Source organism: Kribbella qitaiheensis (assembly GCF_014217565.1).
In the GTDB taxonomy this organism is placed as follows: Bacteria; Actinomycetota; Actinomycetes; order Propionibacteriales; family Kribbellaceae; genus Kribbella; species Kribbella qitaiheensis_A.
In genome coordinates, this window is record NZ_CP043661.1 from 4,997,790 (window position 1) to 5,054,505 (window position 56,716).

Genomic DNA, 56,716 nt, shown 5'->3' on the forward strand with positions numbered 1-56,716 from the left:
TGTGGAAGGTGGCGGTCACCTCGGTCGCCTGACCAGGTGCGTTCCACAGCGAGGGAGTGGCGAGCTCCGGAGTTCCGAAGGTGTCCGAGACGGTCTTGCCGCCACCGACCGAGGTGGTTCCGGCGAGGCGGACCGTGGCGGCACGTGCCGTTGAGATCGAGGCGGTCTTCACCAGCACCACGCCGTTCTCGTAGTACCAGCCGGTCGAGGCCGCGAGGTACGCGTTCTTGCTGACCACCTTGGTGAGCTTCTTGTCGTCCACGGTGACGTCGCGAGGCGCAGTACCGGTGTGCACGGTCAGCTCGTACGGGCGGGTGGCCGGCTTCGCGGCGTACGTGCCCTTGCTCTCGCCGATCTTGACGGTGACGTCGCCTCGAGCGGCTGTGGGTGCGGTGACCTCCAACTGCTGCATGGCCGACTTGGCCTGCTTGTAGTCGCGAGTGACCCGGTCGTCCTCGTACAGGGAGAACGACGACTTGCCCTGCGGGTAGATGTCGACAGTGAGCCGATCGCCGAAGCCCTGCTCGGCAGCCGAGTTGATGCCGTTCTTCCACATCGGGACGATCGCACCGGCCTTGACGAACAGCGGCAGGGTGTCCAGCGGTGCGTGGTAGCCGTTCACCGTGGTCGGGCCCTGGTAGACCTTGCCGGTCCAGTAGTCGACCCAGTTGCCCTTGGGCAGGTAGATGCCGCTCTTCACTTCGTCAGCGCTCCAGCTCGGAGCGACCAGGAACTCCTTGCCGGCAAGGAATTCGTACTTCGCGGCGTCGCCCCAGGTGTTCGGGTCGTTCGGGTACTCCAGCACCAGCGAGCGGTTCAGCGGCGCACCGGTGCGGTGGGCCTCGGCGGCGTACGAGTAGAAGTACGGCAGCAGGCGCTCGCGCAGCTTGAGGTACTTGCGGTTGATCGAGGTGAAGGGCTCGCCGTACGTCCACGGCTGCTTGAACGCCGGGGTGGCCCAGCCGGACATCGTCATGAAGGCCGGGTTGAACACCTTCCACTGCAGGTCGCGCGTGTAGCTGGTCGGCGAACCACCGAAGATGCCGTCCACATCACCAGCGCTGTAAGCGATCCCGGAGTTGCCGGAGCCGGTGATGGCGGGGATCTGCCACTTGATCGCGTCCAGCGAACCGCTGTGGTCGCCGGTCCACTGCACCGCGCATCGCTGCGCGCCGGCCCAGCCTTCCACCATCCAGGCGTAGCCACGGGCGTTGCTGTACTGCTCGATGCCGTCGTGTGCGGTGTCGCAGGCGCTCAGCGCGTACCGGTAGCCCGGTCCGACCCAGGCGACGTCCAGCTTGCGTACTCGCACTCCAGCATCGCCTACCTCAGCAGGCTGCCTGTCGAGCGACGACTGCGTCCACAGGCCCATCTGAATGTTCCGCTTGCGCAGCTCGTCGCCGGTCTGCTTGAGCGCGGGGATGTCCCGCTTGCCCCACCAGGTGCCGTCGACCTGCTCGGAGTCCGTGTTGGCGGAGTAGCCGCAGCCGTAGTCGTCGTTGACCAGCATCCAGCCGCCAGGCATGTCGTTGTCCCGGAACTTCTGGGCCACCTTCACCGCGTCCAACGTGGTGACCTTCTCCGGGTTGACCTTCCAGTCGTTGCTGGAGTCGGGGTCGGTCCCGTAGTGACCACGGTTGTAGCAGTCGGAGTCGCCGTACTCGAGGCCGTAGATCGGTGGCATGAACGGCCGGCCGGTGAGCTCGGTGTAGCGGTCCAGCGAGGTCTTGAGGTCGCCGACGAAGTAGTACGCGTCGAACCGCTTCTCGTCGTGTTTGGTGACGACGGGGTCGGTGAAGCTGTAGCTACCTGGCGTGAAGGTGTTCCGGAGTACGCCGTAGCCCGCAGTGCTCATGTAGTACGGCGAGGCGTTCGGGTTGCCGCCGTCCTCCCAGTTGAAGTCCTTGGCGACCGTGATGGTCTGGTCGCGGTGGGAGAACCGGCCGTTCTGCATGCCGCCGCCGAAGAACTGCTCACTGGCGCCACGACCGAGCGACTGGGTCGTCGACGTGTCGTTCCAGGACAGCGGGGCCGTCTCGGCCCAGACGAGCTGACCGTTTGACCGGTACAGCGAGAAGCGCAGCGGCGACTTGTTCGCCCGTACTTCGATCGCGCCGGTCGTCAGCGAGTAGTAGCTGCCACGGTCACGCCAGTCGGTCTTCGGCTTGCCGTAGTCGGTCTTGGCGACGATGTTCGAGGCCGGGGCGCCCGGGTCGGTCGGTGGAGTGTTCGCGGGATCGGTGAAGGTCCCGTCCGGCGCGAGCCAGATCCGGAACACGTCGTCCTTCAGGAACACCACCCGGACCTTGGCGGCGCCGGCGCTCAGCGTGTACGTCGAGGCGTCGGCGGTGAAGCCGGTCACCGCGCCGAGGGAGGTGTCTCCAGCGGTGGGCTGGGCCGTCGCCGGTGAGGCGCCACCGGCGACCAGGGCACCCGCGACCAGAGCTACTGAGGTGCCGGTCAGGAGTGCTGAACGTTTAACTGATAGTGATGAACGTTTAAGGCGGGCAAAGATGCTCACGAGTGCCTCACTTCACGCAACTATGAACAGGATTGCGCTATTTTTAGCTCACCGCACAGCCGTTGTCACTAGGTCGCCACTCGCCGGAGCTGTCACGAAGTTGAGACGAGGTCTCCATCGGACGGTGGACCCGCGCCGGGGCCGTCCCGGTCACGATGATTCGCATGGCGAACAATCAAGTTTTCAGTCGCCGTCGGGCCCTGGTCGCGGGGCTGGCGGCCGGCGCGCTCCTGTCCGTTCCCGCGCTTGCCCAGGCGGCACCCCGCGAGGCCGAGCCGGGGCGGCCGCTGGCGGCGGACGAACCGCACGTCAAGCCGGCCAAGCTGAAGCTGCCGGAGCCGACCGGCCGGTACCGCGTCGGTACGACCGAGCTACACCTGGTCGACAAAGCCCGGACGGACCCGGCGGCAAGCGCGAACTGATGGTGAGCGTCTGGTACCCGGCTCGTACCGGGAGTGACGGGCCGGTAGCGAAGTACATGCCGTCCAAGACTGCGGACGCCGTCCAGGCGCCCTGGGTCTGGGCCGGGCTGCCCGAGGGCACCTTCGACTACGCGAACAGCAAGACCCACGGCCAGGTCGGCGTTCCCGTCCAGCGCGGCAAGCACGCGGTCGTACTGTTCTCTCCCGGCTACCCGTTCAGCCGGCTGCTGAACACGGTCCAGGTCGAGGAGCTCGCCGGCCACGGGTACGTCGTCGTGACGATCGACCACACCCACGAAGGCCCGGTGACCTTCCCCGGCGGCCGCTTCGTCCCCGGACTCGAGGACGAGCCCGACGGACCGACGTACCAGCGGGCGATCGCGACCAGGACGGCCGACACCCGCTTCGTACTCGACCAGCTCACGCTGCTTTCGTACGGCGTCAACCCGGACGCGGAGGGACGCGCCCTGCCGTTCGGCCTGCGGACGTCGCTCGACCTGCACAAGATCGGCATGTTCGGTTTCTCCGCCGGTGGGTTCACGACCGCCAACGCGATGCTCGAGGATCCCCGGATCGAGGCCGGCGCAGATCTCGACGGGATGCTGCAGTACGACTTCGACAACGGACCGCTGGGCAAGGTCGCGAAGCAGGGGCTGAACCGGCCGTTCCTGCTGTTCGGATCGGACACCAGCCAGCGGACGGATCCGAAGTCGGCGTACTACGACAAGTCGTGGGCCTCCTTCTGGCAGGCGCAGCAGGGCTGGAAGCTCAACCTGCAGCTCCCCGGCTCGCTGCACCAGTCCTTCTCCGATTACCAGCTCGTCTACCCGCAGCTGCTGCCGAAGATCTTCGGCGAGGGCTCGATCGTCGACGACTCGATCGAGCTCCGCGTCGGCACCGTCGCCCCGGACCGCAGCGTCGCCGCGCAACGGGCGTACCTGGTCGCGTTCTTCGATCAGTTCCTGACGCACCGCCCGCAAACCCTCCTGCGCAAGCAGTCCCCGAAGTACCCCGAGGTCGAGTTCGCCCACTCAGATATTCGCCCACTGAGATAGCGGCGGAGTTCGTCCGCTGAGTGTGCCCTGGGTCTCGTACGACGCGCGGTGGCCGTGGGTTTTTGGCCACTTTCTGGAACGCTGATGAGGGTGGCGACGCCCCGAGCGGTTACCGTGCGTTGAGAAATGCGTTGCCTTCGGCCGTACTCTGTCCTCGAACGGGTCGGCGGAGTTGCTCCGGGGAACAGTGGTCCGACCGTAGGCGTTGAGGCAACAGCTGAGTGGCAAGAGCTAGGAGCGCAGTGGCAGGGGTATCCGGTACCAAGGCAGCAACCAGTCGTCGTCTGGTGATCGTCGAGTCGCCGAAAAAGGCGCGGATGATCGCCGGCTTTTTGGGCGCCGGGTACGTGGTGGAGTCCAGTTTCGGCCACATCCGCGACCTGCCGAAGGGCGCCGACGAGATCCCGGCGAAGTACAAGGGCCTGCCCTGGGCGCGCCTCGGGGTCAACATCGAGGACCACTTCGACCCGCTGTACGTCGTACCGGCGGACAAGAAGCAGCAGATCCGCAAGCTGAAGGACCTGCTCAAGGACGCCGACGAGCTCTACCTGGCCACAGATGAGGACCGCGAGGGCGAGGCCATCGCGTGGCACCTGCTGGACGAGCTGAAGCCGAAGATCCCGGTCAAGCGGATGGTCTTCCACGAGATCACCCCGAAGGCGATCCAGGACGCGGTCGGCAGCGCGCGGAGCATCAACGACGCGCTGGTCGACGCCCAGGAGGCCCGGCGCATCCTGGACCGGCTGTACGGCTACGAGGTCAGCCCGGTGCTGTGGAAGAAGGTCATGCCGAAGCTGTCGGCGGGCCGGGTGCAGTCGGTCGCGATCCGGATGGTGGTCGACCGCGAGCGGGAGCGGATCGCGTTCCGCAGCGCTTCCTACTGGGACCTGGACGCCACCCTCGACGCAGGTGAGGGGAAGACGCCCCGGCTGTTCCCGTCGCGACTGGTCTCGGTGGACAGCAAGCGCGTGGCACAGGGACGCGACTTCGCCTCGACCGGTGAGCTGAAGAGCCAGAACACGGTTCACCTGGACCAGTCGACGGCGACCGCGCTGGCCGCCGCGCTGCAGGACTCGCAGTTCACCGTCCGGTCGATCGAGTCCAAGCCGTACACCCGCAAGCCGTACGCGCCGTTCCGGACCACCACGCTGCAGCAGGAGGCCGGGCGCAAGCTGAACATGTCCGCCTCCCAGACGATGCAGATCGCGCAGCGGCTGTACGAGAACGGCAACATCACCTATATGCGTACCGACAGCGTCACGCTGTCGGACACCGCGATCACCGCGGCCCGGTCCCAGGTCCGCGAGCTGTACGGCGCGTCGTACCTGCCGGACAAGCCGCGGGTCTACACCTCCAAGGTGAAGAACGCGCAGGAGGCGCACGAGGCGATCCGGCCCGCCGGTGAGCAGTTCCAGACCCCGGCGCAGACCGGGCTGAGCGGCGCGGAGTACCGGCTCTACGAACTGATCTGGATGCGGACGATCGCGTCCCAGATGAAAGACGCGGCCGGTAACAGCGTGTCCATCAAGATCGACGCGAAGGCCACGTCGGGGGAGAACTGCGAGTTCACCTCGTCGGGTCGCGTGATCACCTTCCACGGCTTCCTGAAGGCGTACGTCGAGGGTGCTGACGACCCGTCCGCCGAGACCGACGACCGGGAGACGCAGATCCCGGACGTGTCCCAGGGTGACGTGCTGCCGGCGAGCGAGGTGCTCGCGTCCGGACACGAGACCAAGCCGCCGGCCCGCTTCACGGAAGCGACGCTGATCGCGCAACTGGAAGACCGCGAGATCGGCCGGCCGTCGACGTACGCGTCGATCCTGGGCACGATCCAGGCCCGCGGGTATGTGTACAAGAAGGGCAACGCGCTGGTTCCGGCGTGGCTGGCCTTCGCCGTGGTCCGGCTGCTGGAGGAGCACTTCACCCGGCTGGTCGACTACGCGTTCACCGCCTCGATGGAGGACGTGCTCGACGAAGTCGCGGCCGGAAACCTGCAGCGCGAAGGGGTGCTCGGCCGGTTCTACTTCGGCGAGGAAGGCATCGAAGGCCTGCAGTCGATGGTGAGTGATCTGGGTGACATCGATGCCAGGGAGATGTCCACGTTCCAGGTCGGTCCGCAGGACAGCGGGATCGTCGTTCGCGTCGGCCGGTACGGGCCGTATGTCGAGGACAAGGACGAGCAGCGCGCCAACGTGCCGGAGGATCTGCCGCCGGACGAACTGACTGTCGAAAAGGCGCTGGAGCTGCTCAGCCAGCCGTCCGGGGTCGAGATCGAGCTGGGGGTCGCGCCCGAGAGCGGGCTGCAGGTCGTCGCCAAGGCCGGCCGTTTCGGTCCGTACGTGACCGAGGTGCTGCCCGAGGACGCGCCGAAGAGCGCCAAACCGCGGACCGGGTCGCTGCTGTCGTCGATGACGCTGGACACGGTGACGCTGGCGGACGCGCTGCGGCTGCTGTCGCTGCCGCGGGTGGTCGGTAAGGACCCGGAGTCCGGGGACGAGATCACCGCGCAGAACGGCCGCTACGGTCCGTACCTGAAGAAGGGCACGGACTCGCGGTCGCTGCAGACCGAGGACCAGATGTTCGACATCACCCTCGAGGAAGCGCTGAAGATCTACGCCGAGCCGAAGCAGCGTGGACGCCGGGCTGCCGCGCCGCCGCTGAAGGAGCTGGGCGAGGACCCGGCGTCGGGTCAGCCGGTGGTGGTGAAGGAGGGCCGCTTCGGTCCTTATGTCACCGATGGCGAGACGAATGCGACGCTGCGCAAGGACGACTCGGTCGACACCATCTCGCTGCTGCGGGCGGCCGAGCTGCTCGCGGACAAGCGGGCTCGTGGGCCGGTGAAGAAGACCGCGAAGAAGGCGCCTGCGAAGAAGACGACCGCCAAGAAGACAGCGGCCAAGAAGGCGACGACCAAGAAGACCGCCGCCAAGAAGACGACCGCGAAGAAGGCGACCGTCAAGAAGGCTGCCGCCGAGAAGTCCTGATAGGTCAGACTGAACCATGGCGACTGTTTCGAAGGACCCGGTCGACGCCACCGCGCAGCGGCTCCGCGAGCGCGGTGAGCGGGTCACCCCGGCCCGGCTGGCGGTCGTCGAGGTGCTCGCGAACACCGAGGAACACCTGAGCGCGGAGCAGATCGGCGAACGAGCCGAGCAGCTCCGGCCGGGCATCCACCGGGCGACGGTCTACCGCGCGCTGGATGCATTGGGTGAGTTCGGGTTGGTGACGCACGTTCACCTGGGTCGAGCTGGTACGACGTATCACCTGGCTGGTGACCTGGCGCCCCGGCACCTCCACCTGCGCTGCAGCGAATGCGGCAAAGTCCTCGACGTAGCCGGCGACATCCTCGACCCAGCCCGCCGCAAGGTCCTCCGCGAGCTGGGTTTCCGCCTGGCTCCCGAACAGGTCGCGCTGATCGGCACCTGCGCCGCCTGCTCGACTTAGCCCGTACCCCGATTCGTCCCTGCGGTACCGGATGGCGGCGGACCGCCAGGCCATCAGTACCTGCGATGGCGGGGAGGTCGTGGTTTCGGCTGAGCGTGATTTCGCCAGATCCAGGCGACGGAGCCCATCCACTGATGGCCTGGCGGTCCGCCTGTGTCGCGGGGAGTGGGGAGCGCAGCAGGTGACTGTCCATATCTGTTCATCGGTGTGGAGTTGTGAACAGATCGGTCGTAGGGTCGATAGCTGTGACCTATGACCACAGCTATGTCGAAGACTTCGCCGCCGGCGCGAACGTGATGCCGGCGCGGGCCTGGCTGGATGATGATTCCGGCCGGATCTCGCTGACCGGTGACTGGAGTTTCCGGTTGTCGCCGAGTGTGGCTGACGTGCCGGACGACCTGAAGGACCCGGATACCTCGTCCTGGGACACGATCAGCGTGCCGGGGCACTGGCAGCTCAGCGGGTACGGCGAGCCGGCGTACACGAATGTCGTCTACCCGTTCCCGCTCGAGCCGCCGTTCGTGCCGACCGCGAACCCGACCGGTGATTACGCCCGCGCCGCCGAGGTGCCGGCCGACTGGGACGGGTCGCGGATCGTGCTGCGGTTCGAGGGGGTCGACTCTCGGTTCGCGGTGTACGTCGACGGCGATCTGGCCGGCTGGTCCTCGGGCAGCCGGCTGCCGACCGAGTTCGACCTGACGGACCGGGTTGCCCCGGGCAACAGTGTGCGGATCGTCGTCCGGGTGCACCAGTGGTCGGCGGGCAGTTACCTCGAGGACCAGGACATGTGGTGGCTGTCCGGGATCTTCCGCGAGGTCAACCTGCTCGCCCTCAAGCCGGAAGCACCGACCGACGTGTTCGTGCACGCCTCGTACGTCGATGGCAGCGGCACGGTGAAGGTCGACTCCGACGTACCCGGGACGGTCGTCGTCGAGGAGCTCGGGCTGGAGTTCCCGACCGGCTTCGAGACCCCCGTCGCCGAGGTCGAGCCGTGGAGCGCCGAGAGCCCGCGCCTGTACGACGCAGTAGTGCGGACGGGAGGCGGCGAAGTACGCCTCAAGGTGGGTTTCCGCACCATCGCGATCGCCGACGGCGTCCTCACGGTCAACGGCAACCGCGTGCTCTTCAACGGCGTCAACCGGCACGAGTTCCACCCCGACCGCGGTCGCGCGCTGACCGAGCAGGACATGCTCGACGACGTACTGCTGATGAAGCGCGCCGGGATCAACGCGGTACGGACCAGCCACTACCCGCCGCACCCGCACTTCCTCGACCTGTGCGACCAGTACGGCCTGTACGTCGTGGACGAATGCGACCTGGAGACGCACGGGTTCGGGTACGAGCCGCAGCCGCCGGACCTGCCGAATCCGGTGATGGACCCGCGCTGGCGCGACGACCTGGTGGCCCGGATGAGCCGGATGGTCGAGCGGGACAAGAACCACCCGAGCATCGTGATCTGGTCGCTCGGCAACGAGTGCGGGATGGGCGAGAACCTGCGCGCGATGTACGAGTGGGCGCACGACCGCGATCCGTCCCGGCCCGGTGCACTACGAGCGGGACACCAACGCGGAGTTCGTGGACATCTATTCGCAGATGTACACCTCGCCCGAGGACGTCACGAAGATCGGCGAGGACACCTCGTCGTACCGGGGGCTGCCGTTCATCCTGTGCGAGTACGGGCACGCGATGGGCAACGGGCCGGGCGGGCTGTCCGACTACCACGCGCTGTTCGAGAAGTACCCGCGCTGCCAGGGCGGCTTCATCTGGGAGTGGATCGACCACGGCCTGCGGACCACCGTCGACGGCACGGAGTTCTACGCGTACGGCGGGGACTTCGGCGAGAGCATCCACGACGGCAACTTCGTCTGCGACGGGCTGCTGTTCCCGGACCGGACGCCGTCGCCCGGCATGACCGAGTACACCAAGGTGATCGAGCCGTTGGTGATCACTGCCGGCGCCGATGGTCAGATCAGCATCACCAACCGGTACGAGGTGCTCGACACGAGCCACCTGACGTTCCGCATCGTCACGGAGGTCGGCGGCGAGCGGGTCGACGCAAGCACGCTGCAGGTGGCCGCTATCGCGCCTGGCGAGACTGCGTCGGTCAAGCTGCCGGCTGAGGTGATCGGCCAGCGCGAAGCCGGCCAGCCCGAGACCTGGCTGACGGTTACTGCCGAGCTGGCTGACGGTACTGCGTGGGCCGACGCCGGTCACCGCGTTGCCTGGGGTCAGGTTCGCCTCGACCAGCCGGTGGCGCCGCGACACGTGGGTGCCGCTACTGCCGAGGGTGGTGCGGCTGGCGAGGCACGGCACGCGCGTGCCGAGGCTGCGAGCGAGGACGTCACTGTTGGTGTCGACGGGATCGCAGTAGCTTCACTGGGTATGCAGAACGCCCGATTGGACGTTTGGCGCGCTCCGATCGACAACGACGTGATCCCTGGCGTTACTGACGCTTGGAAGGAAGCAGGACTGCATCGAGTGCAGCACCGCTTGGTGAGCGCAGGCCTGAAGGACGGTGCTTGGGAAGTAGTCACCCGTACTGCGCCGCCCGCGCTGCAGTGGGGTCTGGTCGCCACCTGGCGCTGGAGCCACACGCAGGACGGCGCTGTCGCGCTGGACCTGTCCGTGCAGCCAGATGGCCAGTTCCCGGCGACCCTCCCGCGACTGGCGATCACCTTCGAGCTGCCGCGCGTCGACCAGGTCGAGTGGTTCGGTACCGGACCGGGTGAGGCGTACATCGACACCCGCAAGGCAGCCGCAGTCGGCAAGTACTCCGCGACAGTGGACGAGCTACAGACCCCGTACGTGCGTCCCCAGGAGAACGGCCACCGGATCGACACCCGCTGGGCGACCGTCGGCCCGCTCCGGATCGAAGCGGCCCCCGACCTGTTCGGCCTTACGGTGCGCCACTGGACCACGGCCGACCTGGAGAACGCGAAGCACACCCCCGATCTGATCGCAGGCGACACGACTTACGTCACCCTCGACCTCGCCCAGGCCGGCATCGGCTCGAACTCCTGCGGCCCAGCCCTCCCCGACCCCTACAAACTCCCCACCGCCCCGGCGTCCCTCTCCCTGCGCTTCACCACCCGGTAGCCGGTTCCCCGGCGGCGACCCACCGCCGCCGGGGACCTATCAGGCAGAGTTGTCGGGGGGCACGGATAGGCTTCGGAGTGTGCCGGAGGTGTATGACCCGCTGACTGACCCTGCACCGGCGCACGACCTGCGCGCGGTGTTGCGGATCCGGGCGTTCCGGCGGCTCTGGATCGCGTTCGGGCTGTCGAGTCTGGGCGACTGGATCGGGTTGCTGGCGCTGACCGCGATGGCCAAGGCGTTCGCGGGTGACGACTACCAGGCGGCGAACTTCGCGATCGGCGGGGTGCTGTTCCTGCGGGTGCTGCCGGCGCTGGTGATGGGGCCGGTGGCCGGCTGGGTCGCGGACCGGCTGGACCGGCGCGCGACGATGATCGTCGGCGACCTGATCCGGGCGGCCTTCTTCGTCAGCATCCCGCTGGTGGGCACGCTGACCTGGGTGTTCGTCGCGACCGTGCTGATCGAGATCGTCAGCCTGATCTGGGGGCCGGCCAAGGACGCCAGCGTGCCGAACCTGGTGCCCAGGCATCGCCTGGAGGCGGCCAACCAGCTCAGCCTGATCACGACGTACGGGTCCGCCCTTCCGGCGGCCGCGATCTTCACCGCGATCACCCTCGTGACCCGTGGTCTCGGCGGCAATTTCTCGATCAACCTGGCCGTGTACGTGAACGCCGCCAGCTTCCTGGTCTCCGGTCTCGCGATCGTGTCGGTCGCCGAGATAGGCCGCTCCGGCAGCCACGACCATGAGAAACACCCGACGCTGTGGCGCACGATGGTCGAGGGCTGGTCGTACGTGACCGGTACTCCGGTGGTGCGCGGCCTCGTGGTCGGGATATCCGGCGCCTTCGCGGCCGGTGCTGTCGTGATCGGGCTCGGCCGGACGTACGTCGAGGGCCTGCACGCGGGCGATCCCGGCTACGGCGTGCTGTTCGGGGCCGTCTTCGGCGGTCTGGCTCTCGGGATGGGGTTCGCCCCGCGGTTGTTCTCCGGGCTGTCGAGGCGCAGGTTGTTCGCGGCCGGTCTGGTCGGTTCGGGGATCGGGCTGGCGGGGCTGGCGCTGATCCAGCAGATCGAGATCGCCACCATGATCGCGATCGTGCTCGGCTTCTGCGCGGGCGCGTCCTGGGTCTCCGGGTACACGCTGCTCGGCCTCGAGGTGCCCGACCACGTCCGCGGCCGGACCTTCGCGTTCGTCCAGTCCGCGGTCCGGACCGTGCTCGCGGTGACGCTCGCGGTGGCCCCGTTCATCGCCGGTGCGATCGGCCGCAACACGGTGAACCTGCCGGGCGACCGCTCGATCAGCTACAACGGTGCCGCTACGACCATGTTGATCGCTGCCGTCCTGGCCGGCGTGATCGGGATGATCGCCTGGCGGCAGATGGACGACCGCCCCGGCGTGCCGTTCTGGCGGGATCTGCGCCGCAGCTTCGGCAAGACCCCTGGCGTCTACCCGACCACCGGCCTGTTCGTCGCGCTGGAAGGCGGCGAGGGCGCAGGCAAGTCGACCCAGTCCGCGCTGCTGGTGAAGTGGCTCGAGGAGCAGGGTCAGCAGGTCCTGCTCACCCGCGAGCCCGGCGCCACCGATCTCGGTAAGACGCTGCGGCAGATCGTGCTCGACCCCGCGACGGGCGACATCTCGCACCGGGCCGAGGCGCTGCTGTACGCCGCGGACAAGGCCGAGCACGTCGACGCGGTGATCTGGCCCGCCCTGAAGACCGGCGCCGTCGTCATCACCGACCGGTACGTCGATTCCGCGCTGGCCTATCAGGGCTCCGGCCGCGACCTCGATCTCGCCGACGTCGAGCGGGTGAATCGCTGGGCCACCGACGACCTGCGGCCGAACCTGACCATCCTGCTGGACCTGCCGCCGAAGAGCGGCCTCGGCCGGTTCGAGGAGCGGGACCGGATCGAGGCCCAGTCGGCCGACTTCCACGAGCGGGTCCGGGCCGCTTTCCTCGAGCTCGCGGCCGCCGAGCCGCAGCACTATCTGGTCCTCGACGCGTCCCTGGAGCGCGAGCAGCTCGCGCTGCAGATCCAGGCCCGCCTGCTGCCGATCCTGCCGAAGGCGAAGCCATGACAGTTTGGGATGACCTGGTCGGCCAGGAGCCGGCCGTCGCGGTGCTGAAACGAGCCGTCAACGGGGCCGCCGCGCGGATGCGGGGCGAGAGCGGGACGGCGACGAACGGCATGACCCACGCCTGGTTGATCACCGGGCCGCCAGGCTCCGGCCGGTCGAACGCGGGCCGCGCCTTCGCGGCCGCGCTGCAATGCCTGAACCAGGGCTGTGGCGAGTGCAGCGTCTGCCGTACGGCGATGGCCGGTTCGCACCCGGACGTGTCGCTGATCCGCACCGAACTGCTCTCGATCCGGGTCAGCGAGATCCGCGAGCTCGTCCGCCGGGCCGCGATGAGCCCGACCCAGGGCGGCTGGCAGGTGATGGTGATCGAGGACGCGGACCGGCTCACCGAGCAGGCCGCCGACGCCTTGCTGAAGAGCATCGAGGAGCCCGCGCCCCGTACCGTCTGGGTGCTGTGCGCCCCCACGGTGGAGGACGTCGTGCCCACGATCCGGTCCCGCTGCCGCCTGCTCGTGCTGCGGACGCCGCCGGTCGCCGCGATCGCCGAGATGCTCACGATCAAGGCCGGCGTCGAGCCCCAGCTGGCCGGGTTCGCGGCGCGTGCGGCGCAGGGCCACATCGGCAGGGCCAGGGCGCTGGCCCGGGACGAGGAGGTGCGGGACCGCCGGAACAAGGTGCTGGAGGTTCCATTCGAGCTGCGCGACATCGGCGCCTGCCTGAACCGCGCCCAGCAACTCGTCGACGCCGCCAAGGCCGAATCCAAGGTCAGCGCGGCGAAGGTGGACGAGCGCGAGCGGACCGAGCTCGAGCAGGCGCTCGGGATGGGCACGAAGGGCGCCAAGCCACGCGAGGCGGCCGCGGCGATCAAGGAGCTAGAGGACCAGCAGAAGGCCCGGGCCAAACGCTGGGAACGCGACGTGCTCGACCGGTCACTGGTCGACCTGATGGCGCTCTACCGCGATGTCCTGGTGCTCCAGACCGGCGCCGGCACCGAGCTGATCAACGCCGAGCTGCACCGCAACATCGAGCAACTGGCGACCAGGACCAGCCCGGAGCAGACGATTCGCCGGATCGACGCCCTCGCGCACTGCCGGGAAGCGATCGAGGGCAACGTGGCGCCGCTGCTGGCGCTGGAGGCGATGACGATCGCCTTGTTCGAGGGATGAGACGCCCGTCTGACCAACGGACGCCGCTGTAACGAAGCAGGCGGTCGCGCCGATGTCAGCGGTGGCTGGCCCTCCGGCGGCCGCGTCCCCCGAAGGAATTGCATGACCCAACCACCGACTCCGATCCAGCCTGTCCGGACGCGACTCCCGTCGGCCGAGTCCTGGCTGACCGGCGTACCGCTGCCCGCGCAACGGCAGTTCGACCGGTACGCCGTGGCGGGTTTCGTGGTCAGCCTTCCCGGTCTGACGGCCCCGATCGGCGCAGTACTGGCGCTCGTCGGCCTGGCCCGGATCCGGAAGTCGGGCTCGCGGGGCAGGGGACTGGCTCGAGCCGCGCTGGTGATCAGCGGCTGCTGGGTGATCGCGATCGCCGTCGCCGCCGCGCTCGGCCTGTACGGCGAACACAAGGCCGGCATCGGGCGGTCCGTCCAGATCGCCCAGCTGGATGTCCGGCAGTGCTTCGACGCCGACCTGGACGGTGACGCCGCCCTCAAGGTGGTCACGATCGCCGACTGCGCGTCCGGGCACACGGGTGAGGGGTACGCGAAGGTGACGGCCGCGCTGACCGGACTGTCGACCGAGGAGAAAGGCACCGGCGCCACCCAGGCGTGCGCGACCGCCTTCCAGGAGTTCGTCGGGAAGCCTTACGTGCAGTCGGAACTGGACATGTACTACGTGGTGCTGGAGGATCGTCCTGTTGCTGACGGCAACGTCCTCTGCCTGGTCGGCAAGCCCGGCGAGCAGCTGACCGGTACGATGCGCGGATCCAAGCGCTAGTGCCCGGCAGGACACCAGCTTCTCGGGGGGAGAAACCGTGAGCTACCCGCCTTACCCGCCGGACCCGAACCGGCCGCAGGACACACCGCCGCCGTCGAACTTCCCGACGTACGGGCGGCAAGACCAACCTGCGCAGCAGCAGAACCCTGCAACCCCCTTCGTGCCGCCCAGTTCACCGGTCCAGGGCCCGCCGTACCAGGGGGCGCCGTACCAGGGTCAGCAGCAGAACCCGCAGTACCAGGTGCCGCCGCAGGGCCCGCAGTACCCAGGGCCGCAGTACCCGCCGCAGTACGGGAACGGGTATGGCTATGGATATCCGGGCGTGCAGCAGGTCAAGACGAACGGTCTCGCGACCGCTGCTCTCGTCTGCGGTCTGGTCTCGATCTTCTTCTGGATCATCGCGCCGGTCGCGATCGGGCTCGGGATCGCAGCGCTGGTGCAGATCAAGCGGCGGCACGAGAGCGGTACCGCGCAGGCCGTCGTTGGTCTCTCCATCGGCAGCGTGGTCAGCCTGGTGGGTGCCGTGGTCCTGGTGTTCATGTTCGCGCTCGACTGGACCGGCAGCGAGCAGGACTACGGCTCCGACGAGCCGGTGGCCTCGTACTCCGCCACGCCGGACCACGTCTACGTCGACGACCTGATCGTCGGCGAGTGCTTCGACGACGGCTCCGAGGAAGGCGCGGTGGTTCGGCAGCCGTGCCCGGAGTCGCATGACGCCGAGCTGATCTCGAACGTCACCTTGCCGTCCGGTGTCTATCCCGGTGACGCCAAGGTTGAGGAGTCCGCGCGCGTCGCCTGCCGCCGGGAGTTCACCAAGTACATCGGGATCTCGCCCGACAAGTCGGAGCGCAAGTCGGTTTTCTGGGGGCCGGACGAAGAGCTTTGGAACGACGGCGACCGGATCGTCGTCTGTGCCGCTTACGCCACCGGCGGTGACCAGCTCCGCGGCAGCGTGAAAGGCACCAGGCGCTAGGACCCACCTCATTTGCCGACTCCCACGTAGTGTGGCCGCGTGGGAATGGTGATGGCGGTGTCGTTCGAGCGCTACGGGCGGCTGTACTACCTCGACCCCGGCTCGCATCGACCGCGGGTCGGGGACAAAGTGCTGGTCCCGACCGACGACGGGCCCGAGGTGGCCGAGTGCGTCTGGGCCCCGCAGTACGTGACCGAGGAGATCGGCGGGCTGCCGCTGTGCGAAGGCATCGCGTCGGCGGCCGACCTGGACCGCGACGAGCAGAACCGGCAGCGCCGAGCCGACGCGCGGCTGACGGCCAAACGGCTGATTCGCGAGCACGGCCTGCCGATGAAGGTCGTCGGCATCGACTTCGTCGACCGCCGGGCCGATGTCGACCAACTCGTCATCATCTACTTCTCGGCCCCGCACCGGGTCGACTTCCGTGAGCTGGTCCGCGATCTGGCCCGTGGGCTGCGGGCCCGGATCGAGCTCCGCCAGGTCGGCGCCCGCGACGAGGCCCGGCTGCAGGGCGGCATCGGCCCGTGCGGCCGCGACCTGTGTTGCGCGACCTTCCTCAAGGACTTCGAGCCGGTCAGCGTCCGGATGGCCAAGGACCAGGACCTGCCGCTCAACCCGCTGAAGATCTCCGGCGCGTGTGGCCGCTTGATGTGTTGCCTCAAGTACGAGCACCCGCTCTACCAGGAGTTCAACGCCAAGGCGCCGGCCACCGGTACGGCGGTCGAGACACCGGCGGGGGACGGGGTCGTCGTCGGGCACAACGTCCCCAGCGACACCGTCGTAGTACGGCTGGCAGCTTCCGGGCGCCGGTGTGCGTGCAGTAGGGCGGACGTGTGTTCGCCACGCCAGCAGTACGAGGCGTCGCCCACGACCACGCCGGACGCAGTGCCGGTGGAGATCACCACAGCGCCAGTGGTGCAGCAGGAACAGCCTGGTGAGCCTGCCGTCGAGCAGACTCCAGGGGAGAGTGGCGGAACGCGACGGAAGCCGCGGCGCCGGCGCCGGCTGAGTCAGGCAGGCGACGAACAAGACACGGGAGACAGCTCGCAGTGATGACGCGCAGGACGATCGCAGCTCTGGCAGCCCTGGCGGTACTGGTGAGCGGATGTGGAGTGGCCAGCAGGGCCCAGGACTCCGATGGCGCCGGTGGTGTGTCGCCAGGCGGAGGCAGTACGCCGAAGGGGCCGACCGGGCCGGTCCCTGCCGGGCTGGAGAAGTTCTACAGCCAGCAGCCCAAGTGGGAGCGCTGCGGCTCGGGGAACCAGTGCGCCACGATCAACGTGCCGCTGGACTACTCGAACCCGGCCGGCAAGACCATCGAGCTCCGCGCCCGCAAGGTGCCTGCCCGCGACCGGACCGGCAAGATCGGCACACTCTTCGTCAACCCGGGTGGCCCGGGCGCCTCCGGCCAGCAGTTCGCGGCGGGGGCCGGGTTCGCGCTCGGTCCGGCACTGCTGCGCAAATTCGATGTGATCGGCTGGGATCCGCGCGGGGTCGGCGACTCGACGCCGGTGAGCTGCCTGGACACCGAGCAGATGGACAAGTTCATCGCCACCGACGGCAGTCCGGACAACGATGCCGAGATCACCGACCTCAACAACGAGGCGAAGATCCTCGCCGACGGCTGTGAGAAGCGCTCGGGCGACCTGCTGCCGCACGTCTCCACCCAGGACGCGGCCCGTGACATCGACGTACTGCGGGGCATCGTCGGCGACTCGGAGCTCTACTACCTCGGCTATTCGTACGGCACGCTGCTCGGCGCGACCTACGCGGAACTGTTCCCGAAGAACGTCGGCCGGCTGGTGCTCGACGGCGCGATCGACCCGTCGTTGTCCTCGGAGGTCAACAACCTCGCCCAGGCGAAGGGCTTCGACACCGCGCTGGACGCCTTCGCCGCGGACTGCGCGCAACGGAGTTGCCGGCTGGGCAGCACGAAGGCGGAAGTCCTCGCGAACGTGGACAAGCTGATCAACGAGACCGACGCCAAACCGCTCCCCGGTGACGGCAAGCGTCAGGTGACCCAGGCGATCGCCGTCCTCGGGATCATCTTCCCGCTCTACGTGAAGGAGTACTGGCCCCGGCTCGAGGACGCGGTGGTCGACGGACTGGACGGCAAGGGCGCACGGCTGCTCGCGAACGCCGACGACTACACCGACCGGACCGCGAGCGGGTACAGCAACAACGCGGGCGAGGCGATCTACGCGGTCAACTGCCTCGATCGCCCGGACCTCACCTCGGTGGCGCAGGGCAAGGCGGAGGAAGCGAAGTACAAGGCGGCGTCGCCACGGTTCGGCTCGTTCCTGCTCTGGGGTTCACTGCCCTGCGCGAACTGGCCGGTGAAGCCGACGGGCAAGCCGCACGTGATCACGGCCGCCGGGTCGAAGCCGATCGTGGTGGTCGGTACGACGCGCGACCCGGCCACGCCGTACGCGTGGGCGGTCGGGCTCGCCAAGCAGTTGGAGAACGGCGTACTGATCTCCAGGGACGGCGACGGGCACACCGGCTACCACGAGGGCAACAAGTGCGTCGACACTGCGGTCGAGACCTATTTGCTGAAGGGCACGCCGCCGTCAGGCGACATCGAGTGCTGAAAAGCCTGTTGGGGCCGTGCTGAGGGCTAGTTGGGGCGTTCGTCGCCGTCGCCGTCGCCGGCGTCCTGGGGCGGGAGCTGCAGCGTGTCGGTGGCGTGGTCCAGGACGGCCTTGAGGGCGTCCTGGTCCTGCGGGCGGCCGCCGACGGTGATCTCGATCGCCGACCGCTTGCCGCCATCGGCCGGGAGCCAGCGCGACAGGCCCATCCGCGGGCCGCGCACCTTGTCCACGTAGGTGTAGATCAGGGTGCCGTCGGTGCTGCTGATCACGTTCAGGTCCTGCTCGTCGATGCTGTTCGCCCGGGCTGTCACCAGCGCGTCCGGCGTCTGCTTGCTGCCGCGGGTGTCGAACCGGATCTGCCAGACGCCGGTCGGGTCCGCGAACCGCGGCCTGGCCCCGGTCTGGGAGCTGGCCCAGCCTTCCGGCACCTCGGCGGTCACCGGGGCCTTGTCGGTGCCGAAGGTCTGCGAGACATACCGCAGCGAGCCGGCCTGCAACCCATCCGTCGGCCCGGGCGTACTGGGCGCCGTCGTGGGCGTCGACACCGAGCGTGCGGCGGTGTCGTCGCCGTTGTGGTGGATCGCCAGAACCGCGCCGAAGACGGCCATCCCGACGGTCATCCCCGCCAGAGTGGCCAGCAGCGCCTGGTGCCTGGGCGTGAGCATCCCGACCTCGCCTTCCGTTGCCTCGCCTTGATTATCGGGTACGAAGGGGGCTTCGCAGAAACCCGGCGTACGCTGGCCCGTCGTGGAGACGGACGAGGCCCTCGACCAGGCACTGAGCCGGTACGACGCGGGTGAGGCGGAGCGGGCCGACCTCAAACTTCTGGTGAAACAATTGCTGAACCTTCTGGTGGCGAAGGCTCCCGGGCACGCGGTCGAGGTGCGCGTACCGCCGTACGGCGCGGTGCAGTGCATCGAGGGGCCGCGGCATACCCGCGGTACTCCCGGTGCGGTGATCGAGATGCCGGCCGAGATGTGGATCGCCCTCGCACTTGGTCGCATCACTTGGTCCGATGCGCGCGCCACCGGCAAAGTTCGGGCCAGCGGGGAACGCACGGACCTCACAGCCCTGCTGCCACTCCTGAAACCCGAAAGGTGAGAGGGCTTCGAGAGCGGCTGAGCCGGCTCAGCGTCGATCTGGGTCCTTGGCGGGGGTCGAAAGACTTCCGGATCCTGTTGATCTCGGGGACGGTGTTCTTCCTCGGCGGCATGGTCGGCTACGTCGCGCTGCCGTACCAGCTCTACCAACTGACCGGCTCCAACTTCGCCGTCGGCGCGATGGGCCTGGTCACGATCGCGCCGCTGGTGATCTTCGGCCTGTACGGCGGTGCGCTCGCGGATCACCTGGACCGCCGCAAGACGCTGATCGCGACCGGGATCGCGCAGGCCGCGATCGTGGCGGTGGTGCTCGCCAACAGCCTGCTCGCCCATCCGCAGGTCTGGGTGATCTACGTCTGCGGTGCCCTGACCGCGATCGCGACCTCGCTCCAGCGACCGAGCCGCGAGGCTTTGCTCCCGCGAGTGGTCAAACACCAGGAGATGGCCGCGGCGGTCGCGCTGAGCTCACTCACCATGCAGGTCGGCCAGCTCGCCGGCCCCGCGCTGGGCGGACGGCGATCGTCAGCGGCGGCATCCTCTGCGTCGCCGGCGTGGTCGGTACGACGGTCTGGCCGCGCGAGTTCTGGCGGTACGACGCTCGCACGGACGAGCACGCGATCCGCGAACGCGACCTGCGGACCGCGGCCGAGACAGCCGGATAGCCGAGATGGAGCAGGTGGCTTCCGCCATCGGACTGACCGGCATCAGGGTCGAGAAGCCTGGTGAGGTGGAGGCCGCCGTCCAGCAAGCCTTCGCGATCGCCAAGAGCAAGGAGTTCCTGGAAAGCTTTGAGTAGGCTGGGTCATCATGCGCATGCGTTCGGTAGTTGGCCTCGTCGGTGTTGCCGCCTTGCTGGCTGGTTGCAGCGGGCCCGGCAACGAGGATGCGCCGAACGTGCCGCCGCTGGTGTCCGTCCCCACCACGGAGACGCCGACGCCGACTCCGACACCCACCCCGAGCGGGCCGGCGACGTCGAAGGTGGCCGACACGCTCTGCACGCGGGTGAACGAGACGCTGGTGCAGACCACCCTCGGCGTACCGGTGGTGCGGATCCAGCCGAAGCAGACTCCGGCCGACTTCGGGCTGCCGACGTACGACGTGTGCCAGCTGGGGCTGAGCACGAGCCCCAGCGGTCCCGTACTCCGGATGGGCATCTCGGTCCTGCCCGCGACCAAGACGGAGCTGGCGGCCGCGCAGAAGGCGTACGCCGCGACGAAGGCGGAGCCGGCCAAGCCGGTGGCGCTCGGCGACGGCGGGTTCGGGACGAGCCGCTTCGTGGTGTTCCTGCTCGCCGGGCGGCTCGTGAAGGTGAGCGGTCCGCCGGCGACCTTGGCGAAGTACGTCGTACTCGGGCAGGAGGCCGTCCGGCAGGCGCCGGGGTTGCCTTACCCGGCGCCGTTGATCGCCCGCGACGAGTGCGAACGTGGGACCGCCAAGGCGGCTCAGGTGATGGGCGCACCGGCGATGATCCGGCGCGACAGCGAGACGGCCGTCGGCGATCTCGTCTGCGGCTGGATCACATCGACGAACGTCCTCTACACGACCGTCCGCCGCGTCCCTGACGCCGAGGCGGTGATGGTCCCGATCCGCAAGGCCGCGACCTCACAGCCCTTCCCGCTCGGCGACGAAGGCTACGTCGACACCGCCACCGGCCGCGGCACCATCCGCGTCGGCACCGACAAAATCGTCGACCTCGTCCCGCTCGGCGTGCCCCACCCCGATCCGGACACGATGGTCTCTTTCGCCCTCTCCATCTCCGGCCTCTACACCCACTGACCCCTCAACTGGCGCTCTTGTGAGTAGCCAGAGGCGGGCGAGGGAGTTGGTGGAGGGCGGTGGCGAGGGTACTGATGGCTTCGGTCAGCTCGGTGGGAGTGCGCGCGGCATAGCCGAGCACAAGGCCAGGAGTGCGAGCGGTCTGGCTGTGCCAGGAGAGGGGTTGGGTTTTGACGCCTAGGGAGAGGGCGGCTCTGGCCAGGGCGACGTCGTCAAGCGGGCTGTCGAAGGTGATGGTGAGGTGGAGGCCGGCGGCGGCGCCGTGGACTGTTGCTGTGGGCAAGTAGGTGCCGATGGCCTCGATGATGGCGTCGCGGCGCTGGCGGTGACGGCGCCGGACGTAGCGAAGCTGGCGTTCCAGGTCGCCCGAGTCCATCAGCTGGGCGAGGACGAGTTGCGGCAGACTCGCATTGCCCAAGTCTGCAAGGCGTTTCGCCCGGATCAGCACATCCCTGTACTGCGGTGGCGCCAGCATCCACCCGATCCGGAGCGACGGCGCGAGCAGCTTCGAGACGCTCCCCGTGTAGATCACCTGGTCGGTCAGCATCGCGCGCAAAGCCGGTACCGGTGGACGGTCGTACCGGTGTTCGGCGTCGTAATCGTCCTCGATGATCAACCCACCATCGACAGCCCACTGGATCAACTGGCGCCGCCTTTCCCCACCAAGCACCACACCGGTCGGGAATTGATGCGCAGGAGTAGCCAGTACTACGCGCGCCCGCGATTCGTGGAGCAGGTCGACGCGAAGGCCCTCCGAGTCGACCGGGATGGGAATGGTCCGCATCCCCAGGTGCTCCAGATGCTGTCGTGAACCGAGCGACCCAGGATCCTCGACCGCCAGCGCGCTGATCCCCTGATCCCGCAGGACCTGAGCGAGCAGCGAGAGCGCCTGGGCGACACCCGCGACGATGATGAGATCCTCCGGATCCGCCTTGATCCCGCGATTGCGCGCGAGCCAGGTCGCGACGGACTGCCGCAACCTCGGCGTACCGGCTGGTTCCCCATAACCGAACTCGGCCGCCGAAAGGTCCGCCAGCACGGTCCGCTCGGCCTTCAGCCACGCTGCCCGCGGAAACGCCGCGAGATCCGGTACTCCGGGGGTCAGATCCAGTCGCGCCGGCGCCGCCCGCATCGCATCAAAAATATCGAGGCCCGGCTCACCCACCACGGCCTCGGTGCTCACGGGTGAGGGGAGCGCGTGGTCGATCGGCGTAGTGCTGGTCGGGGCGGCTACGACGGTGGTGCCGGCTCGGCCTTGGCCGGCTACGTGGCCGTCTTCGGTGAGGCGTTGGTAGGCCTCGGTGACCACGCCTCGCGAGACCTGGAGTTCGGCGGCGAGGACCCGGGTCGCCGGCAGCCGGCTGCCGATCGGGAGGCGGCCGTCGGAGATGGCCGCGCGGAGTTGCTCGGCCAGCCAGGTCGACAGGCCGCCCGTCGGCACCTCGCCGAGCGACAACTGGAGGAAGTCGGCTCCGGCTTTGGACCTGCCAGCCGCATCCGATATGGACCTGTTCACCAGACCATTGTGGCCGCACGGTGGAGTCATGGGAACTGATTACGTCCACGGATACACGACCGCCGAGACCCGTCGGCTCACCGACCAGGCGGGCACGCTCGCCGACCTGCTGCACGGCGATACGCCGTACGAGGCTGGAAGTCGCGTGCTGGAGGTCGGCTGCGGAGTGGGGGCGCAGACCGTGCAGCTGCTGACCCGAAGCCCGGGCATCCGGCTCACCTCCGTCGACATCTCCGAGGAGTCCCTCGCCCACGCCAAGGCCCGGGTCGCCGCCGAGGTCCCCGGCGCCGAGGTCGACTGGCTGCACGCCGACCTCCTTGGGCTCACCCCGGACCAGCTCGGCCTGTTCGACCACCTCTTCCTCTGCTTCGTCCTGGAGCACCTGCCGAAGCCGGTAGAAGCCCTGACCAGCCTGCAGCGCCTGCTGCGCCCGGGCGGCTCGATCACCGTGATCGAAGGCGATCACGAGTCGGCCTTCTTCCACCCGCGCAGTACCGAGGCGCAGGCCGTTATCGACTGCCTGATCGACCTGCAGGCCGAGGCCGGCGGCGACTCGTTGATCGGCCGCCGCCTGCAGCCGCTCCTCACCGACGCCGGATACGACGACGTCCGCGCCCGGCCGTGCACGGTGTACGCCGACGAGACGCTGCCGCACCTGGTCGACGGGTTCACCCGGAAGACGTTCATCGCGATGGTCGAGTCGGTCCGCGACCGCTCGCTTGCCGCGGGCCTTCGGACACCGGCCCAATGGGAGCAGGGGATCCGCGCGCTGGAACGGGCTGCCGAACCCGGCGGCACCTTCCACTACACGTTCTTCAAAGCGGTCGGGACGCAAAGATGGTCTGGCTGATCCTGCTGGCCGCGCTCGTCGTCGCGGGCCTCGAACGGAACCGCCGCCGGCAGCCGTATCCGCGACCGCGGACAGCGGGCGGCAGCAGAATCCAGGACCGCGACCTGGAACGCGTGGTGGCCGAAATCCGAGCGGCCGCCGAGCGTGAATCTTGACCCGCAGCAGGGTGGGACGGATTGGGCCGGGCTGGTAAACAGTGGGTATGCCCGCGACTGAGCAGTTGGAGATCGAGACCAAGTACGACGTCGACGAGCACGCGATCCTGCCGGCTCTGCACGAGCTGCCCGGTGTCACGAGCGTCGCCCAACCGGTCGAGCTCGACCTGGAGGCCGTGTACTTCGACACGGCCGGCCTCGACCTGGCTGTGAACAAGGTGACGCTGCGCAGACGCACCGGCGGCGAGGACGACGGCTGGCACGTGAAGTTGCCGGGATCCGGCGCCGGCCGGCTGGAGATCCACCACCCGCTCGGCCGCGCGGTCCAGAAGGTCCCGATCCAGGTGATCAGGACGGTCCGGGTGCACGTCCGCGACCGCGAACTCGTGCCGGTGGTGGCCCTCCGGACCCGCCGGATCGTGCACCGTCTGCTGGACGCCGACGGCGAGGTGCTCGCCGAGGTGGCCGACGACCAGGTGACCGCCGAGATCGAAGGCTCCGAGCCGGAGCGCTGGCGTGAGTGGGAGGTCGAGCTCGTCAACGGCGAGACCGAGCTCCTCGAAGCCGCCGAGCCGCTACTGCGCCTGGCCGGAGCGACGCCGGCGTCGGGCCCGAGCAAGCTCGCCCGGGCACTCGGCTCCCGCATCCCGCAGCCGATCGACCGTGAGCTGCCGAAGAAGCCGCTCACCGCCGATCTCTTCCGCGCGTACGCCGGTGCGCAGGTCGACGCGATCCGGCTGCGCGACCCCGAAGTACGCCGGGATCTGCCGGACTCCATCCACAAGCTGCGGGTGGCGACCAGGCGGCTTCGGTCGGCGCTGGCCAGCTACCGCCCGGTGGTGGATCGCGAGGCCGGAGATGTCATCCGTGCGGAGCTGAAGTGGCTCGCCGGGCAGCTCGGCGGCGCGCGCGACGCCGAAGTACTGCGAGAACACTTCGCCACCACGGTCGCGGAGCAACCCGTCGAGCTGGTGATGGGCCGCGTCGGAGCAGGCATCGACGATCACCTGCGCGCCGTCTACAAGGCAGGCCGGGCCGACGCGCTCGCCGCGTTGGAGAGCGAGCGGTACTTCCGGCTGCTCGACTCCCTCGACGAGTTGATCGCGAACCCACCGCTGACCGGCGACGAGCGGAAGGCGGCCAAGCAGCTGCCCGAGATTCTCGAGCACGACTGGAAGCGGATGCGGAAGGCGGTCCGCCGGATTGAATCCGCCGGGGATCCGGTCGAGCGCGATCACGAACTGCACGAAGTACGGAAGGCAGCCAAGCGACTCCGGTACGCCGGCGAGTCGGCCGAGCCGGTGCTCGGCTCGGATGCGACCGCGCTGGCGGGCCGCGCCGAGCAGGTCCAGGAAGTGCTCGGCGACCACCAGGACAGCGTGGTCGCCCGTGAGCTGCTTCGCCAACTGGCTGTCGAGGTTCACCTGTCCGGCGGGAACGCCTTCACCTATGGGCGTTTGCACGCCGCCGAGGAGTATCGCGGCGAGCGGTCGTACCGGGAGTTCCTCGAGCTCTGGCCGAGCGTCAAGCAGGCATGAGCAAGCCCCCGGCTGGATACCGGGGGCTCTCTCAGGGATGGGCGGAAGTGGTGCTGTCAGGCAGGCTCGCGTCAACTCCGCAGAGCCCGCCTGACAGGTCTAGTGGTGGACCGCCTTCTCGGCGCCCGCACCCGTCAGGGAGCGAACCTCCATCTCGGCGAACTTGTCGACGTTGACCGCTTCCTTGCTGGTCAGCGTGCCGATGATGCCGAGGGCGAAGGCCAGCGGGATCGAGACGATGCCGGGGTTGTCCAGCGGGAACCAGTGGAAGTCGATCCCGGTGTCGGTGATCATCGACAGGCTGGCATGCGTCTTCTTGTCGACCTTGCCGGAAACGACCGGGGAGAACGCGATCAGGATGATCGCGGAGCCCAGGCCGCCGTAGATGCTCCAGAGTGCGCCGCGGGTGTTGAAGCGCCGCCAGAACAGCGAGTAGAGGATCGTCGGCAGGTTCGCACTGGCCGCCACCGCGAACGCGAGCGCCACCAGGAAGGCGACGTTCTGGCCGTTCGCGAAGATGCCGCCGATGATCGCCAGCGCACCGATCACGACGGCGGTGATCCGGGCGACCCGGACCTCGCCGGTGCCGCTGATCTGGCCCTTCTTGATCACCTGGCCGTAGACGTCGTGCGCGAACGACGTACTCGCGGTGATCGTCAGGCCGGCCACGACCGCCAGGATGGTGGCGAAGGCGACCGCGGAGATCAACCCCAGCAGGAGTTCTCCGCCCAGCTCGTAGGCGAGCAATGGGGCGGCCGAGTTCGCCTTGCCGGGAGCTGCCTTGATCCGTTCCGGGCCGACCAGCGCGGCCGCGCCGAACCCGAGCACGAGCGTGAACAGGTAGAAGATACCGATGATCCAGATGGCCCAGCTGACACTGCGCCGGGCCTCCTTCGAGGTCGGGACGGTGTAGAAGCGCATCAACACGTGCGGCAGTCCCGCGGTCCCCAGCACGAGTGCCAGGCCGAGCGAGATGAAGTCGAGTTTGCTGACCCCAGTCAGGCCGTACTGCAGTCCCGGATCGAGCAACTTCGCCCCGGCCGGGCTCTTCTCGACCGCGCCGCCGAGAAGGCCGGACAGGTTGAAGCTGAACTTCGCGAGCACCCAAAGCGTCATCACGCCGGCGCCGATGACCAGCAGGACGGCCTTGATGATCTGCACCCAGGTGGTGCCCTTCATGCCACCGACGAGTACGTAGGTGATCATGATCAGGCCGACCACCGCGATGACGATGTTCTGCCCGGCCCGGTGCGAGACACCGAGCAGCAGTGCGACCAGTCCACCGGCGCCGGCCATCTGGGCCAGCAGGTAGAAGAAGCTGACCACCAGCGTCGAGATGGCGGCGGCCATCCGTACCGGGCGCTGCTTGAGGCGGAAGGACAGGACGTCGGCCATCGTGAAGCGGCCGGTGTTCCGGATCAGCTCCGCGACCAGCAGCAGGGCCACCAGCCAGGCGACCAGGAAGCCGATCGAGTAGAGGAAGCCGTCGTACCCGTTCACCGCGATCGCGCCGGCGATGCCGAGGAACGACGCCGCGGACAGGTAGTCGCCCGCGATCGCGATGCCGTTCTGCGGGCCGGTGAACGAGCGGCCGCCGGCGTAGAAGTCGGCGGCGGTCTTGTTGTTGCGGGAGGCCTTGATCACGATCGCCAGGGTGGCGACCACGAACAGCGCGAAGATCGCGATGTTGATCGTCGGGTTGCCGACATCGGTTGCCATCGGCAACAGCAGGGGCGCGCTCACTGGTCTTCCCCTTCGATCAGTTCCCGCATCTTCTCGGCGGCCGGGTCGAGTTGTTTGTCCGACCAGCGCACGTAGATCATCGTGATCGCGAAGGTCGAGACGAACTGGCCGAGCCCGAACAGCAGCGCGACATTGATGTTGCCGCCGATCCGGTGCGACATGAAGCCACCGGCGTAGTCGGCGAGCAGGACGTAGAGGAAGTACCAGGCCAGGAACAGGCCGGTCATCGGGAACACGAAGCGCCGGAATCGGCGACGCAGCTCGGAGAAGTCCGGCGACAGCTGGACATCCCGGTAGGTCGTCATTTCCGGATCGCCCGCGCGAGGGGTTTCGCTCATCGCGGACCTCCAGACGGATCTCAGGCCGGGCAGAAACCGGCGCGCAGGGTTGTTGCGCAAACTGTGGCCCACGCCACTCCCGCCGGACAGCACGCGTGCGCACCGAGCGCCCAGCGGCCGTCCCTCCTCGCCCGGCGGCGCTCCTTACCACGACGAGCGGTACCAAATGCGCGACGAACGGAAGTTTCCGGTACTACGGGCGACCGGTCGGACTGGCGACCGGTCAGATTGGTGGGAGGCCCCGGTCGACGTCGACGGCCTCGGGGGTGTGCAGGCGGACCATGCTGCGGGCGGTGCCGCGGGGAACCTTGGTCGGGGTCAGCTTCGACACCACGATCACGGTCACGAAGGCGAGCGGCATCGTCCAGGCGGCAGGCTGAGCGCAGAGCGCTTTGGGCCAGCCTCCGGCCGGCGGGCCGATCACGTTCACCAGTACTGCGGCGATGGCCGCGACGCCACCGACCAGGAGCCCGGCCGCGGCTCCGGTGACGGACATTCTGCGCCACCAGATCCCCAGCACCAGCAGGGGACAGAAGGTCGACGCGGCCACGGCGAAGGCGAGCCCGACAGTGTCGGCCAGGCTGACCGACTTCGTCAGGGTGAAGGCCAGGTACGGAACGACGATGGCGAGCACGGCGGCGATCCGGAAGCTGTTCACCGCCAGGTAGTCCCCGCCCGTCAGCCGGTGCAGTCGGGACCGGAGCAGGTCCTGATCGATGACGCCCGCGATCGCGACCGTCAGGCCGGATGAGGTCGACAGGAACGCCGCGAACGCACCGGCCGCGACTAGCGCACCGAGGAGATCTCCTGTGGTGCCAGCGAAAATCCGGCCGGGCAACTCGAGTACGACGGTGTCTGGCGAGGTCCCGATCAGATCCGGTGCGAACGAGCGACCGAGTACGGCGTACAGGGGTGGGAAGACGTAGAAGACAGCGAGCAGAGCCAGTACTACGACGGTTGTCCGGCGAGCGGCTCGTCCGTCGGGGTTCGTGTAGAACCGGACCAGGACGTGCGGCAGGCCCATGGTTCCGAAACAAAGGGCCAATAGCAACGAATACGTCGCGTAGAGCGGGTGGTCCCGGCCGCCGGCGTGGGACAAGGGTTCTGCCCACTCGGACCCCACGCCGTGCAGGGAATCGAGCAGCCCGACCGGATGGTCCATCGACCGCCAGGCGATCAGGATGACGAAGACCGGAACGGCCAGGGCGGTCAGCTTCAGCCAGTACTGGAACGCCTGGACGAAGGTGATCGAGCGCATTCCGCCGGCGGCGACGTTGATCACCACGATCACCGCGACGATGGCCGCTCCGACGGCCGGCGGAGCACCCGTAACGGCGTGGAACGTCAGCCCGGCGCCGCTGAGCTGAGGCAGCAGGTAGAGCGTGCCGATCCCGGCCACCAGGAACGAGCAGATCCGCCGGACCACCGCGGACTCGAACCGGGTCTCGGCGAAGTCCGGCAGGGTGTAAGCGCCGGAGCGTCGCAGCGGGGCGGCGATCAGGACCAGCAACATCAAGTAGCCGACTGTGTAGCCGACGGAGAACCAGAGCATGTCGGCGCCGTTCACCAGCACCAGCCCGGCGACGCCGAGGAAAGATGCCGCCGACAAGTATTCGCCGCTGATCGCCGAGGCATTCCAGCGTGGTGTCACGGCCCGGCTGGCGACGTAGAAGTCACTGGTGGTGCGAGAGATCCGCAGCCCGAAGAGGCCGATGCCGATGGTCGCCGTGATCACCAATCCGATCGCGGTCAAACTCATTGCCGAAGACATCTACTTTCGCCCCATCAACGACGACATTCTACTTCCGTCCGACAAACTCAGTGAACTCCGACTCGATCCGCTCGGCGTTGCGGACGTAGATGCGGGCGGACACGTAGACCACCGGGTAAACGACGACCCCGAGCAGTATCCAGGGGAGCGGGATGCCGTAGACCGACAACGTGCGGGTGGCGGGCAGCAGCGCGAACAGCAACGGCAATCCGCCGAGGACCACAGCGGCCCCGGCGACCATGGCAAGCGCGAGCCGGAGTTGGGACTGGATCAGCGAGTCCATGTACATCTCACCGAGCCGGGTCTGCTCGTCGATCTCCCGGGTTCCGGTCGGCGTACTGGGGCGGCGGCCGCCAGTGGTCCGCGGGCTCGTCACCCGGACCCGCCGCGGCCCCTCCGCCGGAGTGCTCATCCCCGGAGCGAGCTCGACCGGACCAGCAGGTCGCGGAGTTCCCGGGTGTGCCGGCGGCTGACCGGCAGCCAGTCGTCGCCGACCCGAACCGCGCACCGGCCGCCGTCGACCCGCATCTCGTCGACATGGGCCAGCGCGACCAACGTACTGCGGTGGATCCGGGTGAACCCGGCCTCGCGCCAGCGGTCCTCGAGGGTGCTGAGCGGGATCCGGACCAGGTGCGAGTTCTGGCCGGTGTGCAGTCGCGCGTAGTCGCCCTGCGCCTCGACGTACCGGACCGTGGAACGGTGCACGAACCGGGTCACGCCGGCGAGTTCGACCGGGATGACCTCGTCGTCGCTGTCGTCCGGCGGCGGCTGCGCGGTTGGCGTACCCGCGCTGACGACCCGGCGGACGGCCTCGGTCAGCCGTTCCGCCCGGACCGGCTTCATCACGTAGTCGGCGGCGTCCAGGTCGAAGGCGTCGACCGCGTGCTCGTCGTACGCGGTGACGAAGACGATCTGCGGGCGGCTGACGAAGTTGGACAGCACCCGCGCCAGGTCGATGCCGTCCAGACCGGGCATCTTGATGTCACAGAAGACCACGTCGATATCGGCCGCCTGCAGGATCTTCAGCGCCTCGGGCCCGCTGGACGCGGTCAGGATCTCCCCGATCCGCTCGTCCTGGCGCAGCAGATAGACCAGCTCGGCCAGCGCCGGCTGCTCGTCATCAGCAACCAGCGCGCGCAGTCGAGAGTCAGTCATGGCGCACAGACCAAGCGGAGGCGTGCACTCCTGAGGAGTATTTCGGCACTCGGAAACTAACCTTCGTACCTGCGTTCAGGGCTGTTTCCACCACCAGGCCGTGCGGGTCGCCGTACACCTGGCGGAGCCGGGCGTCGACGTTGCCGAGGCCGATCGAGTCGCCCTTCGGTTCGCCCGCCAGGGCCGCGCGGATCACTTCCGGGTCGCTGCCGACGCCGTCGTCCTCGACGCTGATCTCTGCCTCGGAGCCGCGATCCAGCGCGCGGATGGTGATCCGCCCGATGCCGGTGCTGCCCTCCAGACCGTGCCGTACCGCGTTCTCCACCAGCGGCTGGACCACCAGGAACGGGATCGCCACGGACAGTACTTCGGGCGCGATCAGGAGCGAGACCGTCAGCCGTTCACCGAAGCGCGCCTGCTCCAGGACCAGGTAGCGCTCGACGTTGCGCAGCTCGTCCGCCAGCGTGGTGAACTCGCCGCCCCGGCGCAGCGCGTAGCGGGAGAAGTCGGCGAACTCGAGCAGCAGCTCCCGGGCTCGCTCCGGGTCGGTCCGGACGAACGAGGCGATCGCCGCCAGCGCGTTGTAGATGAAGTGCGGGCTGATCTGGGCCCGGAGCGCTCGCAGCTCAGCCTCCATCGCCCGGGTGCGCTCCTTGTTGAGCTCGGCGAGCTCCACCTGGCCGGACACCCAGCGGGCGACCTCCTCGGTGGCACGGACGAGCGCGGCCGACGAGCGGGGGCTGTAGGCGACCAGCACCGCCACCACGCGCTCCTCAGTGAAGATCGGCGCCACTACCGCAGTACGGATGGGGCACTGTGGGTCGCGGCAGGCCACATCACCCGCACCGAGTACTGCGGTCCGCCCGGTGCGCAGGGTGTGGGCGGCGATGGACTTGGCGTCCACGCGGTGGTTGGACTCGTACGAGCCGCCGACACCGTCCCAGGCGAGTACCCCGGACGAGTCGCAGATGGCGATCGCCGCAGTACCGAGCAGGTCCCGCAGGTGCTTGCTCGCCTTACCAGCCGCCTCCGGGGTCAACCCCTCGCGCAGGCTCGGCGTGGCCAACGAGGCGGTATGCAGAGTCGCATACGTCGCCTTGTCAGCCGGAGTCCCAAAATGCTTCCGCCGCCGCGCGAACATGCCACGACGGTAACCGCTCAAACCCCCACCCCGCCCACGCCGCTCCTACGCGACGCAGGAGGCGCGGGGGTGGAGTCAGATCTCCGAGCGTGGACGGAAGGCCTCCAGGGCTTCGGCGTCCGAGTAGTTGGTGCGGAGGTACTCGTCGGACCAGGCCTCGATCTGCGGGTACGGCGACAGCTTGGCGAGGGTGTCTGCAGCCCGGGTGGTGTCGAAGTGCGTGCGGCGTAGGTGGACACCATCCTGGCTCAGGAGGGCCCAGCTCGCGCCAGGGGCGCCGTACGGCATGCCTACGCTTCCTGCGTTGACCACGAGCCGCCTGTCGACCTGGCGGGCGAACGGCATGTGGGTGTGGCCGCAGACGATCGTCCTGATCTCCTCCGGTACGCCGTCGAGCACCGTCGCCCACCGGGAGATCGGGCTGTCGACCAGCACCATCTCCTCGTCGTCGCGCGGGGTGGCGTGGCAGAACAGCGTGTCGCCCAAGGTGAACGTGGTCGGCAGGTTGTCCAGCAACTCGACCTGGTCGGGACGCAGCTGTCCGGCAGCCCACGGCGACACCGGATCCGGTGGTGTTCCTTCGAACTCGCCGCGAGCCATCGAGACCAGCTCCCGGTCCGCGTTGCCACGAACCCAGACAGCGCGTTTCCCCAACGACACCAGTAGATCCAGCGTCTCCACCGGCAGGGGGCCGCTGGCGATGTCCCCGGCCAGCACGATCACCTCCGCGGCAGCGACGTCCGGCTCGGCCAGCACCGCTTCCAACGCAGGCAGTACGCCATGAATGTCCGCCAGCACCACAACAGTCATACGAGCCAGTGTGGACCCGCGACGCTTATGCCATTGGTTTCTTTGCTACGAGCAGACGGTCTAGCTGCCGATCATGAGTTCGCCCGCTGCCAGCGGAGTGGCGAGTTCGCACGCGCCGTTGGTGATCGTGCAGCGGATGATGGACGCCTTCGTGTCCGGTCCGTCGTCGGCGAGGATCAGCAGGTGCTGGTCGTCCTCGGCGACCGTCTGCCGGAAGGACGGGCCGCTCCACTCCCGGAGCAGGCTGCCGGTACGAGCGTCCAGCGCGGCGGCGATCAGGTCGGCGTACCCGTCACTGATCCGCGGTCCACCGATGGCGGTCCGGCCGTCGGCGGTGAAGCTTTTGACCTGGTAATCGCAGGTCCGCCAGAACTGCTTGCCGGTGGCAACTTCAATGACCGCCGAGCAGGTGCCGTTGTCGTTCAGGACGGTCAGTGCGGCGGCGACCTCGCCGTTGCCCGCCAGGGCGGTCGGCGAGGTGATCGTCTTGACCTCGGTGGCGGTCGTCTTCGCCGGGTCCCAGGCGGACAGCTGCCAGGTGCTCGAGTTCTGGGTCTCGAAGGAGCTGAAGTACACCTTGCCGCCCTGGTAGGCGATCACCCGGACCTCCCAGCGGTTCGGCAGCGCGAGCTTCTTCACCGCGTCAAGGCCGCCCTCGGTGGTCGTCGCGTAAACCGTGCTGCCCTTCACGCCGCCGCCGGTATCTATCCGCTTGGTCGCGTACGCCGCCTGCGAACCGTCCGTGGTGGTCACCAGAGTGGTGACGTCGGGCGTGTGCTCGACCGCCTCGTAGCCGACCTTGAGCAGCTCGGTGCCGTAGCCCTTGGTGACCACGGCCAGGACCGCGTCGCCGAGCCGGGCCACCTGCTGGATCTGCTGGGTGCCGGGGATCTTGACCTTGTCGCCGGCGCCGCCGCGGACCTCACGGCCGACCAGGTACGCCACCTGCGGGTCGCGGCCCTTGGTCAGCTTGCTCAGCTTCAGCGCCACCTTGACCGGGCTGCCGGCGGACGGCTTCGGCGGGAGGCTGGACGGCGTACTGGACGGAGTCTCCGCGACCGGCGTGGTGGTCGGACCTGCCAGCGGAGCCGCTGACCCGCCTTCGCCCGCATGCGGTCCGCGCTGGGCGGCGATCACGCCACCTGTCACCACAGCTGCCACAGCGATCGCTGCGACCAGCACGATCAGCCGGCCGTTCTTCTGCTTCATTGCCAAGCTCCTAACAGGCGAATGTCGTACCGGGCGGCCTTGGTCAGTGGGGTGGCCAGCTCGCAGGCTCCTGTTGCGATGCTGCAGCGGATGATCGCGGTGCGGGTGTTCTCCCCAGTGTCGGCCACCATCAGCAGATGATCGTCATCCTCGGCGACCGACTGCACGAACTGGGGTCCGGACCACTGCCGCTGGACCGAGCCGTCCTTGGCGTTCAGCGCCGCGACCAGGGGATCCGACCCGCCGCCGCGGAAGTCCGGCGTACCGATCGCTGTGCCGCCGCTCGGGGTGAACCCGTTGACCGCGTACTCGCAGGTGCGCCACAGCTGCTTGCCGGACGCGGTGTCCGTCAGTGTCGAGCAGAAGTTCTGAGCCGCGCCCGCAACGAAGTCGACCACGGCTGTGCCGGCCCCGTTCACTCCTTCGGGTGACCTGACGCTCTTGAGTTGGGTGACCTTGCCGGTGCCGGCGTCCCAGCTACTGAACGTCGAGGTGAGGCCGTCGCGGTCGGTGTCCGACTTGAAGAAGACGTGCGAACCGGCGACGCCCAGGACGGTCGTGCCCCAGTCGTCCGGGCGGTTGAGAGTCCGCTGCCCGGAGCTGGTCTCCCAGTAGACGTCACTGCCCTTCTTCCTGGTGTGATCCGCGTTCACCGGCGCGGTCCCGTAGGCGACGGCTTGCTGGTCCAACGACGACACCAGGCTCTGTACGTCGGGGATGCGCTGGAGCGCGAAGGTGCTGCCGTCGTCGATCCGGGCCAGCTCCGAGCCGCCTAGGCCGACTTCGAGCAGCACCAGCAACGATCCGTCGTACCGGGTGGCGTCGAGGATGTTCTGCTTGCCCGGCACCGTGACGTCCTGGCCGCCCCCGCCCCGGACCGTCCGGCCCTGCAGGTAGGACATCTGAGGTGCTCGGCCGACCGGGAGCTTGCTCAGGTTCAGCGTCACCTTCACAGGCGTGGCCGGACCAGCTGTAGTGGACGGCGACTCGTGGAGGGGAGCCGCGGCAGCGGTCGCGGAGACCTGCGGCGTGCGCCGCAGAGCGACGACGCCACCGCCGACCACAGCCAGTACTGCGACCGCAGCCACTCCTGCGACCAGTACTCCGTTCCTACTCATCTTCCGGTTCCTCATGATTCGAGTAGGAGTTGTTCGGACGACAACGGCGTCGCCAGTTCGCAGTCGCCGGTACTGATGGCGCAGCGGATGATCGCGGACGTCTCGTGGTCGCTGCCGCCACCCGACGCGACCGCGACCAGCAGCAGCCGGGCGTTGCCTGTTCTCACGTTCGGTCGTCCAATCGGTTCGTCCCCGTCCGGGATGGGACGCAGGGCGACAGTGGTTTGTTCGTCATGAGCCGAGGCCGGTTCCTGACTGACACGCGCCCCGTTCCCATCCCCGTTCGGACGCCACGACCGGGCGTTTTGTTCATTTCCGCCGGTCACAGAACCTGACCGAGTCATGTCACTGCCGTGACAAAGCCTGGTACTGGCGACACGGTCGCAGGAGAGATCGAGCATAATGCGCACATGGACCAGCCACCGCGGATCGGCCGGTACTCCCTGGTCCGCCGGGTGGGTGCCGGGGGTTTCGCGACCGTCTGGCTGGCCCGCGACGAGCAGCTGGACGCCGAGGTCGCGGTCAAGATCCTCTCCGACAACTGGATCGACGAGGACGACGTCCGGCGCCGGTTCCTGGCCGAGGGCCGCTTCCTGCGCCGGGTCGACTCACCCCACGTGGTCGGCGTGCACGACATCGGCGAGGCCGAGGACGGCCGCCCGTACCTGGTCCTCACGTACGCCGATGGCGGATCGCTCGCGGACAAGATCAAGGCCGGGCCGCTGGAGATCGCCGACGTGGTCGACATCGTCACCCAGGTCGGCGCCGGCCTGAAGCAGTTGCACGCCCGCGGAGTGCTGCACCGCGACGTGAAGCCGGCCAACGTGCTGTTCCGCAGCGACCCGGCCGGCGACCGCGCGATGCTCGGCGACCTCGGCCTGGGCAAGTCGCTGGAGACCGTGTCGCAGCTGACCATGCCCGGTGGTACGCCGGCGTACGTCGCTCCCGAGCAGGTGATGGGCGACCGCCTGGACCACCGCGCGGACCTCTACTCGCTCGGTGCTGTCGCGTACGCCGCCTTTACGGGGCAGGCACCGCACGGCGTGATCAGCCTCGGCGCGGTGATGCGGATCGATGCCCCGCCGCCGTCGATGAACACGCTGCGCGAAGACTTCCCGCCGGCGATCGATGCCGTCGTACGCCGGGCGCTGGAGCCGGATCGCGACAAGCGCTGGCCCGACCTGGACAGCTTCCTCGACGCGCTGAACGAGGCACACACCACCGGCAAGATCCCGGCCGGACTAGTGCTTGCCGGTGAGTTCCCCGTCCCGAGTGGACCGGGGGGCATCGACCAGGCGACCCAGCTGTCCGATGCGGAGCGCCCGACGATCGCACCGCTTGCCGGTGGTCTGGCGACCGAGGATTCCACCTCTTCTACTGAGAGCTCGGCCGCTCCGGCACCGGTGACGGGCCGCTCCGGCCGCGCCCGGTGGATCGCGGCGCTGCTGGCCGTAGTACTGGCTGCCGGTGGAGGGTATGGCGGGTATCAGTTGGTGATGAGCCGGCCGGTCACGGTGAAGGACGACAGCGGACGGTTGTCTGTCGAGGTGCCGCGTGAGTGGACCCAGAAGTCGGTGAAGCCGACGGCCGGCGGCCAGCCGGCGCTGCTGGTCACCACGAGCACTTCCGACTGGCAGCACCAGGCGGCAGTGCCCGGCGTCTTCGTGGGCCTGTTGAGCAAAGGTGCGGTGCCGACCGATCCGACGCCGCCGGAGGGGTGTCAGGCCAGTAAGCCGGATACGTCGAACGTCGGTAGCCAGAAGGCAGTCACCTTCACCTACAGCTGTGGAACGGCCGTGGTCGAGCGGTACATCCAGCTCTCCGACAACGAGTCGGTCCGGATCCAGGTCCGCGACAACGACCAGGCCGAGCTCCACAAGGTGCTCGACTCGGTCGTCGCCACCAGTTCCTAGGCCAGTGAGGTCAGGGACGACACCGTGGCCTTGTGCAGCTTGCTGATCACGTTGAGGGTCGCCGGGTCACCGCTGTAGAGGTGCGAGCCGGACTCGTAGACCTGGTAGGCCGTGCCGTTGTACTCCGTGATGCCTTCGGCCATGCTCGGCGACCGGAAGCAGCTCAGGGTGGCCGCGTCGAGGTCCTTCTGGCCGCGACGTACGACGTACAGGTTGCTGCGGTTGCTCCGGCCGTACGACGTGGCGTAGATGAAGTGGGTCGCGGTGACCAGCAGTCCTTGGGTCTTGGTCGGGATCTCCCAGGCGCCGGCCACGGTGGTGAGAGTGCCGTCGTCCGCGATCTTGTACTCGTACATGGTGCCGCGGCCGGTCTCGTTGAATGAGCCGGACCAGACCGAGTCGCCGTAGCTGGTCAGGAACGATGCGCCCGCCACCGACCGCGCAGTACCGATCTGGGCCAAGTACGGCGTACCGGCGGCCTTCATCGCGTCGCGCAGCTCGGTGAGGCGGTACTTGCGGATCGTGTTGCTCGTGCCGGTGACGAAGGCCCAGCCCTTGCTGGTGGTGATGCCGCCGACGTGTGCCTCCGCTACGGAGACCACACCGACCGTCGCGCCGGTGGCAGGGTCCAGTCCGTAGATGTGTGAGTCGGCGCCGTCGCGGTAGGAGGCCACCAGCAGCAGGTTCTTGCCGGAGCCGTCCCAGTTGTACCAAGTACCGGCGCCCTGAGGGGTGTAGGTACTGAGCTCGGGGACGGTGACGCTGGTGTTGCTGAACCGGGCGTCGTACTTCTTCGACGCGGACGGGCCGTCATAGAAGGTGCTGCCGTTGGTGGTCGCGGTGTCGCAGGTGATCGCGGCACTGGCCGTGACAGGTGCTGCGACTGCCGCTGTCAGGGCAGTGGCCGTGGTGATGAAGGCGGTCAGGATGGCAAAGGGGCGGCGGGCCATGGTGGTCCTCTTCGGTCGGGCGGAAACCTTCGAGAAGCTCAGCCTAGTCCGGTAATCACTAACCCGCAGCCCCGCCGTACCGTAGGCGCATGACCGATCTGACAGCGGCTATCGACCGCGTTCTGCCCAGTGTTCGTGCCGATCTCGAGGACCTCATCCGGATCCCCTCGGTCAGCGCGGACCCGGCCCGCACGGCCGACGTCCAGCGCTCCGCCGAAGCCACCGCGGCCCTGTTCGAGGCCGAGGGCTTCGAGGTGAAGATCGTCCGGGCCGGCGAAGGCGCGCCGGCCGTGATCGCCAAGAAGGCCGCCCCCGAGGGCAAGCCGACCGTGCTGCTCTACGCCCACCACGACGTGCAGCCGACCGGCGCCGTCGAGGACTGGACCTCGGAGCCGTTCGTGCCGACGGAGCGCGACGGCCGGCTGTTCGCCCGTGGCGCGGCCGACGACAAGGCCGGCATCGCGGCGCACCTGGCCGCAGTACGGGCCTTTGGCAATGATCTTCCGGTCGGCGTGACGGTCTTCGTCGAGGGTGAGGAGGAGATCGGTTCGCCGACCCTGCTGCAGTTGCTCGACGAGTACTCCGCCGAGCTGGCCTGCGACGCGATCGTGATCGCCGACTCGGGCAACTGGGCGATCGGCCAGCCGGCGTTGACGGTATCCCTGCGCGGACTGGTCGACTGCTTCGTCGAAGTACGGACCCTTGAGCACGCGGTCCACTCCGGACTCTTCGGCGGCGCTGTTCCGGACGCGTTGACGGCGCTGTGCCGGTTGCTGGCGACCCTGCACACCGACAACGGCGACGTCGCTGTCGACGGGCTGCACGCTTCCCGGGCGACCGACCTCGACTACCCCGAAGACCGGTTCCGGGCCGAGTCGAGTGTGCTGGACCAGGTCAGGCTGACCGGCTCCGGCTCGCTGGTGGACCGGCTGTGGACCCGGCCGGCGATCGCCGTACTGGCCATCGACGCGCCGCGGGTCGCGGACGCCAGCAACACGCTGGTGCCGGTCGCGCGGGCCAAGGTGAGCCTCCGGGTCGCGCCTGGTGACGACGCGGTGAAGGCGATGCAGGCCCTGACCAACCACTTGGAGCAGAACGCTCCGTGGGGCGCGCAGGTCGTTGTCACGGAAGGCGATATCGGTCAGCCCTGCTCGATCAATGCTCGCGGTCCGGCGTACGACGCGGCCCGGTCGGCGTTCGCGGCGGCCTGGGGCGTCGAGCCGGTCGACACCGGGATGGGCGGCTCGATCCCGTTCATCGCGGAGTTCCAGCGGGCCTTCCCGCAGGCCGCCGTACTGGTCACCGGGGTGGAAGATCCGGACACAAGGGCGCACGGTATCGACGAGGGCCTGCACCTGGAGGAGTTCACCAAGGTCTGCCTCGCGGAGGCTCACCTCCTCCAGAACCTCGCCTGATTCCTTGCGTCCGAAGGACAGCGGGTCAGGACCCACGGTTCTTCGGACGCAACGGCGTGGGCACAACTTGGCGACCGGGGTTTCCGGGTACCCAGGGTTTGGCATAGGTTTCGGCGAGTGAAGATCGCAGTGGTGCGCGAGACCAGACCGGCGGAGCGCCGGGTGGCGCTGGTGCCGGAGCAGGTCACCAAACTTGTCCAGCTCGGCTACGAGGTCGCGGTCGAACCCGCGGCAGGTGAGCGCGCGTTGTACTCCGACGACGCCTACCGCGAGGCCGGCGCCGAGGTTGCCTGGGGAGCCGACCACGCCGCGACCGTCGTCGTATCGGTGCAGCCGCTCGAGCGGGAACGCTTGCAGCGGCTGCATGCCGGTACGGCGCTGATGTCGTTCCTGCCGACGAACCCGCCGGACGTGATCCGGGCCGCGACCCGGGCCAAGCTGACCGCGTTCGCGATGGAGATGATCCCGCGGATCTCCCGGGCCCAGTCGATGGACGCGCTGTCCTCGCAGGCCCTGGTCGCCGGCTACCGCGCCGCCATCATCGCCGCGGAACGGCTGCCGCGCTTCTTCCCGCTGAACATGACTGCTGCGGGCACTGTCCCGCCCGCGCAGGTCCTCGTACTGGGTGCCGGCGTCGCCGGTCTCCAGGCGATCGCGACCGCGAAACGCCTTGGCGCAGTAGTGAAGGCGTACGACGTACGGACGGCTGCTGCCGAGGAGATCGCCTCGATGGGGGCCAGCCCGATCGAGCTGGAGCTGGGCACCCTGGACGGACCTGGTGGCTACGCGCGCGAAATGACCGAGGAGCGCGCGCAGTTGCAGCGCGACCTGCTCACGCCGTACATCGCGGGCGCGGACGCGCTGATCACCACGGCCGCAGTACCGGGCCGGACCGCGCCGATGCTGGTGTCGCGGGCCATGGTCGAGCAGATGAAGCCCGGCTCCGTCGTGGTCGACCTGGCCTCGGAGTCCGGCGGCAACGTCGAGGGCTCGGTGGCCGGGACCGAACTGATGATCGGCAACGCCCTGGTCTGGGGCGGCGCGAACGTGCCCAGCCAGATGGCCGGGCCGGCCAGCCGCCTGTACGGCCAGAACATCGCGAACCTGATCACCCTGATGACCCGCAACGCCTCCTTCGATCCCGACTTCTCGGACGAGATCGTGGCCGGCTGTTGCGTCACGCACGACGGCTCCGTACTGCACGAGCCGACCCGGGAGCTCCTGGAAGGACCGTCCAGATGACCGAGTCCATCGCCCTGCTGACCATCTTCGTGCTGGCGGCGTTCGTCGGCGTCGAGGTGATCAGCAAGGTCTCCTCGACCCTGCACACCCCGCTGATGTCCGGGGCCAACGCGATCCACGGTGTCATCCTGGTCGGCGCGATCATCGTCACCGGCCAGGCCGACTCCGCGCTCGTGGTGATCGTCGGGCTGCTGGCCGTCGTACTGGCCACGGTGAACATGGTCGGCGGTTTCGTCGTCACTGACCGGATGCTGGAGATGTTCCGCGGTCCCGCGGCGCGCAAGAAGGAGTTGCACAAGTGATCGCGACCTGGGCCCAGATCGGCTATCTGGTTTCGGCGGTCTGCTTCATCGTCGCCCTGAAGGCACTGTCGTCACCGCGTACGGCGCGGACCGGCAACCTGCTCGGCGCTGCCGGCGCAGTACTGGCGGTGCTGATCACCTTCGTGGCCTACAAGCCCGACCACCTGGTGCCGATCCTGATCGCGCTGGCGATCGGCGCGGTCGGCGGCGTGATCGGGTCCCGCCGGGTGCAGATGACCCACATGCCGCAACTGGTCGCCCTCTTCAACGGCGTCGGTGGTGGCGCTGCCTCGCTGGTCGCGCTGATGGAGCTCGGCGAGGTGCACTCCGGCCAGACGGTCGCGGCCATCGCGACCGCTTTCACCATCGTGGTGGGCGCGATCAGCTTCTCCGGTTCGATCGTCACGTTCGCCAAGCTGCAGGAACTGATGACGACCCGGCCGGTGACGTTCCCGGGTCTTCCCGTGCTGTTCGTGGCCGGGATCCTCGGCGGCATCGCGCTGTCGGGCTGGCTGGTTTCCGACCCGCGGGTGTGGGTCGGCGTACTGCTGTGCCTGGTGGGCTTGGGGGTCGGAGTGATGCTGGTGCTGCCGGTGGGCGGCGCCGACGTACCGATCGTCATCTCGTTGCTGAACGCCTTCACCGGACTGACAGTCGCGGCCGGCGGATATGTCCTCGGCAACACGCTGCTGCTGGTGGCCGGAACGCTGGTCGGCGCGGCCGGTGCGTTGCTGACGAAGCTGATGGCCGACGCGATGGGGCGGTCGGTCTTCAACATCCTGTTCGGCGCCGTCCGGGGTGGTTCCACTCTTGGCGCCGGGACGGTTTCCGAGCGGCCGGTGATCTCGGGTGGCGCTCAGGACGTCGCGATCCTGCTGGCGTACGCGCAGCGCGTCATCATCGTGCCTGGGTACGGACTGGCCGTCGCTCAGGCTCAGCACACCTTGCGTGAGCTGGTGGAGGAGCTGCAGGGACGCGGCGTGAAGGTGGACTACGCGATCCACCCGGTCGCGGGCCGGATGCCGGGCCACATGAACGTGCTGCTGGCCGAAGCGCAGGTGCCGTACGACCAGTTGCGGGAGATGGACGAGATCAACGGCGACTTCAAGGTCACCGATGTGGTCCTGGTCGTCGGCGCCAACGACGTCGTGAACCCGGCGGCGCGCACCACCCCGAGCGCCCCGATCTACGGCATGCCCATCCTGAACGCCGACGAGGCCCAGCGAGTCATCTTCCTCAAGCGCTCCATGCGCCCAGGCTTCGCCGGCATCGAGAACGAACTCCTCTACGACCCCCGCACCACCCTCCTCTTCGGCGACGCCCGGGACTCCCTCACCAAACTCCTGGCGGCAGTAAAAACCGTCTGACCCCTCCTCACCCGCAGCGGCGGCTCCCCACCCGGGGCGGCCGCCGCTGACTTGTACGCCGGGAAAAGCCCCCACGCGCCTCCTACGTCGCGCCTTCAAGGTGCTCGCAGCCTTTCCCCGGAATCCGACCGGCCAGCCCGGGCGGGCCAGTCCCGCATGTCGGGGCTCGCATCTACCCGGGCCAGCGCTCCGGCGTCGGGCTCCAGCGCCAAAGCCTCCGATCGGGGCAGCATCATCAAACGCAGGTCGTACTGACCCAGCTCACTCGCCTCGCGCAAACGTGGTGCTTGGCCCCTCTTGTGGGGCTTACCCCACCGTTATGCCAGTGGGGCAACCCCCACACCAGGAGCGAACCCCCACATCGATGGGTTAGCCCGCCCAAGCACGGACGCCCCGATGCTGTTGAGCGAGCTGGCAGCCGGCGCGGCCTGGTGGCGGATGAGGGGGTGCGCCGCCGACATCAGGTGCACCAGCCACCCGGCGCGCGCCAAAGGCAACGGCCGTCGGTGGTGGGGCGGGGAACGGTCGGCGCGGGTGTGGAGTGTGAGGTCGGCGCCTGTCGAACCTCCCGTCGGGAACGTCTACGTCCCGCACGGCCTGGTGATCACCTAACATCCATTCCTATTCGTGCTGTCCGAAAGCCGAAGATTTCGACTGGCATCGAATAGATCAGCCTTGGAGCACTCTTCTGCCGGGACCACAACCTTTTGGCAGCTTCCGGCCACCAGAAGCGTGGTTGCTAGGTCCGAACCGGTCCAGTCCGGTAATTACGCGCCGTCGCTGCCGAAGGAATGGTCGCTCATTTCCACGGGCTGCCGGGACCCGCCCTGCTGAGCCGCACGGGTCCCGGCCCGAATCGCCCGACGCCCCGCCTGGCAGCGGATCGCTCGCCAGTGCCTGATGGAGTGCGGCCCTCGGATGACGGTTTTCGCGACGTAGGCAATCACGCACGCTCCGGATTTTCGCCAAGGTTTGAAGGTCGATGAAGGAATTCTCTGGCAGCCATCGCCCGAATGTGAATTCGACCTGATTTCTCTAAATGCGCACCGGAAAGTATTCCGGTGCGCATCAGAATGAAATGGGTCAGACCCAGCCGCGTTTTGCGGCGGCTACTCCGAGTTCGAAGCGGGAGGTGGCGTCTAGGCGCTCGGAGAGATTGGCGGTGATCCGGCGGGCGGTGCGGAGCGAGATGCCCAGCAGGCGGGCGACCTGCTCGTCCTTGGCGCCGCCGGCCAGCAGGCGAAGGACCTCGGCCTCGTGGGGAGTGAGCGGGGAGTTGTCCTCCCGGTCCTCGGGGGCGAAGAGTTCCGTGGCGCGGGACCAGTAGGAGTCGAAGAGCGCGGTCGCCAGGGCGAGGACGGACGGGCTGCGGTGGATCACCGCGCCGTCGCTCTCGGCCTCCGGGTTGAGCGGCATGATCGCGATCTCCTGGTCGATGATCAGCAGCCGCATCGCCAGCGTGGGGGTGGCCCGGACCTCGCCGCCCAGCTTGTACATGTACGAGGCGAACTCGAGTCCGGCCTTCGAGATGGTCATGCTCTGCAGGTAGACGCTGCGCATCTTGATCCCGCGCTCGAGCAGCGGGATGTCCGGGGACTCTTCCGGTGGGGCGACGATGTCGTCGACGTGAGCGGGGATCAGCCCCCAGAAGGACTCGCGGGCCTTCGTGCCCAGCTCCTCGATCCGGCGGGAGGCATTCGCGCGGCCACGCAGTACCTCGACGTCGCCGCTGGTCCGTGAGGTGAGGAGTTCGTTGTACTGCTCGGCCAGCACCTCCGCGGAGGCCTCGGCCTGGCTGAGCTCTCCGAGCATCTTGTTCAGGTCGCTGCGGCGGCGCTCGACCAGACCGCTGAGGCCGACGCGGGGATGGACGGCGTGCTCGACTGCCGGGTTGGACCAGGTCGGAACGAGCAGATCGAGTTTCCGGAGGACGTCCATCCGGTGATGAACCTCTTGCAATGCACAATTCAGTACAGCGGCAATCTGCTCCGCCGTACTGTCAGGCTCCCTGAGAAGGGCGTGATAGACCGCGAAGGTGGCCTCGTCCACACCTAACGGTTCCAGCACTATCTACACCCTTCCAACGCTCGTTTGGAACCGACCATATACAGGGTGCGTCGATTTAGCGCGCTCAAGAGAACGTTTCGGATTATTTCGAAAGGACCGGCTGTGATCAAGAGGTTTCTGACGGTGGCCGGGATGACGCTGCTGCTGGCCGGTTCGCTGCTGCTGTCGTCGGGGTCGGCGCGGGCCGGCGAGACGCCGCCCGTCGACGACGATCCGAACGGTAGTTGTGCGGCGGCGAGTTGCTGGCAGATGTAGTCCCGTAGACTGCCCCGTGTGGCTCGTGGCGATGGTCTGCTCACTCATGATCTTGACCCGCAGGACCTAGGACCTCAGGACGCTTGTGGCGTCTTCGGGGTCTGGGCTCCCGGGGAAGAGGTTGCCAAACTCTCCTATTTCGGGCTCTACGCTCTGCAGCACCGGGGGCAGGAGTCGGCTGGCATCGCGGTCAGCAACGGGACCCAGATCCTGGTCTACAAAGACATGGGTCTGGTCAGTCAGGCGTTCGACGAGGCGACCCTCGCGTCGCTGCGCGGTCATATCGCGGTCGGGCACTGCCGGTACTCGACGACCGGCTCGAGCGTCTGGGCGAACGCCCAGCCCACCTTCCGATCCACCGCGACCGGGTCGATCGCGCTCGGGCACAACGGCAACCTCACCAACACCGGTGAACTTGCTGCCAGCCTGAGCGGCAACGACGACCTGGATCTCGGCCTGGACCTGGACGTCGAGCATGCGAAGGCGAACGCCAAGCACGGCGCGTCCTCGGACACCGACATCCTGACCTCGATGCTGGCCGGTTACCCCGACCTGACGCTCGAGCAGGCCGCGGCGAAGGTGCTCCCCAAGGTCAAGGGCGCGTTCAGCCTGGTCTTCATGGACGAGAACACCCTGTACGGAGCGCGTGATCCGCAAGGCGTCCGCCCGCTGGTACTCGGCCGGCTCGAACGCGGCTGGGTGATCGCCAGCGAGACCGCCGCCCTGGACATCGTCGGCGCGAGCTTCATCCGGGAGGTGGAGCCGGGTGAGATCGTCGCCATCGACGAGGACGGCCTGCGCTCGACCCGGTTCGCCGAGCCGGACCCGAAGGGCTGCCTGTTCGAGTTCGTCTACCTGGCCCGCCCGGACACCCAGATCTCCGGCCAGCGGATCCACTCCACCCGGGTCGAGATCGGCCGCCGGCTGGCCCGCGAACACCCGGCTGAGGCCGACCTCGTCATCGCCACCCCGGAGTCCGGCGTACCGGGCGCGATCGGGTACGCCGAGGAGTCCGGTATCCCGTACGGGTCCGGCCTGGTCAAGAACGCCTACGTCGGCCGCACCTTCATCCAGCCGAGCCAGACCATCCGCCAGCTCGGGATCCGGCTCAAGCTGAACCCGCTGCGCGAGGTGATCGAGGGCAAGCGCCTGGTCGTGGTCGACGACACGATCGTCCGCGGCAACACCCAGCGCGCGGTGATCAAGATGCTCCGGGAGGCCGGTGCGAAGGAGATCCACGTCCGGATCACGGCGCCACCGGTCAAATGGCCGTGCTTCTACGGCATCGACTTCGCCAGCCGCGCCGAACTGATCGCGAACGGGCTGAACAACGAGGAGATCTGCCGGTCACTCGGCGCCGACTCGCTCGGTTACATCAGCCTGGACATCCTGGTCGAGGCCACCTCGGTGCCGAAGGACAAGCTCTGCCGGGCCTGCTTCGACGGGATCTACCCGATCCCACTGCCGGAGCCGGAGCACCTCGGCAAGCACCTGCTCGAGCTGCCGGTCAGCACCGACGCCGATGGTCTGGCCACGGTCTCGGGCGGCGCCGGCGCCGCGGACGCACTGTCCCGGCCCTGACGCAACCGGCCCTGAAGCAACCGGCCCTGAAGCAACCGGCCCGACGCAATCGGCCGTGAAGACCGGCCCAGAAACAAGGAGAACAACGTGACCGAGGGCGCCAGCTATGCCGCCGCCGGGGTCGACATCGAGGCCGGTGACCGGGCCGTCGAGCTGATGAAGGAGTGGGTCGCGAAGGCGACCCGTCCCGAGGTGGTCGGCGGGCTCGGCGGATTCGCCGGCCTGTTCGACGCGACCGCGCTCACGGCGTACCGGCGGCCGCTGCTGGCGACGTCGACGGACGGGGTCGGGACCAAGGTCGCGATCGCTCAGAAGATGGACCGGCACGACACGATCGGGTTCGACCTGGTCGGCATGGTGGTGGACGACCTGGTCGTCTGCGGCGCCGAGCCGTTGTTCATGACCGACTACATCTGCACCGGCAAGGTGGTCCCGGAGACGATCGCGCAGATCGTCAAGGGCATCGCGGAGGCGTGTGTAGAGGCCGGTACTGCGCTCGTCGGCGGCGAGACGGCAGAGCACCCCGGGCTGCTCGAGCCCGACGAGTACGACGTGGCGGGCGCTGCCACCGGTGTTGTCGAGGCCGATGAAGTGATCGGTGCCGATCGGGTCCGCGCGGGCGATGTCGTGGTCGCGATGGCCTCGTCGGGGCTGCACTCGAACGGGTACTCCCTGGTCCGGCACGTCTTCTTCGACCGGGCCGGCTGGCAGCTCGACCGGGAAGTTCCCGAGCTCGGCGGCACTCTCGGCGACACCCTGCTGATTCCGACCAAGGTCTACGCCAAGCACTGCCTGGAGCTGATCCGGGAGCTGAACGGCGACGAGAAGCCGCTGCACGCGATGTCGCACATCACCGGCGGTGGGTTCGCGGCGAACCTGGCCCGGGTGATCCCCGCCGACCTCGCGGTCCGGATCGACCGGTCGACCTGGACCCCGGCGCCGATCTTCGACCTGGTCGGTCAGCTCGGCGGCGTACCGCTGCTGGAGCTGGAGAAGACCCTGAACATGGGCGTCGGGATGGTCGCGGTGCTCGATCCGGCCTCGGCGGACGCCGCGATCGCGGCACTGGCCGAGCGGGAGATCCCCGCCTGGGTGTGCGGCGAGGTCAGCGTTGCCGACGGCACGGCAGGCGTCGAACTGCAGGGCGACTACGCCCGCTGAGCAGGCGCCGGCCACAACTGATCCGACTCACGAAGTCCGGAGAGCTCCGCGGGGAGTTCTCCGGACCTCGTCAGTGAACAGGGCAAGCAAAAGCGCCATCTGTGTGGTCAAGCGCTAACCCTGTGGTGGAACTCGTCGGTCAAGCACAGGAGACCTGCCCGAGCGCTAGGCGCTGGGCAGGTCATCCGAGCTGAAATGCTGCCTTACCGACGGGGGTGGTAGTCGTCGGCGTCATCGCCGACGTCTGCGTCGTTGTCGCCGTTGGCAGATCCGTTACCGCTCTGCTCGCCGCCGGACAGCTCTTTCTTGAGCTGGTCCAAGTCGGTGTCCCAGGTGCGGTACTTCAGGTCGCGTGCGACCTTCGTCTGCTTGGCCTTTGCACGGCCGCGCCCCATAGCGTCGACCCCCTCGCACAAGTCAACCGGGTACGCAGCTGGGCGCCCACGGATCAGTCGTCAGTAATCGTGGTTCTAGATTACCCGGAGCCGGTCCATGACACACGCACCGCCCCCTGGCTGGACCTCCGAAGAAGTCCGATGACAGGCCGGAAGGCCTGGCCGGTCCCCTCAAACCGGCCAGGCCTCCGCGTCTTTGACGCCGTACCGAGGTATTACTTCACCTCGCGACGTGAGCTTGCCCACAGTCCGAGGACGGTCGGCAGAACGACCCAGACCCCGATCGCGGTGAGCGTCTCCGGCACCATTCCGTGCAGATCGCGCTCGGCGATCCGGCCGAAGGCGCTGAACACGTCCAGCCAGTTCGCGTTGTCCTTGAACAGCGCCGGACCGGCCAGTGACCAGACGGTCGGGGCGATGAAGAAGACCAGGATCGCGACGGCGGTCTGGGCGATCAGCGCACCGAAGGCGGCACCCATCACGACGTTCAGCGCGGTGCTCAGGTACGCACCGGCCAGCGCGCCGCCCATTCCGGCGTACGACGCTCCGTCGCCACTCACGGCACCGCCGATGGCCGTAGCGGCCAGCGCGAGCAGAGCGGACGCGGTGAGTACTACGACGCTCAGCACTACCGCGGAGACGAACTTGGCCAGCTGGACCCGGACCCGGCGCGGCGACAGCGTGAAGGTGGTCAGCGCGGTGCGCTGGGTCCACTCGCTCGTCATCGCCATCACTCCGATGACGGGCAGTAGCAGCAGGACGCCTGTCGATGCCGCGCCCAGGTAGCTGTCGAACTTCTGCGGACCGGCATCCATGTGGGTGAGCTGCCAGGTGAGTGCGGCGACGGCTACCGCGAGGATGGCCAGGACCAGCACCCGGCCGCTGCGGGTGTCCAGGGACTTGCGCAGCTCGGTGGTGACCAGCCGGAGGAAGGACTGCCCACGAGCGGGCGGCAGTGCGGTGGAGACGGCGCTGTGCTTGGCAGCGGGCGCCGTGACGGGCGGTGAGGTGATTTCAGTGACAGCCATGGTGATGAGCTCCAGGAAGTTTCGGGGTGGTCAGGCGGCAACAGGGGCGGCGGCAGGGCTGGTCAGCTGGAAGAAGAGTTCTTCCAGGCCGGCGCCGTCGCTCTCGCGCAGTTCGAGCAGGATCTGGCCGGCAGCAGCAGCCGCGCGGCCGACCTGCTCGGCGGTGGCGTCGACCCGGAGCCCGCCGTCGTGCAGCGGCTCGAGGTTCAGGCCGGCAGCGGTCAGGGCCTGGTTCAACGCGATCGGGTCGAGACCGCGGACCAGAGTGCCGGTCCCGGCGAGCAACTCCTCCAGCGAACCGTTGGCGACGATCCGGCCGCCACCGATGACCACCAGCCGGTCCACGGTCGCCTGGACCTCGCCGAGCAGGTGGCTGGACAGAATCACCGTTCCCCCGCGGTTGGCGAAGTCCTGCAGCAGGCCGCGCATCCAGCGGATGCCTTCCGGGTCCATCCCGTTGGCCGGCTCGTCCAGGATCAGTACGGCGGGGTCGCCGAGCAGCGCACCGGCGATACCGAGCCGCTGCCGCATCCCCAGCGAGTACTGGCCGACCCGGCGCTTCGCGACCGGAGTGAGCCCGACTGCCTCGAGCATCTCGTCCGCACGGCTCTTCGGTACGCCGAGCAGGCTCGCGCTGAGCTGCAGCGTCTCCCGGCCCGTGCGACCCGGGTGCTGGGCGGCCGCGTCGAGCATGACCCCGACGACCCGGCCCGGGTTCGGCAGCTCGACGTACCGCTTGCCGGCGATCGTCGCGCGGCCGGAGGTCGGCGGCGTGAGTCCCGTCAGCATCCGCAGCGTGGTCGACTTGCCGGCTCCGTTCGGGCCGAGGAAGCCGGTGATGCTGCCGGGCTCGACGGTGAAGGACACGTCCTGCACGGCGGTGCTGTTGCCGTAGCGCTTGCTGAGGTTCTCGACGGTGATCATGGGGGTAACTCTTCCGTCCGGCACCCCCTGGCCACATCGACCGAGCGTCTCGACCGTCCCCCTACGAAAGTCGTCAGGGACCGGCCCTGACCCCCACCGGAAGGGGGAGACGACGCACACCTGAAGGTGGACGTGGACCCGCACCCAGCGCGACTACGCTGACGCAATGCGATGGTTGCGGCGGTGGTATGCCTGGTTCGTCCAGCGCGCCCCGCGGATCCGCGACCTGATGTTCATCGGCTTCAGCCTGCTCACGATCGTCGCGCAGGCCACCGCGGGCACCCGCGGCGGCTGGCAGGCGCGCGACTGGTTCGTGCTGGGGGTGGGCATCGCCGGATCGCTGGCGCTGTGGTGGCGCCGCCGGTTTCCCGTCAGCGTCACGATCATCGCCATCCTCGCGCTGTTCGGCGGCCAGATCTTCGTCCCGATGGGCCTGGCGCTGCTGACGCTCGCGATCCGCCGCCGGGACGCGATGCTGGCCGCGCTGAGCCTGGCGGCGTACGTCGCGTACGTCGCGAGCTCCTGGTCCGACCGGAACAGCGATCCCTACGTACTCCTCTTCACCGGGCCGTTCCTGATCGGCACCTGGGTCGCGGTCGGCGCCTACCTCGGGGCGCGGCGCGACCTGATGGTGTCGCTGCGGGACCGGGCCGAACGCGCGGAGGCCGAGCGTGAACTCCGCGCGGACCAGGCCCGGCTGGGTGAGCGGGCCCGCATCGCCCAGGAGATGCACGACGTACTGGCGCACAAGGTGTCGCTGATCGCGCTGCACGCGGGCGGGCTCGAGGTGAACCCGGCGGTCGGCCCGGAGAAGGTGGAGAGCTCGGCCGGCCTGATCCGGGAGACCGCCCGGCAGGCGATGGAGGACCTTCGCGAAGTACTCGGCGTACTGCGAACCGACATCAGCTCGGCCGGTGCCGATCTGGCTCCCGTACCGCGGGCCCTCGACCTGGCCCGATTGGTGGAGGCATCCCGGGCGGCGGGGGTGAACGTGTCGAGCGATCTGGTCTTGCCGGACGAGGTACCGGCTTCGGTGGGGCGTACGGTCTACCGGATCGTGCAGGAGGCGCTGACCAACGTGCACAAGCACGCCCGCGGGGTTTCGACCGAAGTGCTGGTGAAGGGTGCGCCGGGAACCGGCGTGACGGTCCGGGTGACCAACGTTCGGCCGGTGGCGGCCGACTCACTGCTGCCGGGCGCGGGTGCGGGCCTGGTCGGTCTTCGTGAACGGGTCAGTCTGTCCGGCGGAAGCATCTCGACCGGGCCGACCGCGGACGGCGGCTGGCGGGTCGAGGCCTGGCTGCCGTGGTCCGAGAAGGAGCCGGCCAAACCCGGCGGCACGGCTGACAGCGACAAAGGAGAAGGATGACGCGGCTGCTGATCGTGGACGACGAGGCGCTGGTCCGGGCCGGACTGAAGATGATCCTCGAGTCGGCCGACGACCTCGAAGTCGTCGCGGAGGCCGACGACGGCGCCGATGCGGCCGCGATGGTGCGCGAGCATCGCCCGGACGTGGTGCTGATGGACATCCGGATGCCGAGGCTGGACGGGCTCGCCGCCACCCGGGAGTTGCAGGCGATGCCGGATCCGCCGAAGGTCCTGGTGCTGACGACGTTCGACCTGGACGACTACGTGTTCCGTGCGCTGCAGGCCGGGGCGAGCGGGTTCCTGCTGAAGGACACACCGCCTCGCGAGCTCGTTCAGGCTGTCCGGGTGGTCGCGGCCGGGGACGCGATGTTGTCGCCGGCGGTGACCCGGCGGTTGATCGGGCACTTCGCGGCTGATCAGCGGACCGATCGGCAGCGGGTGGCGCGGGAGCGGCTGACGTCCCTGACCGAGCGGGAGAAAGAAGTGCTGGCCGCGGTCGCCACCGGGTTGTCCAACGCGGACATCGGCAGGCAGCTGTTCATGAGCGAGGCGACCGTGAAGGCGCACGTGTCCCGGGTGCTGGTGAAGCTCGATGCCACCAACCGGGTCCAGGTCGCGATCCTTGCCCACGACGCGGGGCTGCTCGACACCTAGGGCAAAAGGGAAACCGGTCGCGAGCCGCCGGAGGGGGTGGGGCGACGGCTCGCGACCGGTTTCAGGTCAGCGAGCCACGGGGGGAGTGGGTCTCGCTGACGGGCTGGAGAATCAGGCGCGGCCGAAGGCCACGTTCGAGCTCCAGATCTTCGCCTTCGCGACCGGGCGACCCGGCTTCGAGGCGTGCCACAGCATGTTGTTCCCGGCGTAGATACCCACGTGGTAGACGCCGCCGCCACCGCTCTTGAAGAACACCAGGTCGCCGGGCTTGGCCGACTTACGGGTCAGGTGCTTGGTGGCGCTGTACTGCTGGCGCGACGTACGGGGCAGCTTCTTGCCGGCCCGCTTGAAGACCAGACCGGTGTAGCCCGAGCAGTCGAGGCCGCGGGTGGTCGTGCCGCCGTAGCGGTACGGGGTGCCCTTGAGCTTGGCTGCTTCCTTCAGGACCCGGGCCTGGAAGGTCGAGCTGCGGCCGGCACCGCCGTGCAGCAGACCGTGGCTCGCGGCATAGAACAGCGAACGCCAGGTGTTCACGGTCACTGTGCCGGTGCGGGGCAGGCCCACCCGGCGCTGGAAGTTGGCAACCGCCGTGCGAGTGGCGGAGCCGTACCAACCGCCGGCCGGGACGTCCAGGAAGCGCTGGACTCCACGAACGGCCGAACCGGCGTCCGCGTAACGGAGCAGCGGCTTCTGGGCGACAGGCAGGTTACCCCGGGCCCACGCGGCCGAGGTGGTCTTGGTAGTGGCCGCCGAGGCGGTCGAGGGGGTGCCGGCGACGGTGAGGATCGCCCCACCACTGACGGCGAGGCCGACCGAAAGGACGGCGGCTGCGGCGCGCGGGGCGGCCGCGGACTTGTTGGTCTTGCGGTGCTTGGCCAGGGTCCGGCCGGCGGGCCGGGTACTGGATTCGCTTTGGTGACTGACAGCAGGCATCGCTGTCCGTCGGATGGTGACGGGCATGGTTGTCTCCCGACGCCTGCGGAGTTAGCTGTCGGGTTCGGGCTGAGAGTCGATAGCCCGGTCCGCTCCCGCGGACTTCACCCCAGGGACCCGACCACTCACGGTCGGACCCCAACCTCCTGGGTCCCCCACTCCTGCCATGGTTGTTCGAGGGGAACAGGTGCGCCTGGCAGGACTCGGCGTTTGACACACCTGCAGTTCGTCTCATTTGTCGAACCGCCGCCGACTGTATAACAGAACGATCACGACGCAAACCCTCAGATCCACAGAGACCCTCCGGAAAGCCCTCAAACGGCTCTCTGATGGCTCAGGGACCGCTGGTGAACACCAGGAGGCCTGAGCGTGTCTGAGCGCGTCTCAGGCGGCCGTATGGCCATTATGTGTGACCTGAGTCACATTTTGTGAGTACCCTCTGTGACAACGACCACAGAGGGTACTCAGGGCCCTCTCAGGAGGGGCCTGGATCAGCCCTTTCCGAGCAGCTCCAGGAAGCGTTCCAGGCCCACGTTCCCGCCTGAAAGCACGACTCCGACGCGGTCCGGCAGGTCCTGGATCCGCCCGGTCAGCAGTGCCGCCAGCGCGCAGGCGCCACTCGGCTCCAGGACGAGCTTGAGCCGCTCGAACGCGAAGGCCATCGCGGCCCGGATCTCGTCGTCGCTGACCAGCTCGACCCCGGCCAGCAGCCGCCGGTTGATCTCGAAGGTGAGCTCGCCCGGGATCGAGATGGCCTGGCCGTCCGCGATCGTCCGCGGTACGCCGATCTCGACCCGCTCGCCGGCTGCCAGCGACCGGGCCGTGTCGTCGCCCGCCTCGGGCTCGACCCCGATCACCCGGATCCCCGGCGACAGCGCGGTGGCGGCCGTCGCGCAGCCGGCGATCAGGCCGCCGCCACCGATCGGGGCAAGCAGTGCCCCGAGCTGCCCCACCTCTTCGATCAGCTCGAGCGCGACCGTGCCCTGGCCGGCCATCACGTCGTAGTGGTCGTACGGCGGGATCAAGGCCAGTCCGCGGTCCTCGGCGAGCTGGGTCGCGAGCGCCGTACGGTCCCCGGTGTACCGGTCGTACGTGACCACTTCGGCGCCGTACCCCTTGGTCGCCGCCAGCTTCGTCGGTGGCGCGTCCTCGGGCATCAGTATCACCGCGGTCGTCCCCACGAGCGACGCCGCCAGCGCGACCGCCTGGGCGTGGTTCCCGGACGAGTACGCCGTGACGCCGCGACCGAGCTGCTCCGGGCTCAACCGGCTGACCGCGTTGAAGGCGCCCCGGAACTTGAAGGCCCCGATCCGCTGAAAGTTCTCGGCCTTGAGGAACACCTCGGCGCCGACCCGCTCGTTCAATGTCCGCGACGTGATCACCGGTGTCCGGTGTGCCACTCCCTCGATCCGCTGGGCGGCTTCCCGGACATCCTCGATGCTGAGCATGCCCGAGAATCTACCGTCAGCAAGAGATCTTGGTGTCTCCGACTCCGATGCAGAGGTCCTGGCCGGGGCCGCCGTCGAGGGTGTTGTGACCGGTGCCGCCGATCAGCAGGTCCTTGCCGTTGCCGCCGCGCAGGATGTCGTTGCCGCCCAGTCCGAGGATGAGGTCGTCGCCGCCGAGGCCGCACAGTACGTCGGCTCCGGCAGTACCCAGGAGCAGATCGCTCCCAGCAGTACCGGTCTTGGTGCAGGCCGCTGCGGGTGGTACTTCGGCTATCTCGACCGACCCGGCTTCACAGTTGGTGCCCTGCGGTCGGGTGATGCCGCGTTGGTCGACAGCAAGTACTGTGCACGCCGCTGCCGGTACTGCGCCGTTGGCGAGGCTTGCGGCCAGCGGCAGCATCGTCTGGGTCGGGCCGCCGTTGCTGGCCAGCGCGCCTAGCTGCGGGCTACCGATGTTGCTGTGGTCGCCCACCCCGGCCAGGCTGCAACTGCCGTCGCCGTCGAGGTTGTAGCCGGTAGAAGTGGTGAGTAGCTCGATGCCGCAGTCGCTGGAGCCAGTGCCTCCGGCAAGGATCGAGCCGAAGGTGTGCAGGCCCGCGTTGGTGGCCACGTTGCGGCCCACGCCTCCTGCTGTATTACCCGAGACGGTCGCGTGCTGCAGGTAGACGTCATGGGCGAGCGTGTAGACGCCACCGCCGGCCGCGGTCGCACTGTTGCCGGTGACGGTGGAGTTGTCGACCCGTACCTCGCCGGTGACCGCGTAGATGCCACCGCCCTGGCTGTCGACGGCACCAGAGGCGCTGTTGTTGCTGATGGTCGACCGGGTGACGATGATCTGCGCCGGTGGCGGGCCGCTGGAGTTCTCGATGATGGCGGTGTTGATCCCGCCGCCAGAGCCGGTCTTGGAGTTGCCGGACACGGTCGAGTCGATCACTGACACCACTGGCTGATCAACGGGCGTGTCCTGGTCGAACAGCACCTGGATGCCGCCACCGCTGCTGGTCCCGGAAGGGTGGTTGCCGGTCACGGTCGAGCCGGTCACCGTCAGGTCGCCACAGGCCGAGCAGATCACGCCGGTACCGCCGTTGTTGTCCACTGTCGTATTAGTAAGAGCGAACAGGCCCGAGCCCTGCCCGGTGGTCCGTACACCGTCGCTGCCGTTCCCGCTGATCGTCGAGCCGCTCACGGACAGGGCCCCGTCGGTCAGGCCGACGCCCCGTCCGGTGTTGTTGGTAATAGAGGTGTCGGTGATGTGCACCTGGCCCAGCGACAGCGCCACGCCCGTACCGGTGTTGTCGTGGATGTTGGAGCCGGTCAGGTTGAGGATGGCGCCACCGAGGGGGCTCTCGAGCACCCGGCCTGCGCCGCCCGCGTTCCCGGTCACCGTGGTGTCGTCGAGAGTCGCGTCGCCCGCGTGCTGCAGCGCCGCACCGAAGAGGTCGTCGCCGCCGGTCAAGGTCAGCTCGTGCAAGGTGAGTGAGCCGTCGGAGTCGAGCGTGTTCATCACCCGCTCGCCCGCGCAGTTCTGGTCGATGGTCGATCCGCTGCCCTCGATCGTGAGTGGTTGCGCCGACGTACTGTCCAGGTCCCCGGTCGCGTTCGTGTCGTCGTCACCGCACAGGTTCAGCCCGTACGTCGCGGCCGCGGCAAGGGTGATCGTGGTCGCGTCGCCGGCGGCGTTGGCCGTGGTGATGGCCTCTCGCAGCGAGGTCACCCCGTCGGCGCCGTTCACGACATCCGCGGTGGTGGTGACAGTGATGGGGGCAGCCTGGGCAGACCCGGCCTGCCCGATGGCAAACAGCAGTGCCCCGATCATGGCGACGACAATGGACAGCACAACGCGACGCATGGAACCCCCCAAACCGTTTGCGGTTCCCCCCGGCAACCGGCTCGAACCCACACGGTCCCACAAGCCGTCTGCTGACCGCCAGACTTCGTAGCATCGCCATGTCAAGAAGACTGCGCCGGTTCCGTACTGATGATGAGCGGTTCCCGACGGGGGAGCCGGGTCTGAAGGAGACATCGTGAAATACCTACTGGTCCTGAACATCAACCCTGACGTGCTGAACGCCCTGACCGAGACCGAGCAGCAGGCGATCTTCAGCGGGCACGAGAAGTTCATGGCCGTCACCCAGGAGTCGGGCGAGTTCCACAGCACGGCCGCGCTGGCCGAGCCGGCCAAGACGGCTGTCGTCAAGGTCCGCGACGGCGTGCCGGCGGTGACGGACGGCCCGTTCGTGGAGGCGAAAGAGTTCCTGGCGGGCTACTACCTGATCGACGTCGCGAGCAAGGAGCGGGCCTACGAACTCGCCGCGCTGATCCCGGACGCCGCCATCGAGGGCCTCGGCGTCGAGGTCCGCGAGGTCATCCACGAGGTCGGTCTGTAGGTAACACGGACGCTCCGGAAACACGAAACGGCAGGATCTCCAGCTGGAGGTCCTGCCGTTCGGGTGTGTTCAGGAGGTCTGGTCGTCGATGGCCGCGTCGCCCGCGTTCTTCTTGATCGACTCGATCCCGTTCAGCGCGCCGTCCTTCGTCTTGTAGCTCTCGCTGCTCGCGATCACCTCGCCGTTGCCGGCCTTCAACCGGAACCGGAACCCGCCCGACTTGTCCTCGTACAGCTCGAACTTTCCCGCCATTGGAAAACCTCCGTGTCATGAGCCAGTAACGCTCCGGAGCCTAGACCCGCAGCCCGGCAAACCCCCACCCCGACACTTCGTACGGGGTTCAGGAGTTGATGGCGATCACGAGGCGAGGCGGTGGCGGATCGCGGTGATGTGGGTGTCGCGGGAGACGGGGCCGTCGAAGCGAAGCCGGTCGTAGGCGGTGAACTCGGGCTCGAGTTCGTCCAGTTCGTCGACCAGCAGCTTCAGCTGTGCCCGGTCAGTGGTGACGTCGATCGCCTTCATAAGTTCACTTTTTCGATGGATCGTGGCCGGCGTGACCGAATGCAGGCAGACATACTGACCGCTCAAGTAGGCATCCCATTCTTCGTTGCCATCGGCAAGGTCTTTCCACTGCGCGACGAACCAGCCCCGCAAATCCGATAGCCCGACCTGGTCGGCCAGTGCGAAGAGATCCGCCGGCACCATCTCGGCGCCGTCCGACCGCAGATAGCCGGGCATCGGAAGTTGCCCCGCGAGCATCAGCCGCCGCACGTCGTCCACGTCCCGGTCCTGCTCCGCACAGAGCTCGGTCAGCACGCGGTACTGCCGGGTGACATAAGCGTCGTCCTCGGCACTCATCGGGTGCTCGCCATTGATCTCACAAAATCTCGCAGCCAAAGCTTCCTGAGTCATGGCTCGAAGCTAACCCCGGACCACTTCGGCGTACGGCGAACTGTCGTTAGCGCGGCCGGTCGGCGCCCGGCCACG

At 68.3% G+C, this 56,716-nt stretch carries 52 protein-coding genes, 1 pseudogene and 1 riboswitch (2 of these 54 only partly in view); of the genes and pseudogenes, 29 read left to right on the plus strand and 24 right to left on the minus strand.

Annotated features, from left to right (window positions below; translation table 11 throughout):
- Positions 1-2,521 carry the 5' portion of an NPCBM/NEW2 domain-containing protein gene (locus F1D05_RS23655; protein WP_185442507.1) on the minus strand. The gene continues 1,256 nt to the left of window position 1, outside the view, so 2,521 of the gene's 3,777 nt are visible here — the first part of the coding sequence; the start codon lies at positions 2,519-2,521; its stop codon lies beyond the left edge, outside the window.
- Positions 2,522-2,685: 164 nt separating this feature from the next.
- Between F1D05_RS23655 and F1D05_RS23660 the strand changes: the two genes are divergently transcribed.
- From F1D05_RS23660 to F1D05_RS23710, 12 genes and pseudogenes are all read left to right on the plus strand, one after another.
- Complete coding sequence (locus F1D05_RS23660; protein WP_185442509.1) at positions 2,686-2,943, plus strand: hypothetical protein; 258 nt, start codon at positions 2,686-2,688, stop codon at positions 2,941-2,943.
- A complete protein-coding gene (locus F1D05_RS23665) occupies positions 2,943-3,998 on the plus strand; it encodes an alpha/beta hydrolase family protein (protein ID WP_185442511.1) in 1,056 nt (351 codons plus the stop codon). The genes F1D05_RS23660 and F1D05_RS23665 overlap by 1 nt, the downstream gene beginning before the upstream one ends.
- A 242-nt stretch (positions 3,999-4,240) precedes the next feature.
- Positions 4,241-6,982: a type I DNA topoisomerase gene (topA, locus tag F1D05_RS23670; protein ID WP_281388730.1), complete on the plus strand. Its 2,742-nt coding sequence runs from the start codon at positions 4,241-4,243 to the stop codon at positions 6,980-6,982.
- Between the two features lie 16 nt (positions 6,983-6,998).
- A complete protein-coding gene (locus tag F1D05_RS23675; protein WP_185442513.1) occupies positions 6,999-7,442 on the plus strand; it encodes a Fur family transcriptional regulator in 444 nt (147 codons plus the stop codon).
- Between the two features lie 296 nt (positions 7,443-7,738).
- A pseudogene (locus F1D05_RS42105) lies at positions 7,739-8,920 on the plus strand (glycoside hydrolase family 2 TIM barrel-domain containing protein); the annotation flags it as partial.
- Between the two features lie 115 nt (positions 8,921-9,035).
- Positions 9,036-10,538: a glycoside hydrolase family 2 TIM barrel-domain containing protein gene (locus F1D05_RS42110; protein WP_281388731.1), complete on the plus strand. Its 1,503-nt coding sequence runs from the start codon at positions 9,036-9,038 to the stop codon at positions 10,536-10,538.
- Positions 10,539-10,617: 79 nt separating this feature from the next.
- Positions 10,618-12,612, plus strand: a complete 1,995-nt coding sequence (tmk, locus tag F1D05_RS23685) for a dTMP kinase (RefSeq protein ID WP_185442514.1) — start codon at positions 10,618-10,620, stop codon at positions 12,610-12,612.
- Positions 12,609-13,778, plus strand: coding sequence for a DNA polymerase III subunit delta' (locus tag F1D05_RS23690; protein ID WP_185442516.1), 1,170 nt, complete (start codon positions 12,609-12,611; stop codon positions 13,776-13,778). Before tmk ends, F1D05_RS23690 begins: the two co-directional genes overlap by 4 nt.
- Before the next feature lie 102 nt (positions 13,779-13,880).
- Positions 13,881-14,555 carry a DUF4190 domain-containing protein gene (locus tag F1D05_RS23695; RefSeq protein ID WP_185442518.1) on the plus strand — a complete coding sequence of 225 codons (675 nt, stop codon included), beginning with the start codon at positions 13,881-13,883 and terminating at the stop codon, positions 14,553-14,555.
- 37 nt (positions 14,556-14,592) lie between these two features.
- Entirely contained in the window at positions 14,593-15,528 is a 936-nt protein-coding gene (locus F1D05_RS23700) for a DUF4190 domain-containing protein (protein WP_185442520.1), read from the plus strand.
- Positions 15,529-15,573: 45 nt separating this feature from the next.
- Positions 15,574-16,581: a PSP1 domain-containing protein gene (locus tag F1D05_RS23705; RefSeq protein WP_246486894.1), complete on the plus strand. Its 1,008-nt coding sequence runs from the start codon at positions 15,574-15,576 to the stop codon at positions 16,579-16,581.
- A complete protein-coding gene (locus F1D05_RS23710) occupies positions 16,581-18,119 on the plus strand; it encodes an alpha/beta hydrolase (protein WP_246485911.1) in 1,539 nt (512 codons plus the stop codon). Before F1D05_RS23705 ends, F1D05_RS23710 begins: the two co-directional genes overlap by 1 nt.
- Before the next feature lie 26 nt (positions 18,120-18,145).
- On the opposite strand, the gene F1D05_RS23715 is transcribed toward F1D05_RS23710, so the two are convergent.
- Entirely contained in the window at positions 18,146-18,784 is a 639-nt protein-coding gene (locus F1D05_RS23715; protein WP_185442523.1) for a hypothetical protein, read from the minus strand.
- Positions 18,785-18,866: 82 nt separating this feature from the next.
- Here F1D05_RS23715 and F1D05_RS23720 point away from each other — a divergent pair, with 82 nt between their 5' ends.
- From F1D05_RS23720 to F1D05_RS23730, 3 genes are all read left to right on the plus strand, one after another.
- Positions 18,867-19,220, plus strand: coding sequence for a sterol carrier family protein (locus tag F1D05_RS23720; RefSeq protein ID WP_185442525.1), 354 nt, complete (start codon positions 18,867-18,869; stop codon positions 19,218-19,220).
- Positions 19,217-19,945: an MFS transporter gene (locus F1D05_RS23725; RefSeq protein WP_246485912.1), complete on the plus strand. Its 729-nt coding sequence runs from the start codon at positions 19,217-19,219 to the stop codon at positions 19,943-19,945. The genes F1D05_RS23720 and F1D05_RS23725 overlap by 4 nt, the downstream gene beginning before the upstream one ends.
- Before the next feature lie 81 nt (positions 19,946-20,026).
- Positions 20,027-20,995 carry a hypothetical protein gene (locus F1D05_RS23730; protein WP_246485913.1) on the plus strand — a complete coding sequence of 323 codons (969 nt, stop codon included), beginning with the start codon at positions 20,027-20,029 and terminating at the stop codon, positions 20,993-20,995.
- Between the two features lie 4 nt (positions 20,996-20,999).
- Here the strand turns inward: F1D05_RS23730 and F1D05_RS23735 are convergent, their stop codons facing one another.
- Positions 21,000-22,511, minus strand: coding sequence for a PLP-dependent aminotransferase family protein (locus F1D05_RS23735; protein ID WP_246485914.1), 1,512 nt, complete (start codon positions 22,509-22,511; stop codon positions 21,000-21,002).
- Between the two features lie 28 nt (positions 22,512-22,539).
- Here F1D05_RS23735 and F1D05_RS23740 point away from each other — a divergent pair, with 28 nt between their 5' ends.
- From F1D05_RS23740 to F1D05_RS23750, 3 genes are read left to right on the plus strand one after another with little or no spacing between them, the layout of a single operon-like run.
- A complete protein-coding gene (locus tag F1D05_RS23740) occupies positions 22,540-23,361 on the plus strand; it encodes an L-histidine N(alpha)-methyltransferase (RefSeq protein ID WP_185442528.1) in 822 nt (273 codons plus the stop codon).
- Complete coding sequence (locus tag F1D05_RS23745) at positions 23,349-23,516, plus strand: hypothetical protein (RefSeq protein ID WP_185442529.1); 168 nt, start codon at positions 23,349-23,351, stop codon at positions 23,514-23,516. The genes F1D05_RS23740 and F1D05_RS23745 overlap by 13 nt, the downstream gene beginning before the upstream one ends.
- Positions 23,517-23,563: 47 nt before the next feature.
- Positions 23,564-25,054 carry a CYTH and CHAD domain-containing protein gene (locus F1D05_RS23750; RefSeq protein ID WP_185442531.1) on the plus strand — a complete coding sequence of 497 codons (1,491 nt, stop codon included), beginning with the start codon at positions 23,564-23,566 and terminating at the stop codon, positions 25,052-25,054.
- A 99-nt stretch (positions 25,055-25,153) separates the two neighbouring features.
- Here the strand turns inward: F1D05_RS23750 and F1D05_RS23755 are convergent, their stop codons facing one another.
- The 10 genes from F1D05_RS23755 to F1D05_RS23800 form a co-directional block, all read right to left on the minus strand.
- Entirely contained in the window at positions 25,154-26,797 is a 1,644-nt protein-coding gene (locus F1D05_RS23755; RefSeq protein WP_219732961.1) for a solute symporter family protein, read from the minus strand.
- Positions 26,794-27,135 carry a DUF485 domain-containing protein gene (locus F1D05_RS23760; RefSeq protein ID WP_185442533.1) on the minus strand — a complete coding sequence of 114 codons (342 nt, stop codon included), beginning with the start codon at positions 27,133-27,135 and terminating at the stop codon, positions 26,794-26,796. The genes F1D05_RS23755 and F1D05_RS23760 overlap by 4 nt, the downstream gene beginning before the upstream one ends.
- A 223-nt stretch (positions 27,136-27,358) precedes the next feature.
- A complete protein-coding gene (locus tag F1D05_RS23765) occupies positions 27,359-28,894 on the minus strand; it encodes a cation acetate symporter (protein ID WP_246485915.1) in 1,536 nt (511 codons plus the stop codon).
- 40 nt (positions 28,895-28,934) lie between these two features.
- Positions 28,935-29,318 carry a hypothetical protein gene (locus F1D05_RS23770; protein WP_185442537.1) on the minus strand — a complete coding sequence of 128 codons (384 nt, stop codon included), beginning with the start codon at positions 29,316-29,318 and terminating at the stop codon, positions 28,935-28,937.
- Entirely contained in the window at positions 29,315-30,061 is a 747-nt protein-coding gene (locus tag F1D05_RS23775; RefSeq protein WP_185442539.1) for a LytR/AlgR family response regulator transcription factor, read from the minus strand. The genes F1D05_RS23770 and F1D05_RS23775 overlap by 4 nt, the downstream gene beginning before the upstream one ends.
- Positions 30,054-31,202: a histidine kinase gene (locus F1D05_RS23780; protein ID WP_185442541.1), complete on the minus strand. Its 1,149-nt coding sequence runs from the start codon at positions 31,200-31,202 to the stop codon at positions 30,054-30,056. Before F1D05_RS23780 ends, F1D05_RS23775 begins: the two co-directional genes overlap by 8 nt.
- Before the next feature lie 75 nt (positions 31,203-31,277).
- Positions 31,278-32,012, minus strand: coding sequence for a metallophosphoesterase family protein (locus F1D05_RS23785; protein ID WP_185442543.1), 735 nt, complete (start codon positions 32,010-32,012; stop codon positions 31,278-31,280).
- Positions 32,013-32,072: 60 nt separating this feature from the next.
- Positions 32,073-33,221 carry a hypothetical protein gene (locus F1D05_RS23790; protein ID WP_185442544.1) on the minus strand — a complete coding sequence of 383 codons (1,149 nt, stop codon included), beginning with the start codon at positions 33,219-33,221 and terminating at the stop codon, positions 32,073-32,075.
- Positions 33,218-34,339, minus strand: a complete 1,122-nt coding sequence (locus tag F1D05_RS23795; RefSeq protein WP_185442546.1) for a hypothetical protein — start codon at positions 34,337-34,339, stop codon at positions 33,218-33,220. The genes F1D05_RS23790 and F1D05_RS23795 overlap by 4 nt, the downstream gene beginning before the upstream one ends.
- Before the next feature lie 11 nt (positions 34,340-34,350).
- A complete protein-coding gene (locus tag F1D05_RS23800) occupies positions 34,351-34,506 on the minus strand; it encodes a hypothetical protein (protein ID WP_185442548.1) in 156 nt (51 codons plus the stop codon).
- Between the two features lie 243 nt (positions 34,507-34,749).
- Here F1D05_RS23800 and F1D05_RS23805 point away from each other — a divergent pair, with 243 nt between their 5' ends.
- A complete protein-coding gene (locus tag F1D05_RS23805; protein ID WP_185442550.1) occupies positions 34,750-36,252 on the plus strand; it encodes a serine/threonine-protein kinase in 1,503 nt (500 codons plus the stop codon).
- On the opposite strand, the gene F1D05_RS23810 is transcribed toward F1D05_RS23805, so the two are convergent.
- On the minus strand, positions 36,249-37,202 hold the full coding sequence (locus F1D05_RS23810) for a hypothetical protein (RefSeq protein WP_185442551.1): 954 nt from the start codon (positions 37,200-37,202) through the stop codon (positions 36,249-36,251). The genes F1D05_RS23805 and F1D05_RS23810 overlap by 4 nt on opposite strands.
- A gap of 89 nt (positions 37,203-37,291) precedes the next feature.
- Here F1D05_RS23810 and F1D05_RS23815 point away from each other — a divergent pair, with 89 nt between their 5' ends.
- The 4 genes from F1D05_RS23815 to F1D05_RS23830 all read left to right on the plus strand — a co-directional run bounded on the left by F1D05_RS23815 (position 37,292) and on the right by F1D05_RS23830 (position 41,528).
- The gene (locus tag F1D05_RS23815) at positions 37,292-38,617 is read left to right on the plus strand and encodes a dipeptidase (RefSeq protein WP_185442553.1); all 1,326 of its coding nucleotides are present in this window, start codon (positions 37,292-37,294) and stop codon (positions 38,615-38,617) included.
- A gap of 117 nt (positions 38,618-38,734) precedes the next feature.
- Entirely contained in the window at positions 38,735-39,859 is a 1,125-nt protein-coding gene (locus F1D05_RS23820; RefSeq protein ID WP_185442555.1) for an NAD(P) transhydrogenase subunit alpha, read from the plus strand.
- On the plus strand, positions 39,856-40,161 hold the full coding sequence (locus tag F1D05_RS23825) for an NAD(P) transhydrogenase subunit alpha (protein WP_112241273.1): 306 nt from the start codon (positions 39,856-39,858) through the stop codon (positions 40,159-40,161). The genes F1D05_RS23820 and F1D05_RS23825 overlap by 4 nt, the downstream gene beginning before the upstream one ends.
- Positions 40,158-41,528, plus strand: coding sequence for an NAD(P)(+) transhydrogenase (Re/Si-specific) subunit beta (locus F1D05_RS23830; protein WP_185442557.1), 1,371 nt, complete (start codon positions 40,158-40,160; stop codon positions 41,526-41,528). Before F1D05_RS23825 ends, F1D05_RS23830 begins: the two co-directional genes overlap by 4 nt.
- Before the next feature lie 1,083 nt (positions 41,529-42,611).
- Here F1D05_RS23830 and F1D05_RS23835 read toward each other — a convergent pair.
- Positions 42,612-43,466, minus strand: a complete 855-nt coding sequence (locus F1D05_RS23835) for a helix-turn-helix transcriptional regulator (protein ID WP_246485916.1) — start codon at positions 43,464-43,466, stop codon at positions 42,612-42,614.
- 231 nt (positions 43,467-43,697) lie between these two features.
- Between F1D05_RS23835 and F1D05_RS23840 the strand changes: the two genes are divergently transcribed.
- From F1D05_RS23840 to purM, 3 genes are all read left to right on the plus strand, one after another.
- The gene (locus F1D05_RS23840) at positions 43,698-43,850 is read left to right on the plus strand and encodes a hypothetical protein (protein ID WP_185442559.1); all 153 of its coding nucleotides are present in this window, start codon (positions 43,698-43,700) and stop codon (positions 43,848-43,850) included.
- Between the two features lie 18 nt (positions 43,851-43,868).
- Entirely contained in the window at positions 43,869-45,431 is a 1,563-nt protein-coding gene (purF, locus tag F1D05_RS23845) for an amidophosphoribosyltransferase (protein WP_185442561.1), read from the plus strand.
- 87 nt (positions 45,432-45,518) lie between these two features.
- Entirely contained in the window at positions 45,519-46,592 is a 1,074-nt protein-coding gene (gene purM, locus F1D05_RS23850) for a phosphoribosylformylglycinamidine cyclo-ligase (protein ID WP_185442562.1), read from the plus strand.
- A 203-nt stretch (positions 46,593-46,795) separates the two neighbouring features.
- On the opposite strand, the gene F1D05_RS23855 is transcribed toward purM, so the two are convergent.
- The 3 genes from F1D05_RS23855 to F1D05_RS23865 form a co-directional block, all read right to left on the minus strand.
- A complete protein-coding gene (locus F1D05_RS23855) occupies positions 46,796-46,987 on the minus strand; it encodes a DUF3073 domain-containing protein (RefSeq protein ID WP_185442564.1) in 192 nt (63 codons plus the stop codon).
- A gap of 215 nt (positions 46,988-47,202) precedes the next feature.
- Positions 47,203-48,015, minus strand: coding sequence for an ABC transporter permease (locus F1D05_RS23860; RefSeq protein WP_185442566.1), 813 nt, complete (start codon positions 48,013-48,015; stop codon positions 47,203-47,205).
- A 30-nt stretch (positions 48,016-48,045) separates the two neighbouring features.
- Positions 48,046-48,939 carry an ABC transporter ATP-binding protein gene (locus F1D05_RS23865; RefSeq protein ID WP_185442568.1) on the minus strand — a complete coding sequence of 298 codons (894 nt, stop codon included), beginning with the start codon at positions 48,937-48,939 and terminating at the stop codon, positions 48,046-48,048.
- Positions 48,940-49,105: 166 nt separating this feature from the next.
- Between F1D05_RS23865 and F1D05_RS23870 the strand changes: the two genes are divergently transcribed.
- Positions 49,106-50,308: a sensor histidine kinase gene (locus F1D05_RS23870; RefSeq protein WP_185442570.1), complete on the plus strand. Its 1,203-nt coding sequence runs from the start codon at positions 49,106-49,108 to the stop codon at positions 50,306-50,308.
- The gene (locus F1D05_RS23875) at positions 50,305-50,961 is read left to right on the plus strand and encodes a response regulator (protein ID WP_185442572.1); all 657 of its coding nucleotides are present in this window, start codon (positions 50,305-50,307) and stop codon (positions 50,959-50,961) included. The genes F1D05_RS23870 and F1D05_RS23875 overlap by 4 nt, the downstream gene beginning before the upstream one ends.
- Positions 50,962-51,072: 111 nt before the next feature.
- On the opposite strand, the gene F1D05_RS23880 is transcribed toward F1D05_RS23875, so the two are convergent.
- The 3 genes from F1D05_RS23880 to F1D05_RS23890 all read right to left on the minus strand — a co-directional run bounded on the left by F1D05_RS23880 (position 51,073) and on the right by F1D05_RS23890 (position 55,191).
- A complete protein-coding gene (locus F1D05_RS23880) occupies positions 51,073-51,921 on the minus strand; it encodes a C40 family peptidase (RefSeq protein WP_185442574.1) in 849 nt (282 codons plus the stop codon).
- Positions 51,921-52,113, minus strand: a riboswitch (cyclic di-AMP (ydaO/yuaA leader). (Overlaps the previous gene by 1 nt.)
- Before the next feature lie 272 nt (positions 52,114-52,385).
- On the minus strand, positions 52,386-53,342 hold the full coding sequence (locus tag F1D05_RS23885; protein ID WP_185442576.1) for a pyridoxal-phosphate dependent enzyme: 957 nt from the start codon (positions 53,340-53,342) through the stop codon (positions 52,386-52,388).
- Between the two features lie 16 nt (positions 53,343-53,358).
- Positions 53,359-55,191, minus strand: coding sequence for a choice-of-anchor Q domain-containing protein (locus tag F1D05_RS23890; RefSeq protein WP_206685809.1), 1,833 nt, complete (start codon positions 55,189-55,191; stop codon positions 53,359-53,361).
- Positions 55,192-55,366: 175 nt separating this feature from the next.
- Here F1D05_RS23890 and F1D05_RS23895 point away from each other — a divergent pair, with 175 nt between their 5' ends.
- On the plus strand, positions 55,367-55,729 hold the full coding sequence (locus F1D05_RS23895; protein ID WP_185442579.1) for a YciI family protein: 363 nt from the start codon (positions 55,367-55,369) through the stop codon (positions 55,727-55,729).
- Between the two features lie 69 nt (positions 55,730-55,798).
- Here F1D05_RS23895 and F1D05_RS23900 read toward each other — a convergent pair whose 3' ends face one another.
- The 3 genes from F1D05_RS23900 to F1D05_RS39045 all read right to left on the minus strand — a co-directional run.
- Positions 55,799-55,981, minus strand: a complete 183-nt coding sequence (locus F1D05_RS23900) for a YegP family protein (RefSeq protein WP_185442581.1) — start codon at positions 55,979-55,981, stop codon at positions 55,799-55,801.
- A gap of 105 nt (positions 55,982-56,086) precedes the next feature.
- Positions 56,087-56,641 carry a DUF6058 family natural product biosynthesis protein gene (locus tag F1D05_RS23905; RefSeq protein ID WP_185442583.1) on the minus strand — a complete coding sequence of 185 codons (555 nt, stop codon included), beginning with the start codon at positions 56,639-56,641 and terminating at the stop codon, positions 56,087-56,089.
- A 46-nt stretch (positions 56,642-56,687) separates the two neighbouring features.
- A protein-coding gene (locus tag F1D05_RS39045; protein ID WP_206685810.1) for a hypothetical protein crosses the window boundary here: on the minus strand, positions 56,688-56,716 show its end. It continues 277 nt past the right edge of the window; the window shows 29 of its 306 coding nt (coding positions 278-306); its start codon lies off the right edge, out of view — the gene reads right to left on this strand; the stop codon is at positions 56,688-56,690.

Bases quoted from the DNA above. Each gene is read 5' to 3' on its own strand.
- F1D05_RS23860 (WP_185442566.1), bottom strand. From the start codon at position 48,015: ATGGCTGTCACTGAAATCACCTCACCGCCCGTCACGGCGCCCGCTGCC.
- F1D05_RS23765 (WP_246485915.1), bottom strand. From the start codon at position 28,894: ATGAGTTTGACCGCGATCGGATTGGTGATCACGGCGACCATCGGCATC.
- F1D05_RS23775 (WP_185442539.1), bottom strand. From the start codon at position 30,061: ATGACTGACTCTCGACTGCGCGCGCTGGTTGCTGATGACGAGCAGCCG.
- F1D05_RS23880 (WP_185442574.1), bottom strand. From the start codon at position 51,921: ATGCCCGTCACCATCCGACGGACAGCGATGCCTGCTGTCAGTCACCAA.
- F1D05_RS23750 (WP_185442531.1), top strand. From the start codon at position 23,564: ATGCCCGCGACTGAGCAGTTGGAGATCGAGACCAAGTACGACGTCGAC.
- F1D05_RS23745 (WP_185442529.1), top strand. From the start codon at position 23,349: ATGGTCTGGCTGATCCTGCTGGCCGCGCTCGTCGTCGCGGGCCTCGAA.
- F1D05_RS23875 (WP_185442572.1), top strand. From the start codon at position 50,305: ATGACGCGGCTGCTGATCGTGGACGACGAGGCGCTGGTCCGGGCCGGA.
- F1D05_RS23705 (WP_246486894.1), top strand. From the start codon at position 15,574: ATGGTGATGGCGGTGTCGTTCGAGCGCTACGGGCGGCTGTACTACCTC.
- F1D05_RS23825 (WP_112241273.1), top strand. From the start codon at position 39,856: ATGACCGAGTCCATCGCCCTGCTGACCATCTTCGTGCTGGCGGCGTTC.
- F1D05_RS23885 (WP_185442576.1), bottom strand. From the start codon at position 53,342: ATGCTCAGCATCGAGGATGTCCGGGAAGCCGCCCAGCGGATCGAGGGA.
- F1D05_RS23770 (WP_185442537.1), bottom strand. From the start codon at position 29,318: ATGAGCACTCCGGCGGAGGGGCCGCGGCGGGTCCGGGTGACGAGCCCG.
- F1D05_RS23790 (WP_185442544.1), bottom strand. From the start codon at position 33,221: ATGAAGCAGAAGAACGGCCGGCTGATCGTGCTGGTCGCAGCGATCGCT.
- F1D05_RS23855 (WP_185442564.1), bottom strand. From the start codon at position 46,987: ATGGGGCGCGGCCGTGCAAAGGCCAAGCAGACGAAGGTCGCACGCGAC.
- F1D05_RS23695 (WP_185442518.1), top strand. From the start codon at position 13,881: ATGACCCAACCACCGACTCCGATCCAGCCTGTCCGGACGCGACTCCCG.
- F1D05_RS23665 (WP_185442511.1), top strand. From the start codon at position 2,943: ATGGTGAGCGTCTGGTACCCGGCTCGTACCGGGAGTGACGGGCCGGTA.
- F1D05_RS23660 (WP_185442509.1), top strand. From the start codon at position 2,686: ATGGCGAACAATCAAGTTTTCAGTCGCCGTCGGGCCCTGGTCGCGGGG.
- F1D05_RS23900 (WP_185442581.1), bottom strand. From the start codon at position 55,981: ATGGCGGGAAAGTTCGAGCTGTACGAGGACAAGTCGGGCGGGTTCCGG.
- F1D05_RS23780 (WP_185442541.1), bottom strand. From the start codon at position 31,202: ATGTTCGCGCGGCGGCGGAAGCATTTTGGGACTCCGGCTGACAAGGCG.
- F1D05_RS23760 (WP_185442533.1), bottom strand. From the start codon at position 27,135: ATGAGCGAAACCCCTCGCGCGGGCGATCCGGAAATGACGACCTACCGG.
- F1D05_RS23715 (WP_185442523.1), bottom strand. From the start codon at position 18,784: ATGCTCACGCCCAGGCACCAGGCGCTGCTGGCCACTCTGGCGGGGATG.
- F1D05_RS23710 (WP_246485911.1), top strand. From the start codon at position 16,581: ATGACGCGCAGGACGATCGCAGCTCTGGCAGCCCTGGCGGTACTGGTG.
- F1D05_RS23905 (WP_185442583.1), bottom strand. From the start codon at position 56,641: ATGACTCAGGAAGCTTTGGCTGCGAGATTTTGTGAGATCAATGGCGAG.
- F1D05_RS42110 (WP_281388731.1), top strand. From the start codon at position 9,036: ATGTACACCTCGCCCGAGGACGTCACGAAGATCGGCGAGGACACCTCG.
- F1D05_RS23740 (WP_185442528.1), top strand. From the start codon at position 22,540: ATGGGAACTGATTACGTCCACGGATACACGACCGCCGAGACCCGTCGG.
- F1D05_RS23810 (WP_185442551.1), bottom strand. From the start codon at position 37,202: ATGGCCCGCCGCCCCTTTGCCATCCTGACCGCCTTCATCACCACGGCC.
- F1D05_RS23675 (WP_185442513.1), top strand. From the start codon at position 6,999: ATGGCGACTGTTTCGAAGGACCCGGTCGACGCCACCGCGCAGCGGCTC.
- F1D05_RS23795 (WP_185442546.1), bottom strand. From the start codon at position 34,339: ATGAGTAGGAACGGAGTACTGGTCGCAGGAGTGGCTGCGGTCGCAGTA.
- F1D05_RS23835 (WP_246485916.1), bottom strand. From the start codon at position 43,466: ATGGACGTCCTCCGGAAACTCGATCTGCTCGTTCCGACCTGGTCCAAC.
- F1D05_RS23805 (WP_185442550.1), top strand. From the start codon at position 34,750: ATGGACCAGCCACCGCGGATCGGCCGGTACTCCCTGGTCCGCCGGGTG.
- F1D05_RS23690 (WP_185442516.1), top strand. From the start codon at position 12,609: ATGACAGTTTGGGATGACCTGGTCGGCCAGGAGCCGGCCGTCGCGGTG.
- F1D05_RS23870 (WP_185442570.1), top strand. From the start codon at position 49,106: ATGCGATGGTTGCGGCGGTGGTATGCCTGGTTCGTCCAGCGCGCCCCG.
- F1D05_RS23890 (WP_206685809.1), bottom strand. From the start codon at position 55,191: ATGCGTCGCGTTGTGCTGTCCATTGTCGTCGCCATGATCGGGGCACTG.
- F1D05_RS23730 (WP_246485913.1), top strand. From the start codon at position 20,027: ATGCGCATGCGTTCGGTAGTTGGCCTCGTCGGTGTTGCCGCCTTGCTG.
- F1D05_RS23865 (WP_185442568.1), bottom strand. From the start codon at position 48,939: ATGATCACCGTCGAGAACCTCAGCAAGCGCTACGGCAACAGCACCGCC.
- F1D05_RS23785 (WP_185442543.1), bottom strand. From the start codon at position 32,012: ATGACTGTTGTGGTGCTGGCGGACATTCATGGCGTACTGCCTGCGTTG.
- F1D05_RS23815 (WP_185442553.1), top strand. From the start codon at position 37,292: ATGACCGATCTGACAGCGGCTATCGACCGCGTTCTGCCCAGTGTTCGT.